General features: G+C 41.6%; 49 protein-coding genes and 1 pseudogene (2 of these 50 cut by a window edge). 16 read left to right on the top strand and 34 right to left on the bottom strand.

Annotated elements, in window-relative coordinates:
- On the bottom strand, nt 1-597 hold the 5' end (the start) of the coding sequence (locus QL229_RS09605; protein ID WP_135924238.1) for an FAD-dependent oxidoreductase. It extends 819 nt beyond the left edge of the window; 597 of the gene's 1,416 nt are visible here — the first part of the coding sequence; the start codon lies at nt 595-597; the stop codon falls past the left edge of the window.
- A 9-nt stretch (nt 598-606) separates the two neighbouring features.
- Complete coding sequence (gene gltB, locus QL229_RS09600) at nt 607-5,064, bottom strand: glutamate synthase large subunit (protein ID WP_135924237.1); 4,458 nt, start codon at nt 5,062-5,064, stop codon at nt 607-609.
- 696 nt (nt 5,065-5,760) lie between these two features.
- Between gltB and QL229_RS09595 the strand changes: the two genes are divergently transcribed.
- The 6 genes and pseudogenes from QL229_RS09595 to QL229_RS09570 all read left to right on the top strand — a co-directional run bounded on the left by QL229_RS09595 (nt 5,761) and on the right by QL229_RS09570 (nt 12,979).
- Nucleotides 5,761-7,014 carry an efflux RND transporter periplasmic adaptor subunit gene (locus QL229_RS09595; RefSeq protein WP_281546806.1) on the top strand — a complete coding sequence of 418 codons (1,254 nt, stop codon included), beginning with the start codon at nt 5,761-5,763 and terminating at the stop codon, nt 7,012-7,014.
- A gap of 21 nt (nt 7,015-7,035) precedes the next feature.
- Nucleotides 7,036-7,743 carry an ABC transporter ATP-binding protein gene (locus tag QL229_RS09590; protein ID WP_135924236.1) on the top strand — a complete coding sequence of 236 codons (708 nt, stop codon included), beginning with the start codon at nt 7,036-7,038 and terminating at the stop codon, nt 7,741-7,743.
- Between the two features lie 2 nt (nt 7,744-7,745).
- The gene (locus tag QL229_RS09585; RefSeq protein WP_138557912.1) at nt 7,746-9,059 is read left to right on the top strand and encodes an ABC transporter permease; all 1,314 of its coding nucleotides are present in this window, start codon (nt 7,746-7,748) and stop codon (nt 9,057-9,059) included.
- A gap of 11 nt (nt 9,060-9,070) precedes the next feature.
- On the top strand, nt 9,071-10,276 hold the full coding sequence (locus QL229_RS09580) for an FtsX-like permease family protein (protein WP_138557913.1): 1,206 nt from the start codon (nt 9,071-9,073) through the stop codon (nt 10,274-10,276).
- Nucleotides 10,277-10,357: 81 nt separating this feature from the next.
- Nucleotides 10,358-11,686 (top strand): sigma-54 dependent transcriptional regulator, encoded by a 1,329-nt coding sequence (locus QL229_RS09575; RefSeq protein WP_281546805.1) that lies wholly within the window; start codon nt 10,358-10,360, stop codon nt 11,684-11,686.
- A pseudogene (locus QL229_RS09570) lies at nt 11,686-12,979 on the top strand (ATP-binding protein). The gene QL229_RS09575 and the pseudogene QL229_RS09570 overlap by 1 nt, the downstream one beginning before the upstream one ends.
- 55 nt (nt 12,980-13,034) lie before the next feature.
- Here the strand turns inward: QL229_RS09570 and QL229_RS09565 are convergent.
- On the bottom strand, nt 13,035-13,373 hold the full coding sequence (locus QL229_RS09565; RefSeq protein WP_054551536.1) for a Grx4 family monothiol glutaredoxin: 339 nt from the start codon (nt 13,371-13,373) through the stop codon (nt 13,035-13,037).
- 263 nt (nt 13,374-13,636) lie between these two features.
- On the opposite strand from QL229_RS09565, the gene QL229_RS09560 reads away from it, so the two are divergent.
- The 5 genes from QL229_RS09560 to QL229_RS09540 all read left to right on the top strand — a co-directional run bounded on the left by QL229_RS09560 (nt 13,637) and on the right by QL229_RS09540 (nt 20,115).
- Complete coding sequence (locus QL229_RS09560; RefSeq protein ID WP_054551537.1) at nt 13,637-14,218, top strand: Fe-Mn family superoxide dismutase; 582 nt, start codon at nt 13,637-13,639, stop codon at nt 14,216-14,218.
- 239 nt (nt 14,219-14,457) lie between these two features.
- Nucleotides 14,458-16,380: a PrkA family serine protein kinase gene (locus tag QL229_RS09555; RefSeq protein ID WP_135924231.1), complete on the top strand. Its 1,923-nt coding sequence runs from the start codon at nt 14,458-14,460 to the stop codon at nt 16,378-16,380.
- Between the two features lie 26 nt (nt 16,381-16,406).
- Entirely contained in the window at nt 16,407-17,693 is a 1,287-nt protein-coding gene (locus QL229_RS09550; RefSeq protein WP_138557916.1) for a YeaH/YhbH family protein, read from the top strand.
- A 20-nt stretch (nt 17,694-17,713) separates the two neighbouring features.
- Nucleotides 17,714-19,228 carry a SpoVR family protein gene (locus tag QL229_RS09545; RefSeq protein ID WP_138557917.1) on the top strand — a complete coding sequence of 505 codons (1,515 nt, stop codon included), beginning with the start codon at nt 17,714-17,716 and terminating at the stop codon, nt 19,226-19,228.
- Nucleotides 19,229-19,233: 5 nt separating this feature from the next.
- A complete protein-coding gene (locus QL229_RS09540; RefSeq protein ID WP_135924228.1) occupies nt 19,234-20,115 on the top strand; it encodes a universal stress protein in 882 nt (293 codons plus the stop codon).
- A gap of 31 nt (nt 20,116-20,146) precedes the next feature.
- On the opposite strand, the gene QL229_RS09535 is transcribed toward QL229_RS09540, so the two are convergent.
- Both QL229_RS09535 and QL229_RS09530 read right to left on the bottom strand, forming a co-directional pair.
- Nucleotides 20,147-21,109 carry a diguanylate cyclase gene (locus QL229_RS09535; protein WP_135924227.1) on the bottom strand — a complete coding sequence of 321 codons (963 nt, stop codon included), beginning with the start codon at nt 21,107-21,109 and terminating at the stop codon, nt 20,147-20,149.
- A gap of 3 nt (nt 21,110-21,112) precedes the next feature.
- Nucleotides 21,113-22,117, bottom strand: a complete 1,005-nt coding sequence (locus tag QL229_RS09530) for a response regulator (RefSeq protein WP_135924226.1) — start codon at nt 22,115-22,117, stop codon at nt 21,113-21,115.
- Between the two features lie 205 nt (nt 22,118-22,322).
- Here QL229_RS09530 and tpx point away from each other — a divergent pair, with 205 nt between their 5' ends.
- Nucleotides 22,323-22,904 (top strand): thiol peroxidase, encoded by a 582-nt coding sequence (tpx, locus tag QL229_RS09525; protein ID WP_135924225.1) that lies wholly within the window; start codon nt 22,323-22,325, stop codon nt 22,902-22,904.
- Between the two features lie 76 nt (nt 22,905-22,980).
- Here tpx and adk read toward each other — a convergent pair whose 3' ends face one another.
- The 10 genes from adk to QL229_RS09475 form a co-directional block, all read right to left on the bottom strand.
- The gene (gene adk, locus QL229_RS09520; protein WP_036967590.1) at nt 22,981-23,625 is read right to left on the bottom strand and encodes an adenylate kinase; all 645 of its coding nucleotides are present in this window, start codon (nt 23,623-23,625) and stop codon (nt 22,981-22,983) included.
- A gap of 180 nt (nt 23,626-23,805) precedes the next feature.
- Entirely contained in the window at nt 23,806-25,719 is a 1,914-nt protein-coding gene (htpG, locus tag QL229_RS09515; RefSeq protein ID WP_199525745.1) for a molecular chaperone HtpG, read from the bottom strand.
- 160 nt (nt 25,720-25,879) lie between these two features.
- Nucleotides 25,880-26,488: a recombination mediator RecR gene (recR, locus tag QL229_RS09510; RefSeq protein ID WP_054551546.1), complete on the bottom strand. Its 609-nt coding sequence runs from the start codon at nt 26,486-26,488 to the stop codon at nt 25,880-25,882.
- Nucleotides 26,489-26,498: 10 nt separating this feature from the next.
- A complete protein-coding gene (locus QL229_RS09505; RefSeq protein WP_036967566.1) occupies nt 26,499-26,825 on the bottom strand; it encodes a YbaB/EbfC family nucleoid-associated protein in 327 nt (108 codons plus the stop codon).
- A gap of 59 nt (nt 26,826-26,884) precedes the next feature.
- Complete coding sequence (gene dnaX / locus QL229_RS09500; RefSeq protein WP_281546804.1) at nt 26,885-29,344, bottom strand: DNA polymerase III subunit gamma/tau; 2,460 nt, start codon at nt 29,342-29,344, stop codon at nt 26,885-26,887.
- A 3-nt stretch (nt 29,345-29,347) separates the two neighbouring features.
- Entirely contained in the window at nt 29,348-29,893 is a 546-nt protein-coding gene (gene apt / locus QL229_RS09495) for an adenine phosphoribosyltransferase (protein WP_135924222.1), read from the bottom strand.
- 151 nt (nt 29,894-30,044) lie between these two features.
- Complete coding sequence (locus QL229_RS09490; RefSeq protein ID WP_254907726.1) at nt 30,045-30,167, bottom strand: hypothetical protein; 123 nt, start codon at nt 30,165-30,167, stop codon at nt 30,045-30,047.
- A gap of 85 nt (nt 30,168-30,252) precedes the next feature.
- The gene (locus tag QL229_RS09485) at nt 30,253-31,011 is read right to left on the bottom strand and encodes a putative DNA-binding domain-containing protein (RefSeq protein WP_281546803.1); all 759 of its coding nucleotides are present in this window, start codon (nt 31,009-31,011) and stop codon (nt 30,253-30,255) included.
- Nucleotides 31,004-31,867 carry a DUF692 domain-containing protein gene (locus tag QL229_RS09480; RefSeq protein WP_138557975.1) on the bottom strand — a complete coding sequence of 288 codons (864 nt, stop codon included), beginning with the start codon at nt 31,865-31,867 and terminating at the stop codon, nt 31,004-31,006. The genes QL229_RS09485 and QL229_RS09480 overlap by 8 nt, the downstream gene beginning before the upstream one ends.
- 54 nt (nt 31,868-31,921) lie before the next feature.
- Entirely contained in the window at nt 31,922-32,461 is a 540-nt protein-coding gene (locus QL229_RS09475; RefSeq protein ID WP_281546802.1) for a hypothetical protein, read from the bottom strand.
- A 170-nt stretch (nt 32,462-32,631) separates the two neighbouring features.
- Here QL229_RS09475 and QL229_RS09470 point away from each other — a divergent pair, with 170 nt between their 5' ends.
- Nucleotides 32,632-33,609 (top strand): tRNA-dihydrouridine synthase, encoded by a 978-nt coding sequence (locus QL229_RS09470; protein WP_138557976.1) that lies wholly within the window; start codon nt 32,632-32,634, stop codon nt 33,607-33,609.
- Between the two features lie 51 nt (nt 33,610-33,660).
- Nucleotides 33,661-33,996, top strand: a complete 336-nt coding sequence (locus QL229_RS09465; RefSeq protein WP_135924218.1) for a TraR/DksA C4-type zinc finger protein — start codon at nt 33,661-33,663, stop codon at nt 33,994-33,996.
- 14 nt (nt 33,997-34,010) lie between these two features.
- On the opposite strand, the gene QL229_RS09460 is transcribed toward QL229_RS09465, so the two are convergent.
- The 10 genes from QL229_RS09460 to pyrC form a co-directional block, all read right to left on the bottom strand.
- Nucleotides 34,011-35,018, bottom strand: coding sequence for a hypothetical protein (locus QL229_RS09460; protein ID WP_138557977.1), 1,008 nt, complete (start codon nt 35,016-35,018; stop codon nt 34,011-34,013).
- A gap of 56 nt (nt 35,019-35,074) precedes the next feature.
- Entirely contained in the window at nt 35,075-36,334 is a 1,260-nt protein-coding gene (locus QL229_RS09455) for a tetratricopeptide repeat protein (RefSeq protein WP_138557978.1), read from the bottom strand.
- Nucleotides 36,335-36,345: 11 nt separating this feature from the next.
- On the bottom strand, nt 36,346-36,963 hold the full coding sequence (locus tag QL229_RS09450; protein WP_135924215.1) for an energy transducer TonB: 618 nt from the start codon (nt 36,961-36,963) through the stop codon (nt 36,346-36,348).
- On the bottom strand, nt 36,963-37,367 hold the full coding sequence (locus QL229_RS09445) for a biopolymer transporter ExbD (RefSeq protein WP_054551557.1): 405 nt from the start codon (nt 37,365-37,367) through the stop codon (nt 36,963-36,965). The genes QL229_RS09450 and QL229_RS09445 overlap by 1 nt, the downstream gene beginning before the upstream one ends.
- Nucleotides 37,368-37,381: 14 nt before the next feature.
- Nucleotides 37,382-37,906 (bottom strand): MotA/TolQ/ExbB proton channel family protein, encoded by a 525-nt coding sequence (locus QL229_RS09440; RefSeq protein ID WP_135924214.1) that lies wholly within the window; start codon nt 37,904-37,906, stop codon nt 37,382-37,384.
- Complete coding sequence (locus QL229_RS09435; RefSeq protein ID WP_135924213.1) at nt 37,906-39,270, bottom strand: MotA/TolQ/ExbB proton channel family protein; 1,365 nt, start codon at nt 39,268-39,270, stop codon at nt 37,906-37,908. Before QL229_RS09435 ends, QL229_RS09440 begins: the two co-directional genes overlap by 1 nt.
- Nucleotides 39,271-39,276: 6 nt before the next feature.
- On the bottom strand, nt 39,277-40,047 hold the full coding sequence (locus QL229_RS09430; protein ID WP_135924212.1) for a DUF3450 domain-containing protein: 771 nt from the start codon (nt 40,045-40,047) through the stop codon (nt 39,277-39,279).
- 474 nt (nt 40,048-40,521) lie between these two features.
- Nucleotides 40,522-41,136 carry a response regulator transcription factor gene (locus QL229_RS09425; RefSeq protein WP_135924211.1) on the bottom strand — a complete coding sequence of 205 codons (615 nt, stop codon included), beginning with the start codon at nt 41,134-41,136 and terminating at the stop codon, nt 40,522-40,524.
- 490 nt (nt 41,137-41,626) lie between these two features.
- A complete protein-coding gene (locus QL229_RS09420; protein ID WP_036967526.1) occupies nt 41,627-41,836 on the bottom strand; it encodes a cold-shock protein in 210 nt (69 codons plus the stop codon).
- 339 nt (nt 41,837-42,175) lie between these two features.
- Nucleotides 42,176-43,222, bottom strand: coding sequence for a dihydroorotase (pyrC, locus tag QL229_RS09415; protein ID WP_135924210.1), 1,047 nt, complete (start codon nt 43,220-43,222; stop codon nt 42,176-42,178).
- 190 nt (nt 43,223-43,412) lie between these two features.
- On the opposite strand from pyrC, the gene QL229_RS09410 reads away from it, so the two are divergent.
- Entirely contained in the window at nt 43,413-45,785 is a 2,373-nt protein-coding gene (locus QL229_RS09410) for an EAL domain-containing protein (RefSeq protein WP_135924209.1), read from the top strand.
- A 54-nt stretch (nt 45,786-45,839) separates the two neighbouring features.
- Here QL229_RS09410 and QL229_RS09405 read toward each other — a convergent pair whose 3' ends face one another.
- Entirely contained in the window at nt 45,840-48,119 is a 2,280-nt protein-coding gene (locus QL229_RS09405) for an acyl-CoA dehydrogenase (RefSeq protein ID WP_138557980.1), read from the bottom strand.
- Nucleotides 48,120-48,288: 169 nt separating this feature from the next.
- Here QL229_RS09405 and QL229_RS09400 point away from each other — a divergent pair, with 169 nt between their 5' ends.
- The gene (locus QL229_RS09400; protein ID WP_135924207.1) at nt 48,289-50,136 is read left to right on the top strand and encodes a M2 family metallopeptidase; all 1,848 of its coding nucleotides are present in this window, start codon (nt 48,289-48,291) and stop codon (nt 50,134-50,136) included.
- A gap of 57 nt (nt 50,137-50,193) precedes the next feature.
- Here the strand turns inward: QL229_RS09400 and QL229_RS09395 are convergent, their stop codons facing one another.
- The 8 genes from QL229_RS09395 to QL229_RS09360 all read right to left on the bottom strand — a co-directional run.
- Nucleotides 50,194-50,982, bottom strand: coding sequence for a putative porin (locus QL229_RS09395; protein WP_138558940.1), 789 nt, complete (start codon nt 50,980-50,982; stop codon nt 50,194-50,196).
- A 219-nt stretch (nt 50,983-51,201) separates the two neighbouring features.
- Nucleotides 51,202-51,576 carry a PH domain-containing protein gene (locus QL229_RS09390; protein ID WP_135924205.1) on the bottom strand — a complete coding sequence of 125 codons (375 nt, stop codon included), beginning with the start codon at nt 51,574-51,576 and terminating at the stop codon, nt 51,202-51,204.
- A 2-nt stretch (nt 51,577-51,578) separates the two neighbouring features.
- Nucleotides 51,579-52,487, bottom strand: coding sequence for an ABC transporter ATP-binding protein (locus QL229_RS09385; protein ID WP_138558939.1), 909 nt, complete (start codon nt 52,485-52,487; stop codon nt 51,579-51,581).
- The gene (locus QL229_RS09380) at nt 52,484-53,302 is read right to left on the bottom strand and encodes an ABC transporter permease subunit (RefSeq protein ID WP_138558938.1); all 819 of its coding nucleotides are present in this window, start codon (nt 53,300-53,302) and stop codon (nt 52,484-52,486) included. The genes QL229_RS09385 and QL229_RS09380 overlap by 4 nt, the downstream gene beginning before the upstream one ends.
- Before the next feature lie 115 nt (nt 53,303-53,417).
- A complete protein-coding gene (locus QL229_RS09375; RefSeq protein WP_249930276.1) occupies nt 53,418-54,599 on the bottom strand; it encodes a cystathionine beta-lyase in 1,182 nt (393 codons plus the stop codon).
- A gap of 16 nt (nt 54,600-54,615) precedes the next feature.
- Nucleotides 54,616-55,533: an NAD(+) diphosphatase gene (gene nudC, locus QL229_RS09370; RefSeq protein ID WP_138558936.1), complete on the bottom strand. Its 918-nt coding sequence runs from the start codon at nt 55,531-55,533 to the stop codon at nt 54,616-54,618.
- Nucleotides 55,534-55,647: 114 nt separating this feature from the next.
- Nucleotides 55,648-56,442: a glucosamine-6-phosphate deaminase gene (gene nagB / locus QL229_RS09365; RefSeq protein WP_138558935.1), complete on the bottom strand. Its 795-nt coding sequence runs from the start codon at nt 56,440-56,442 to the stop codon at nt 55,648-55,650.
- 209 nt (nt 56,443-56,651) lie between these two features.
- Nucleotides 56,652-57,671, bottom strand: the 3' portion of a protein-coding gene (locus QL229_RS09360; protein WP_138558934.1) for a DUF5009 domain-containing protein. Its footprint extends 111 nt past the window's final position; only the last 1,020 of its 1,131 coding nucleotides appear in the window; its start codon lies beyond the right edge, outside the window; the stop codon is at nt 56,652-56,654.

Here is a 57,671-nt window from a genome sequence, read left to right as displayed (position 1 = left end):
CATCACTTCTTTTTCAAGCTTGAATGAAGGAATACCAAACGTAAGAAGTCCGCCAATTTCTGGATGACGGTCAAACACCACAGGTTTTACACCGTTACGTACTAAAATATCCGCACAGCCCAGGCCTGCCGGGCCTGCACCAATAATTGCTACTTTTTTGTCAGACCAAACCACATACGACATATCTGGTTTCCAGCCCATCTTAAAGGCTGTATCTGTGATGTACTTTTCGATATTACCGATAGTAACAGCACCGAATTCCTCTTCAAGTGTACATGAGCCTTCACACAAACGGTCTTGTGGACAAACTCGTCCACACACCTCTGGTAAGCTGTTAGTACGGTGAGAAAGCTCTGCCGCTTCTAAAATACGGCCCGTACGAATGAGCTTTAACCATTGTGGAATATAGTTATGTACCGGACACTTCCATTCGCAATACGGGTTACCACAATCCAAACAGCGGTCCGCTTGTGAGTTTACTTGTGTCTCAGAAAACGGCTCGTAAATTTCGACGAAAGATTGCTTACGCGCTGAAATTGGCTTTTTACGCGGATCAACACGTTGTACATCGATAAACTGGTATACATTTTCGCTCATACTACCCCCTTACTGAGCCTGAACACGAAGCTCTGCGCTGCTGCGCGCTCGGTGTCCGAGTAAACTTTTTACATCACTAGATTTTGGCTTAACTAATTTAAACATTGGAATGTATAAATCAAAGTTAGCTAAAATCTGCTCAGCGCGGTTTGAGCCTGTAAGCTCTAAATGCTCAGCAATTAGGCCGCGTAAATGTTCTTGGTGTGATGCCAACCCTTCGAGCGTGACAATTTCAACAAGCTCAGGGTTAATGCGTTTTTCAAAGTCATTGCCTTCATCAAGAATATAAGCAAAACCACCTGTCATACCTGCACCAAAGTTGATACCCACTTTGCCAAGTACACAAACCACACCACCGGTCATATATTCACAGCCGTTGTCACCAACACCTTCTACAACCGCTTGTACGCCAGAGTTACGAACTGCAAAACGCTCACCTGCACAACCTGCCGCAAATAATTTGCCGCCTGTAGCACCATATAAACAGGTATTACCGGCAATAGTCGCTTTGTGGCTTTCGAACGATGAACCCAGCGGCGGTCGAATTACCAGCTTACCGCCAGCCATCCCCTTACCAACATAGTCATTCGCATCGCCTACTAATGTCATTTCAAGGCCACCAGCATTCCATACACCAAATGATTGACCTGCTGTACCATGAAGTTCAATAGAGACAGGATCAGCAGCCATACCTTGGTTACCATGTTTAGAGGCAATATAGCCCGATAACATCGCACCCACTGAGCGGTCAGTATTACAAATACGACTTACCAATGAGGTGCCCGATTTTTCATCAATCGCTTGTTTTGCTTTTTCAAGCAAGGTTTCATTTAGCTGACCTAAATAATGCGAGCTATTAGGTGCACTGCAATACAGTGTCTCACCAGTTGGGTTATTTGGTACCGCAACCACAGATGACAAATCTACTTTCTTTTGCTTCTCTGTTTTGCCTTCAATGGCTTCAAGCAGGTCCAAACGACCTATTAAATCGGTTAATCGAGTAACCCCTAAGCTTGCCATTATTTGGCGCGCTTCTTCGGCAATAAACTTAAAGTAGTTCATCGCCATTTCTGGCAGACCATGATAATGCTTTTGACGAAGCGTATCGTCTTGCGTTGCAACACCGGTCGCACAGTTGTTTAAGTGACAAATACGCAGGTACTTACAACCAAGTGCCACCATAGGGCCAGTACCAAAGCCAAAGCTTTCAGCACCTAAAATAGCCGCCTTGATGATATCTAGACCCGTTTTAAGGCCACCATCAGTTTGTAGACGAATACGATGACGTAAACCATTTTCTACAAGCGCTTGCTGGGTTTCAGCAAGACCAAGCTCCCAAGGACTTCCTGCATACTTAACAGAAGTAAGTGGGCTTGCACCTGTACCACCGTCATAACCAGCAATGGTGATTAAATCGGCATACGCTTTTGCTACACCTGTTGCGATAGTACCAACACCCGGCTCAGAAACGAGTTTCACCGAGATCAGTGCATCTGGGTTTACTTGTTTTAAATCGAAAATAAGCTGAGCTAAATCTTCGATTGAGTAAATATCGTGATGCGGCGGAGGTGAAATCAAGGTCACACCCGGTACCGAGTAACGTAATTTTGCAATATATGGCGTTACTTTTTCACCCGGTAATTGACCACCCTCACCTGGTTTTGCACCTTGCGCAACTTTAATCTGAATTACATCAGCGCTACGTAAGTAGTGTGGTGTTACGCCAAAGCGGCCAGATGCAACTTGCTTAATACGCGAGTTTTTCTCTGTGCCGTAGCGAAGTTTGTCTTCACCACCTTCGCCTGAGTTTGAACAACCACCTAAACGGTTCATTGCAATCGCGAGCGCTTCATGAGCCTCTGGCGATAACGCACCAATACTCATTGCTGCTGAGTCAAAACGCTTGTAGAGCTCAGTTGCCGGCTCAACGTCATCGATATTCACACCAGCTTCAGGAATTTTCACTGCCAACATGTCACGTAAATTGGTGATCGGGCGATTATTTACTAAATCAGCGTAGGCTACATAGTCGCTATATTCCCCAGAACGCACAGCTTTTTGCAGTGTTTGGATAACGTCTGGGTTATAGGCATGGTATTCACCACCATGAACATATTTTAATAAGCCGCCATGGCTTAATAATTTACGTTTACTAAAGGCTAACTTATGTAGTTTGCGTTGGTCATCATCAAAGTCTGTAAAACAAGCCCCTTTGATGCGACTTGCCACGCCATTAAAACAGGTTTCTACAACTGCATCTGATAAACCAACTGCCTCAAATAACATTGAGCAGCGGTACGAAGCAACAGTACTAATGCCCATTTTCGACATGATTTTATATAGACCTTTATTTATCGCATTACGATAAGCAAGGGTTACTTCACAGTAGCTCTTGTTTAAGATCTTTTTGTCAGTCATCGCAACTAACGATTCATACGCAAGATACGGATAAATTGCTGTTGCACCAAAGCCTAGTAATACAGCAAATTGGTGTGCATCACGGACACTGCCCGATTCAATAATGATATTTGATTCACAGCGTAAGTTGTTATCAACTAGACGTTTTTGAACTGACCCTACCGCCATTGCAGCCGGGATAGGCAAGTGCGTTTCACTAAAGTTACGGTCACTTAGAATAAGCATTACACAGCCCGATGCTGCTTTTGCTTGCGCTTCATCACAGATACGGGTGATCGCTTTCTCTAAGCCTTCTTCTTTGGTGTAAGTAATATCAATTTTACAATAGCTGTAATGTTCATCGTCAGCATTGATAAGCTGTTGCATGTCTGCATACATCAAAATTGGCGTATCAAACTGTAAACGCTTAGCATGGCCTGTTGTTTCATTAAATACGTTTTGCTCACTACCAATACAAGTAGCTAAAGACATAACGTGATTTTCACGAAGTGGATCAATCGGTGGATTGGTTACTTGCGCGAATTTTTGTCTGAAGTAATCGAACAGTGAACGATGACCTTCTGAAAGTACCGCAAATGGCGTGTCATCACCCATTGAGCCTGTTGCTTCTTGACCATTTTCGCCCATTACACGAATAACGCTATCAAGTTCTTCGTTGGTGTAACCAAACATTTTTTGGTACTTAAGCAGAGTTTCATCATCAAAAGAACGGTTGCCCGCATCTTTCTCTGAGAGTTGCTCAAACGGTGTTAAACGCTTAACGTTTGCTTCTAGCCATGCTTTATATGGATGGCGTGATTTAAGGTCTTGGTCAATCTCATCTGAATGCCAAATCTTACCTTGATGAGTATCTATAACTAATAGCTCACCAGGGCCAACACGGCCTTTCTCAACCACTTCGTCTGGTGCGTAGTCCCAAATACCTACTTCTGAGGCAAGGGTAATGAAACCATCTTGAGTGATTACATAGCGAGCTGGACGCAAGCCATTCCGGTCAAGGTTACAGGCTGCAAAACGGCCATCTGACATTACAATACCTGCCGGGCCATCCCATGGTTCCATGTGCATTGAGTTGAAGTCATAGAATGCACGTAAGTCATCATCCATGGCACGATTCTTTTGCCATGCTGGTGGCACAAGCATTCGCATAGCACGGAATAAATCCATACCACCCGCTAAGAACAACTCAAGCATATTATCTAAGCTTGAAGAGTCAGAGCCGCTTTCGTTCACGAAAGGCGCTGCTGATTGCAAATCAGGAATAAGTGGTGAGGCAAACTTGTACGCACGGGCACGAGCCCACTGGCGGTTACCTTGAATAGTATTAATTTCACCATTGTGCGCTAAATAGCGGAATGGTTGCGCTAATGGCCAACGAGGTTGTGTATTAGTAGAGAAACGTTGGTGGAATACACAAATCGCACTGGTCATGCGAATGTCAGCTAAATCTAAATAAAAGTTAGGTAAGTCTACAGGCATCATTAAGCCTTTATAGACAGTAACTAAACCAGATAAGCTGGCAATATAAAAATGTTCATCGTTTTCGAGGCGCTTTTCTGCACGGCGACGTGCTACATACAAGCGACGCTCTAAATCTTTTGGACGCCAGCCTTCTGGTGCGCTCACAAAAATTTGTTCAAAGCCAGGTAGTTGTTTTTTTGCAATTGGCCCTAAACATGATGAATCTGTTGGCACTACACGCCACCCCTGAATACTCAAGGTTTCTTTTTCAAGTTCTTCACTCAGCACATCTTTAGCTGTTTGTGCAAGTACAGGATCAGCATTTAAAAATACCATGCCGACTGCGTAGTTCTTACCTAAATGCCAATCATGTTCGCTGGCAATAGCACGAAAGAAACTATCGGGTTTTTGCATTAATAAACCACAGCCATCACCGGTTTTACCATCTGCAGAAATACCGCCTCGGTGTTCCATGCGATCTAAGCCCGTGATTGCTGTTCGAATCAAGCGGTGACTCGCTTGACCATTGACCTGGGCTATTAAGCCAAAGCCACAATTATCTTTTTCTAATTTTGAGTCATATAACATAGACCCCTCCCCTTGCTACAACGACTAGCGATTCAGTCTTTTGCGACAGTGCTAGCAGACGAACAAAACTATCGCCAATTGTTCCATGAGTCAATAGAGATTTGAATACATATTCATATTCTTGAATATTTCTCACTTGAAGGCACATATTAAATACTAAGCAATTTTTTACATTTAGACGTATTTTACCCGTTATTTTTTTATGACACTGGTGTCAAATTTAACAACTTGTAAAAAACCAATCTAAAAACCCGCACCTTTACGTTAACGTAAACTGCACCAGCAAATGAATAATTATTCACCTTATGAATATCAATGCAGCTTTTTATGGGGTCTCACCTAGCACAGTTGCATCATTATTTACTCTTGGCTTTAGCATAGTTACAAACTATGTATCTGAGCAGACTACCTTAGTCGCAATGACTGAGTTTCTTTACCTATGCGTCAACAAACAACAATTTAAAAGTGTCCGCTGCGGACACTTTTTCTGTCCGCGGACAGGCAGTAACTCATTAAATAAAATAAAATGCATTAAAAATCAATATATTAAGTTTTGGCACGCTACTGGTATAGATAAGACATCAGCGAAATTGAGGATTTCAAAATGTTCACTATCAGTTTGTTTATGGCTTCTCCACTTACCATGCTTGCCGTTGGCTTCATGATTGTGTGTTTTGAGAATCGTAAGGAGTTATGATGATTAAGGATACCAGCGCCCAAGATATTAGTGTGGCAAAGAAAAACAGCATTAAAAAACCACTTATGTTAGCAGCGGGTGTAATACTTGTTGGTGCGCTTGGCTTTCAAGCTTTGTTTGCCAGTAACGATGGCAGCATTTCGGTTGATGCAGCGAGCCTACAAATTAGTGAAGTGAGCCAAAAGACGCTCACCAGAGATGTGGCAGCGAGCGGTAAAATCGTTGCAGCTAATGCGCCAAAGGTTTACAGCCCTGAACGTGGCTTTGTCGATTTAAAAGTAAAAGCCGGTGATAGCGTTGAAGTAAATGAAGTGATTGCAACCGTTACCAGCCCTGAGCTAACCAACGAATTAAAACAGCAACAATCAGTATTAGCGCGATTAGAAGGCGAATTACAACGCAAGCAACTTGAAGCGCGCAGGCAAAAGTTGAGCCTGACTAAAGCACTAGATTTAGCGCAAGTTGAACTCAATGCCGCAGATAGAGAAAACCGCCGAGCTAAAATCTCAATCGAAAAACATTTAATTAGCCAAATAGATTTAGAAAAAGCCGTTGATGATTTAGCTCGTGCCAAGCTTTCATATAAGCACGCCGAGCAAGAAGTCAGCTTAGCAAAAGATACCCTCGCATTTGAGCTAAAAGCAGCAGAGCGCGATCTGGCGCGTCAGCAATTGATTGTTGATGACTTGCTAAGGCAAGTAAATGAACTCACCATTACCGCCAGCGTAAGCGGCATTGTGGGTAACTTATTAGTGCAACAAAAAGAGGCGGTAACACAAAGCCAACCGTTAATGACATTAGTCGATTTAAGTAACTTTGAAGCAGAACTGCAAGTACCAGAAAGCTACGCCAACGAGCTAGGTCTTGGTATGCAAGTAGAACTTACTTTAGGCGCACGTCATGTAACAGGCACTCTATCGGCTATTTCGCCTGAAGTGAATAATCGCGAGGTCACTACACGCGTACGCTTTGACAATGAGATTTCTGGCATTCGCCAAAACCAACGCTTAACCGCACGTATTTTATTAGAGAATCGCGACAATGTATTGCAGGTAAAACGCGGCGCATTCTTACAACAAGGTGGCACCCATGCTTATAAAGTTGACGGTGACATGGCTTATTTAATCGATATAAAAACCGGTGCAAGCAGTATCAATGCTATCGAGATTATCGAAGGCGTAGAGCCTGGCGATAAGTTAATTATCTCGAATTACGATCGCTTTAAAAAAGCACCCACATTGGTTTTACGCTAACAAATAAAAGGAATAATCAACATGCTTACAATGAACAACATCAGCAAAGTGTATCAAACAGATATGGTACAAACGCACGCCCTTCGCGACTTCAACCTACAAGTAGAAGAAGGTGAATTTATTGCCGTAACGGGCCCGAGTGGCTCAGGTAAAACCACCTTTTTAAACATCGCCGGTATGTTGGAGCCGTTTAGCGAAGGCCAATACATGCTAGACGGTATTGATGTGGGTAAATTAAATGACAACCAGCGCGCAGATCTCCGTAATCAAAAAATTGGTTTTATTTTCCAAGGCTTCAACCTTATTCCAGATTTGAACTTGTATGAAAATATTGAAGTACCACTGCGTTATCGCGGTATCAGAGCTGCTGAGCGTAAACGCCGAATTGAACAATGCCTTGAGCAAGTTGGTTTAGCCTCACGCGCTAAACACTTACCGCAACAACTTTCTGGTGGTCAACAGCAACGTGTCGCTATTGCCAGAGCCCTTGCAGGTGAACCACGCTTTTTACTCGCCGATGAGCCAACTGGTAATTTAGACAGCCTAATGGCGCGTCAGGTAATGGAGCTGCTTGAGCAAATCAACCGTGATGGCGCAACCATCATCATGGTAACCCATGATCCAGAGCTTGCCCGCAGAGCACCTCGTAATATCCAAGTTGTTGATGGCCAACTCGCTGACTTCACTTTGTATCAAGGCACCCAAAACCTTAAAGCGGCTGGAGTGTAACCATGTTCCTTCATTATTTAGATTTAAGCTGGCGCAGCTTTAAGCGCACGCCACTAGTAAGCTTTTTAATGGTGCTGGCTATTGCCATTGGTATTGGCGTAACCATGACAAGTTTATCTGTGTATCACATGATGTCGGCAGACCCTATTCCTGAAAAAAGTAGCGATCTTTACTCTGTGCAGTTACAAACCATGGATGAAGGCCGTACGTGGTGGACAATCGATAACATGCCACTGCAATTAACCTATCAAGATGCAGTCAACCTTAACCAGGCCAAAGCAGGTGGCAAGCGTGTCACTATGGTTAGAACGGGTTTTTCGGTTTATTTAGACTCAGATAAAGTTAAACCATTTATTGGACAAGCACGCCTAACCACGCCTGATTTTTTCGATATGTTTAACCTATCATTTATTTATGGTGGGGTTTGGAGCGCGCAACAAGAAGCCGATGCAGCCCCTGTTGTGGTGATCAATAAAGAATTAAACGACAAGCTATTCGCAGGTGAAAACCCTGTCGGCAAAATGGTGTACCTTGATGATGCCAGCTACGAAGTTATTGGCGTGATTGATGATTGGGATATCACCACCAAATATTATGATCTCAACAACGGTGCATTTAATAAGACCGAGCAACTATTTTTACCATTTAGCCTAATGAAAGCACGCCAGCTTGAAAACTGGGGTAATACCAATGGTTGGAAGCACGAAAAAACCAATACCTTTAACGATAAGCTCAATTCTGAAATGGTGTGGTTACAATTTTGGGTTGAACTAAAAACACCTGCAGAAAAACAAGCTTACCAAGACTTTTTAATGGCCTATATGCAAGAGCAACAAAAGCTAGGTCGTTTTAACCGCGAAAAATTAACCGCCACCTTACGCGATGTAAATGAGTGGATGCAGTACAACAATGTCGTTAGCGAAGACAACGAAATTCTGGTTGGCCTGAGCTTTATGTTTTTAGCAGTATGCCTTGCCAATATTTTAGGTTTATTACTAGCGAAATTTTTACGCCGCGCTCCGGAAGTCGGTGTGCGCCGTGCATTAGGTGCCAGCAAACGCCAAATATTCTTTCAACATATTGTTGAGGTCGCGATGTTAGGTTTCTTAGGTGGCATCTTCGGAATTATTTTGGCGCAAGTGGGCTTATTAGGCGTACGTCAAAGCTATAGCTACTACCAAAGCTTAGCCACTATGGATTTAACCATGCTACTCAGCGCACCGGTGATTGCAATTAGCACCTGTGTGATAGCGGGTCTGTACCCTGCTTGGCTGGTATGTAAAACCAACCCTGCTATTTATCTTAAGAGCCAATAAGGAAGACACCCATGTTAGAAATTAAACCTATCTTTCACGCCTTATGTCGCTCAAAAGTTGGCGCTATTTTATTACTGATCCAAATTGCCATCACCACTGCGATTGTCAGTAACGCAGCGTTTATTATTCAAGACAGAATTAGCTATTTAAGCCAAGAGACTGGCTACCCTGAACAAGACATTTTCGTTTTTAATGTCATGATGTTTGGCAAAGATGTGTCGCCATCTCAGCAATATGAGCTTGATGAAGCCATGCTTCGTCAAATACCTGGTGTAGTTGATGCTGCTTATTCGAGTAACACACCGCTTTCGGGCAGTGGCTCTTCGTCAGATTTTAGTTTAAAGCCAGCACCTGAAGAGAGTAAATCAGCGCGTAGCTCTTACATGTTTATCGATGAGCATGGCATTAATACTTATGGTGTAAAACTCATTGCTGGGCGTAACTACACCGAAGACGAAGTGATCGTAACCGATAACTATGATGAGCTTTCAAAAGTAACCGTTGTCACTAAAACCCTACTCTATGAGCTGTTCCCTGACGGCAATGGTTTAGGCCAAACAGTCTACTTTGGTGACATTCCAATGAAAATAATTGGTGTTGTCGAACTAATGAAAGGCCCATGGCTTAAAGACAGCCGTCCAGATAACGTAGCACTGCTGCCTTTTATTAAGCCTGGAACAAATGCACGCTTTGTAGTTAGAACAGAGCCTGGTCAACGTCAATCAGTCATGAACCGTGTTGAAGAAGCCATGCTAAAAAACTACAACAAACGCGTTATCTCTCGCATTCGTGGTTTAGATGACGATAAAGAGTCATACATGGCTGAAGACACATTAATGATGCGCATGCTGATTGTACTTATTACTATTTTAGTGTTGGTGACAGCTCTGGGTATTTTCGGCCTAACGCTGTTCAATATTAGCAAGCGTACTAAACAAATAGGCACTCGCCGCGCTTTAGGCGCCAGAAAATCTGCCATCATCAGTTACTTCTTAGTTGAAAACGCCATGATATGTATAGTTGGTTTAGTGATTGGTGTGATTGCTGCCGTGTATTTAGGGCAATTACTGATGCAGCACTTTTCAATTGCTCAGCTTGATATTAGCTACGTGCTTGCAACTGCGCTGGCAGTGTTCGCTATGAGTTTATTAGCGGTACTTGCCCCTGCAAAACGGGCTGCGAATATCTCACCGAGCATTGCAACTCGAACAATTTAGTTCTCCCAACCTATGCTACACTGGATTAACAGTGTAGCATTCATCTTGCACCCTTATTAGGAAAATAACTAAAACAATAATATGGAAAAAATACTGATCGTCGACGATAACCCAGCCATTTTGGATGCATTGTCGTTATTACTCGAAATTCACGGTTTTGATGTTGTTACAGCAAGTAACCCGTTTGAGGCAATTCAGGCCGTACAATACCAACGCATAGCGCTTGTTATTCAAGACATGAACTTCACCGCCGACACCACCTCAGGCGAAGAAGGCAAAGAACTTTTTTATGCCTTACGAGATATAAATCCTCACCTACCGATTATTTTGATCACCGCATGGACAGAGCTTTCTACTGCCGTTGAACTTGTCAAAGCAAGGGCTGCTGATTATTTACCAAAACCATGGGACGATGCCAAGCTACTTACCTGTGTAAATAACCTAATCGAGCTGGGTAAAGCAAAACAGCAAAACGAAACCTTTACCCGCCACCAGCAAGAACGTGACGCATCTGTGCAACAAGCAAATTTAGTGGGTTTGATATATAAAAGTACCGCTATGGAGCACATTGTTAATCTTGCGATTCAAGTTGCTAAATCGGATATTTCGGTGCTGATCACAGGCCCTAACGGCAGCGGTAAAGAACGCATTGCACACATAATTCAGGCCAATTCTTTATTAGCAGATAAACCCTTTATCACTGTTAATGCCGGCGCTCTGCCTAACGAGCTTATTGAGGCTGAGTTATTTGGTGCAGAAGCTGGCGCCTATACAGGCATTACCAAACAGCGCATTGGTCGTTTTGAAGCGGCCGATGGTGGCACCCTATTTCTAGACGAAATTGGTAACTTGCCACTTTCTGGGCAAATGAAGCTATTACGCATTTTACAAACCGGTGAATTTGAGCGCTTAGGGTCAACACAAACGCGTAAAGTGAATGTTAGGGTCATTTCAGCAACCAATGAAGATTTAAGCCATGCAATTAAAACAGGTCAATTTCGTGAAGACCTTTACTACCGCTTAAATGTGATTGAGTTAAATTTACCAAGCCTAGCTCATCGCCCTGATGATATTTTAGCTTTGGTCGCACACTTTTTACCTGAGCGCACCCTGTCGTTAAGTACAGAAAAAGCCCTGCTCGCCCATAGTTGGCCGGGGAATGTTCGTGAGCTTGAAAATGCCTGTAAACGCGCTGGCGTTTTAAAACCCACAGGGGTGATTGAGCTTGCTGATTTTGGCTTACAAGTTGAAACAAACAGCCCATCACAAACAAGAGCAGAGCCTAACAAACAAGAGATTGAACTTGCCATGCGCGAATACAAAGGTGTGATTGCTAAAGTGGCTCGCCATTTTGGCTTAAGCCGCCAAGCGCTTTATCGCAGGCTTGATAAATTTAAGATTGAATACTAATGCGTTTTTCGTTTCGATATAAAATCATAACTTTGTGTATTGCTGCTTCTGCATTGCCGCTTATATTGGTTTGTTATTTTGCGGGCATAAGCTTGCTTTACAGCCTATTAGCCCTACTCGCTTGCACCTTGATCAGCGGATTTTTTGCCGCGCAATTATCAACCCCGCTTATTGATGGCATGAACTCGCTCGAAACCGGGCTGCTTAATTTTAAAGATGGTGAGCTGGCTACATTATTAGCCTATGATGGCAGTGATGAGCTAGGTGATTTATGCCGGCTTTATAACCAAACCGCAAAACAGCTTCGCCAAGAAAAGCAATGGATTTATCAGCGTGAGCTAATGCTCGACAAAGTACTGCAAAGCTCCCCACAAGCTGTGCTTTTGACTAACGACCAAGGCTTTATTGTTTATAGCAACCACAGTGCCCGCAGCTTACTTGATGCTAAATCAGCCCTTGAAGGCGCAAAGCTTGAAAACTTATTAGATTCAAGCTGCGAGCAATTAACCCGCGCGATTCACAAAGGCGTTGATGGTTTATTTACCCTCGACAAAGCAGATCAAGAATCACAAACTTGGCATATGGCAACAGGCCGATTATTGCTTAATAATCAGTTTCATCAACTGTATGTTTTTAAACAGCTGACTCGCGAGCTAAGCCGCCAAGAAGTAGAGGTATGGAAAAAAGTTATTCGTATCATTAGCCATGAGCTTAACAACTCTTTAGGGCCAATGTCGTCGATGCTTCATAGCGCGCAACTATTAACGAAAGAAGTCGATGAACCACGCTTAAAACGGGTATTTACCACCATTGAAGACCGCATAAAACACCTTAATGAGTTTGTACAAGGCTATGGTAAATTTGCCAAGTTACCCACCCCCTCAACTATCAACGATTAACTGGCCGACGCTGATTGAGCAATTAAAAAGTCAGTGGCAAGTCGAGGTATCACTTGATCAGCGAGTGACAACTGACGCTGATCACACACAGCTCGAACAATTACTTATAAACTTATTAAAAAATGCCTATGAATCGGGTTCAAATCCCGAAGATGTCAGCTTAACTGTGCAACAAGAAGCAAGTGGCACACACATTACGGTGAGTGATAAAGGCAAAGGCATGAGTGAGGCTGTAATGGCCAATGCGCTTATCCCCTTTTATTCAACCAAAGCAACAGGCAGCGGCCTAGGGTTAGCACTTTGCAGAGAAATAGTTGAAGCACACCACGGGCAAATTAGCTTACATAACCGCGAGCAAGGTGGTTTAAGCGTGCATGTTTTGCTGCCAGCTTGATAAGTTTGATATAAAAAAAGCCGCAATCAGCGGCTTCTTTCTACACTAAATATAATTATTCAGCGTCTTTTTCTTTGTACTTTGCAGCTGTTTCAGTGATTAGTGGCTGTAATTCACCACGTTGAAACATTTCGATGATAATGTCACAACCACCGATAAGCTCGCCTTCTACCCATAATTGTGGGAATGTTGGCCAGTTTGCGTATGCAGGTAACTCTGCACGGATATCTGGGTTAAGTAGAATGTCAACGTAAGCAAACTGCTCACCACATGCCATAAGTGCTTGTGATGCTTGTGAAGAAAAACCACAGTTAGGTAACTTTGGTGATCCTTTCATGTAAAGAAGGATTGGATTTTCAGAAATTTGCTGTTTAATTTTATCGATGGTTTCCATTTACAACCTCAAAAAAGACATTAGCTTACTACATTGGCCTTGAAAAAGTTTCACAGTGGCCTCAGATATATAACTTAAATCGGCATTCGTAGCCACAATTTAAAATAGTCTTTAGCAATAGCATTGCTGTTTGCTAAAACTTGAGTAAAATACTCAACAATTATAGTAACACTATAATACCACTTGGTATAGGGAAGTACGCTGTTTACCTTGCTATTACCTATAACTGAGTGGACTATCAACCAAGAAGATGGAGATAAAAAATGGCATTTGAACTACCGTCACTACCATACGCAATCGATGCATTAGAGCCACATATTTCAAAAGAGACTCTAGAGTTTCACCACGGTAAACACCACAACACTTACGTTGTGAAATTAAACGGTCTGATCCCAGGCACAGAATTCGAAAACAAATCTTTAGAAGAAATCGTATGTTCTTCAGAAGGTGGCGTATTTAACAATGCTGCACAAATCTGGAACCACACTTTCTACTGGAACAGCCTATCTCCAAACGGTGGTGGCGAGCCTACAGGCGCAATCGCTGACGCGATCAACGCTAAATGGGGTTCTTTCGACGCATTCAAAGAAGCGTTAAACGACAAAGCAGTAAACAACTTCGGTTCAAGCTGGACTTGGTTAGTTAAACTAGCTGATGGCACACTTGATATCGTAAACACGTCAAATGCTGCAACGCCATTAACTGATGAAGGTGTTACTCCAATCCTAACTGTGGATCTGTGGGAACACGCTTACTACATCGATTACCGTAACGTACGTCCTGATTACCTAAAAGGTTTCTGGGCATTAGTTAACTGGGACTTCGCGAACGCTAACTTCGCTTAATCTTCTGTTACTAACAGTAATCAAAAAAGACGCTTCGGCGTCTTTTTTATTGCCCTTTGCACGCCCCTTCTGACCCGCAGCCAACCACTCACCCAAAAAGCCTAATCAGGATGAGCTTTTTTCAATTAAATTCTTAATTTTCTTGCGCAAAAATTCAAAATCGTGACTAAGCTTTAATTAACCTTTGCTTTTCTCTTAATCTAATTACACGTCATTTTAGCGGGTTTTCGGAGGTCTCTATGAGTATTTTTGAGCATTACCAATCACGATACGAAGCAGCGCAAGAAGAAGAATACAGTATTGAGGAATTTCTCGAGATCTGTAAGAAGGATAAATCAGCTTATGCCAGCGCACCTGAACGGTTATTGATGGCTATTGGCGAACCTGAAATTATCGACACATCAACCGATGCGCGCTTAAGCAGGCTGTTTTCAAATCGTGTAGTTGCACGCTACCCGGCATTTCACGATTTTTATGGTATGGAAGATGCCATAGAGCAAATCGTCTCTTATCTAAAACATGCTGCGCAAGGCTTAGAAGAATGTAAGCAAGTACTGTATTTACTTGGCCCTGTAGGGGGAGGTAAATCATCAATTGCTGAAAAACTAAAATACTTAATGCAACAAGTACCTATTTATTCAATTAAAGGCTCGCCTGTTAACGACCACCCTTTAGCCTTATTTGATCCAAATGAAGACGCCGAGCTTTTAGAGAAAGAATATGGCATTAAACCGCGTTATTTAAAAACGGTGATGTCACCGTGGGCTGCAAAACGCTTAAGTGAATTTAATGGTGACATTAGCCAATTTAGAGTGGTTAAGCGCTACCCATCTATTTTAAATCAAGTCGCGATTGCTAAAACTGAGCCCGGCGATGAAAACAACCAAGACATTTCAGCGTTAGTCGGTAAAGTCGATATTCGCCAGCTTGAGCACTTTGCACAAAACGACCCAGATGCGTATGCCTACTCCGGTGCACTTTGTTTAGCAAACCAAGGCTTGATGGAGTTTGTAGAAATGTTTAAAGCACCAATCAAGGTGCTACACCCACTACTTACAGCAACGCAAGAAGGTAACTACAACGGCACAGAAGGCATTAGCGCCCTACCGTTTAATGGTATGATTCTGGCTCACTCTAATGAATCTGAGTGGCAAACATTCAAGAACAATAAAAACAATGAAGCATTTTTAGACCGTGTTTACATCGTCAAAGTACCTTATTGTTTACGTGTTTCTGAAGAGGTTAAAATTTACAATAAACTACTCGAAAATAGTGAGTTACATGACGCCCCTTGTGCACCAGGTACATTAAAAACACTGGCGCAATTTACCACCCTTTCACGCATGAAAGAGCCAGAAAACTCAAGCATTTATTCAAAAATGCGGGTGTATGACGGCGAAAGCTTAAAAGACACCGACCCGAAAGCGAAGTCGTATCAAGAGTACCGCGACTACGCGGGTGTTGATGAAGGCATGACCGGGCTCTCTACCCGCTTTGCGTTTAAAATTCTATCGCGAGTGTTTAACTTCGATACCACTGAAGTGGCGGCCAACCCAGTGCACTTATTCTATGTTCTTGAGCAACAAATTGAGCGTGAGCAGTTTTCAGCCGATGTTGAAGAGCGTTACTTAAGTCACTTAAAAGGCTACCTCATTCCTCAATACGTGGAGTTTATTGGTAAAGAGTTACAAACGGCCTATTTAGAATCTTACTCAGAATACGGGCAAAACATCTTTGACCGTTATGTCACCTATGCTGATTTTTGGATCCAAGATCAAGAATACCGTGACCCAGATACCGGCCAGCTATTTGACCGTGCAGCACTTAACGCAGAGCTTGAAAAGATTGAAAAACCTGCGGGAATTTCAAACCCTAAAGATTTCCGCAATGAAATAGTCAATTTCGTACTGCGTGCACGCGCACACAATCAAGGCAAGAATCCGCTTTGGACTAGCTACGAAAAACTTCGCACGGTTATTGAGAAGAAAATGTTCTCAAATACAGAAGATCTCCTGCCGGTTATTTCGTTCAATGCGAAAACATCAGCTGAAGATCAGAAAAAACACGAAGACTTTGTCAATCGTATGGTTGAGAAAGGCTATACCCAAAAACAAGTACGTTTACTTTCTGAATGGTATTTACGCGTTAGAAAATCGCAGTAAAAAACGTTTGTTTTAAGGGGGTTGTTATGGCGCATTTTATTGACCGACGCCTGAATGGAAAAAACAAAAGTACCTTGAATCGTCAACGGTTCATCAGGCGTTACAAAAAACAGATTAAAGAAGCGGTATCTGATGCCATTAATAAGCGTAGCGTAACCGATACCACCAGCGGTGAGAGTATTTCTATTCCGCAACGTGATATCAGTGAGCCTATTTTCCATCAAGGACGTGGTGGTGACCGTGAACAGATCCATCCAGGCAATGATCAATTCTCTACGGGCGACAAAATTAAGCGCCCGCAAGGAGGCGGTCAAGGTGGTGGCTCTGGCGAGGGGGAAGCCAGTGATTCGGGTGAAGGACAAGACGACTTTGTGTTCTCTATTTCAAAAGATGAATACTTAGACTTATTGTTTGAAGACTTAGAGCTGCCTAACCTGCAACAAAACCAGCTCGATAAACTGGTGCAAATGAAAACCCATCGAGCCGGTTTTTGTAACGATGGCATGCCAAGCAACATTGATATTGTGCGCTCTTTACAGGGCTCACTTGCGCGAAGAGTTGCAATGACTGCTGGCAAAAAGCGCCATCTTGCTGAACTTGAAGGTCAGTTAGCGCTTTTAAAAGCCGAAGATCAGCCAGATAAAGCGGCTATCGCTTTGCTTGAACGCCAAATTGAGGAGCTGCAAAGTCGCATTAAAGCAGTGCCATTTATCGATAACTACGATTTACGTTTTCGTAATTATGAAAAACGACCACACCCCACAAGCAAAGCTGTGATGTTTTGCTTAATGGATGTGTCCGGCTCGATGGATCAAGCGACTAAAGACATGGCAAAACGCTTTTATATTTTGCTTTATCAATTTTTAACCCGTAGCTACAAAAATATAGAGGTTGTCTATATTCGCCATCATACCCAAGCGAAAGAAGTCGATGAGCAAGAGTTTTTCTATTCTCAAGAAACGGGTGGCACCATCGTCTCTAGCGCATTAAAACTGATGAACGAAATCATCGCTGAACGCTATAACCCTGAAGAGTGGAATATATACGCAGCGCAAGCGTCTGATGGCGACAACTGGGCAGATGACTCACCAAATTGTGGAGAAATTTTACGTAACAAGCTTCTAAAAGCAGTACGCTACTATGCGTATATTGAAATCACAGCCCGTGCTCACCAAAGCTTATGGCGAGAGTATCAATCAATAGTGCAAACCCACGACAATTTTGCCATGCAACACATTCGTGGCGTTGAGGACATTTACCCTATTTTCCGTGAATTATTTAAAAAGAATCGTCAGCAGCAAGGCGCCGCATAGCCTTGCGAGTGAGGTAAAGTATGGCCGATAAACGTATTAGCGACGGTCCTGATTGGACATTTGATTTATTAGCAGAGTATCAAACTGAGATTGAACGGGTCGCGAAAATTTATAAACTCGATACCTACCCGAATCAAATTGAGGTGATCACTGCAGAACAAATGATGGATGCCTATTCGAGTGTGGGTATGCCAATTGGCTACAGCCACTGGTCGTATGGTAAAAAATTCATTCAAACTGAGCAAAACTATAAACGTGGGCAAATGGGTCTTGCTTATGAGATTGTTATTAACTCAGACCCGTGTATTGCCTATTTAATGGAAGAAAACACACTGCCAATGCAAGCCTTGGTAATGGCACACGCCTGCTATGGTCACAACTCATTTTTTAAAGGCAATTACTTATTCAAAACCTGGACTGATGCCAGCTCAATTATCGATTACTTATTATTTGCCAAAAATTATATTGCTAAGTGCGAAGAGAAATACGGCATTAATGAGGTCGAAAACCTGATTGATTCATGCCATGCGTTAATGAATTATGGTGTCGACCGCTACAAGCGCCCGCAACGTATTTCACTTTTTGAAGAACAAAAACGCCAACAAGAACGTGAGGACTACCTACAATCACAAGTTAACGAGTTGTGGCGCACAATCCCTACTTCGCAGCAAGAGTCGAAAAAACGTGAGCGTCGTTTTCCAGAAGAGCCACAAGAAAATATTTTGTACTTCATCGAAAAAAATGCCCCGCTACTTGAGTCATGGCAACGAGAAATAATTCGTATTGTGCGTAAAATTTCGCAATATTTTTACCCACAAAAACAAACTCAAGTGATGAATGAGGGCTGGGCTACGTTTTGGCATTACACCATTTTGAACCATCTGTATGATGAAGGTAAGCTCACTGATTCCTTTATGCTCGAGTTCTTACAAAGCCACACCAATGTTGTGTACCAACCGCCTTACAACAGCAATTATTATTCAGGGATTAATCCTTACGCCCTTGGTTTTAACATGATGGTTGATATTCGTCGTATTTGTGAAAACCCGACCGAGGAAGATAAAAGATGGTTTCCGGAGTATGCCGGCAGTGATTGGTTAGAAACGCTGCACTTTGCAATGCAAAACTTTAAAGACGAGAGCTTTATAAGCCAGTTCTTATCGCCAAAAATTATCCGCGATTTTAAGTTATTTACTATTATTGACCATGAAAAAGAACCCACCCTAAATGTGGGTGCAATTCATGATGAAATGGGTTATCACCAAGTACGTGAAAGTTTGTCAGCGCAATACAATTTAAGTAACCACGAACCCAATATTCAAGTTTACGATGTTGATGTTAGAGGTGACCGCTCTTTGACCTTACGCTATGTGCCACATAACAATATCCCCTTAGCAAACTCAAAAGATGAAGTATTAAAACACCTTTACAGGTTATGGGGCTTTAAGGTAAAACTGGAACAAGAGTCTTCAACAGGGGAAGTGTCACTACTGGGTGAATGCCCAAAAAGTGATGCCCGACACACTACAGAGTGAACCGAATGAATAAAAAGTTACTGGTTATCATCGATTCTGTCGACGATGCAAAAACGTCGTTATTACACGCTAAACAAAAAGCTAAAGGGGTTAAGCATATTGATATTGTTGCTTTTAGCTATGAAGACACCAGTAGCATTTTATTTTCTCTTCCGCCAGATGAAGCTTTGGCTATTCAAGATAAAGAGTTAGCGAAACTGCGTACCTCATTAAGTCCGCTAATTAATGACTATTTAGAAGTCGGTAGTTACACATTACAAACACTGTGGCACGAGAGCCCCGTGCAGTGGCTGGCTAACGAAGTGACCACCTCAGACTATGAGATGGTAATTAAAACTCGCCATATTGATGAACAAACGCAATTTAGCGAGCTTGACTGGCAGCTTATTCGATTTAGCCCGCTGCCTCTTTACCTAGCTGCTGACAACAAGTGGCGTAACAATACCAATGTACTCGCCGCTCTCGATTTAGGCAGCGAGAAAGCCACAAAATACTGTTTAAATGAAGCAATTATAAAAACCGGCCTTGCCTTCGCAAAGGATTATCAGAGCGAATTTTTTGCCTGCTATACTGTCCATGTGTCGCCTTTCTTGCGAGATTTAGGGATTGTTTTTTCTGATGAGCAGGTAACTAACGCTTATGAAAAACTACCGGTTGCGCAACGTGCACTAATTGAAGCTCATAATTTAAAAGAGCAACTCAAAATTAAAGCTGGGGTGGTTGAACAAGTTATACCTAGTGTCGCCGCAAAACTTAATGCTGATTTAGTAATTATGGGGTCAGTGGGTAACACAGGCATAAAAGGGCATTTAATCGGTAATACCGCTGAAAAGGTCATGAAACTGTTAAAAACAGATATTCTCGTATTACCACCAATTGGAGTGTAAAAAAGGGCGAAGTTTCGCCCTTTCCGCTAAGTTATAAATCTGAATACGCTGTAACTTTATTACGGCCGTTTTCTTTAGAGTGATATAAAGCTTTATCTGCAGCTTCAACCCACTTTTCATAACGATCGAACTTTTCGTCAAAACAAGCAAAACCAATACTGACGGTTAACTGAATTTGTTTTTCACCAAAATAAATTGACGAGTTCTCAATCATTGAACGCAGACGTTCAGCAAAAATATGCGCACCATCGAGATCAGTATCCAGTAAAGTTACTGCAAACTCTTCGCCACCATAGCGACCTGCCAAATCAGTTTCACGTAATGTTTTTCTAAGTAAATCAGCAATGTGACGCAGCGCTTCATCACCGCCACGGTGACCGTGTTCATCATTGACCTTTTTAAAGTGGTCAATGTCAAACATTAATAAGGTACTGCAGCCGCCACTGCGTACGATACGCATATACTCTTTACGCAGTTTTTCTTCCCAATATCCCCTATTCGTTAATTTTGTAAGGGCATCAGTTCGACTCATTTGCTCAAGCTTACTATTGGCTTCTTCTAGCTCTTTTTTATTTACCGCTTCATCGGTTACATCATAAATAATGATACAGATATGAGACACTTCACCAGTGGTCGTGGTTAAAGGAATAAAGGTGGCATTTTGATACATATGATCCGCTTTACCAGTAATTGGGCGGTAATTTTTGAAGCGGAAAATATAAGGCTGCTGCTCCCAGATAGTAAAAGAGCGATTATTTAAAATGAACACTGACTCTGATTTGCTACGGAACCATTTTTCGTCTATTGATGGAAACAAATCAAACAAATCTTTGTCTTTCACGGCACTTGGTAACAAGCCTGAATGGTTTTCCATAAACCCATTCCAAATGCAGACTTTGTAGTCTCTATCAAGCACCACAAGACCTACATCAACAGTATTAAACATATCCATTAACCAATGGAGTTCATTCATATTAAAATCAGATGCAGGCATAGTTTAATCTTCTAGTAAATAAGCGACTTTGTATTTTAAGGTTTTGAGCGAATCCTCAGTAAATAGCAGCATTAAATCACAATTAATATTATGATTTTCGATGCCATAGCTGATCTCAATCGCCAGCGTTCGTTGCCAGCGAGATTTATTAGCCTTTACCAAATCAGACACATCACAATGTTGACCCAGAACCACAGGGTGCCCTTGACTAAAGCGCATATCAAGCTGCTTTGAAAGACCACTTAAAATAGCCCCGATCAGAATATTGCTCACATCCATTAGCAACTCAAGCTCAATCTTGTTGTTAAGCTCACCTTCGTAATTCATGAGTGACGCAATTTCTTTAAAGCTTGAGTCATTTAACAGCAGCAAAGCTTCACCAGAAACACCGCCGCCTATAAAGCCTTGGCAAACTCCAGAGGTAGTCGCATTGGCATCAATAGAACGCAGTGCCATGTCTAGTTCATTAACTTCTAGGATATTAACATTCGGGATAGGCAACTTTACAAACACATTCAGTAAGCGTGCAAGCAAGTCCCCTGCTTGTCCCATTGCAACATTGGTAAGCTCTTGATAGATATCACGTACATCGGGGTCAACTTGTTCGCCCAGCCGGTGTGATAGACGCTCACGCATGGCTTTGTCTTTAATACCATGATGTTCAATGATATTAGCAAGCTTTTCTGCAGAGCAAGGTTTTTGAATAAAATCAATGGCGCCTAACTCAAGCACACGTTGATGAGCATTAGGTTGGATATCACCTGAAACAACCACAGTAAGCACATGAAGATCTTGGTCTTGAATGGCTTGAAGTACTTCATAGCCATCCATTTCAGGCATATTTAAATCAAGAAATAGTATTTCAGGCTGAATTTTTTTGATTTGCTCAATACAGTGCACACCGTCTTCAGCAAACTCAATTTTAATATCCCAATCATCGGGTAAAGAGCGCGCTAATTGCCGACGAGCTAACTTTGAATCATCACAAACTAATACCGATGTTGACATATACTCTCTCTAAACCCACACTTTTTTACTAGCCATCCTTAAGAGTGCTAACTTTATTCTTATTTTAATTCATAAAAGATAGCGGCACGGACACATGTTAATCAAACTGCTCGTTTTTTACAATTTTAAATTAGAGTAAACCTTGGAGCAATTAGATGAGTATAATACACTCAGCTAAAATGCGTTAATTTGAAGGAATTATATTATGTTACGCCCACTTATTTTTGCACTCAGTGCAGTTTGTACGTTTAGTTACGCAAATGACTTACCAGAAAATAGTCTTGATGCTGGTAAGGTATCAGCTCAGTCAAAGCCAGTCACCCTACTAGGACAAGGGGTTGAAGTCGGTCAAAAAGCACCTAATTTTAAAGTAGTAGATGATAGCTTTACACCTGTCACATTAGACAATTATCAAGGTCAAGCTGTTTTACTTAGCGTTGTACCAAGCTTGGATACGGGGGTGTGTAGCATTCAAACCAAACACTTTAATGAAAAAGTAGCTGCTGAGTACCCGAACATAGCTATGCTCACATTAAGTGCTGATTTACCGTTTGCACAAAAACGTTTCTGTAAAGCAGAAAATATCGACAAAGTCGTCACCTTATCTGATTCTGTATGGCGTGACTTTGGTAAGAACTACGGCTTAATTATCAAAGATATGGGCTTATTAACTCGTGCAGTATTTGTGCTCGATAAAGAACATAACATCGTTTACAAGCAACTAGTCGATAACCTCTCAAAAGAGCCTGATTACGACGGTGCTATTGCCGCATTGAAGAAACTGTAATATCAGAAGACAGTTAAACAGATACAAAAAAACCGCCCTGAGGCGGTTTTTTTTATTAATGAATCTAAAAGGTTAATTAACCTAATAGCTCACCAAGTTGTTGGCTAACAGCTTCAACAGCTTGGGTACCGTCTAGTTTATGGTACTGAGTGTTGCCTGCTTTTGCTTCAGCTTGGTAGTAATCAACTAATGGCTTAGTTTGGTCGTGGTAGATACCTAAACGCTTACGTACTGTTTCTTCAGTATCGTCATCACGAATGATTAGGTCTTCACCTGTGATGTCATCTTTACCATCAACTTTAGGTGGGTTATAAACTACGTGATAAACACGACCAGAGCCTGGGTGTACACGACGGCCGCCCATACGCTCAACGATAATTTCGTCAGCAACGTCAAATTCAATAACGTGATCAACCACCACACCATTCTCTTTCATTGCATCAGCTTGAGGAATAGTACGCGGGAAACCATCTAGTAAGAAACCTTTTTCGCAATCTGGTTTAGCGATACGCTCTTTAACTAGACCAATAATAATTTCATCAGATACTAATTGACCTGCATCCATTACTTTTTTAGCTTCAAGACCAAGTGGTGTACCTTCTTTGATTGCTGCACGCAGCATATCGCCCGTAGAAATTTGTGGAATACCGTATTTGTCCATCAAAAACTGAGCTTGAGTACCTTTACCTGCACCCGGCGCGCCCAAAAGAATAATGCGCATATCATTGTCCTCTGTGTGATACTAATCTTAAATTATGGTCGATCAGTGGAGTTTTGTTCTTAGAGCCTGAATTCTTCCACAACTGAGGCTATACCTCAAGTAACTTATACCAATTGCCTATATTAGCAGCAATAAAAAAGGGAGCACTGCTCCCTTTTCCAACTCATTGCGCTAAAACGCTTATTTGCTTAAATCTAGCATAAGCTTGTTCAAGCGAGTTACAAAGCCAGCAGGGTCTTTTAGAGTACCGCGCTCTGCTAATAATGCTTGGTCAAGCAGGACATGTGACCACTGGCTGAACTTGTCTTCATCTTGCTCAACGTTTAAGTGTTTAACAAGCTGATGCTCTGGGTTAAGCTCAAAAATAGGCTTTTGCTCAGGCACAGTTTGACCAACAGATTCCATTAACTTTTGCATTTGTGAACTCATATCGTGTTCATCGGCAACAACACATGCTGGAGAATCAGTTAGACGGTGCGTAAAGCGCACATCTTTCACGCTGTCGCCAAGTGCTGACTTAATACGTTCAACTAGACCAGCTACTTCTTTTTCTGACTCTTCTTGCGCTTTTTTGGTTTCTTCGTCATCCATGTTGCCTAAATCTAAGTCACCACGGGTAATTGACTGGAATGATTTTTCGTTGAACTCTGTTAAGTAGCTCATCATCCACTCATCAACACGGTCGCTTAATAGCAATACTTCAATGCCTTTCTTACGGAAGATTTCTAAGTGTGGTGAGTTTTTAGCTGCAGCAAATGAGTCAGCAACCACATAGTAGATCTTATCCTGCTCTGGCTTCATACGTTCGATGTATTGTTCAAGCGATACATTTTGCGTGCTTTCGTCAGTATGTGTAGAAGAGAAACGCAGTAGCTTAGCAATGGCTTCTTTATTTGCCATATCCTCAGCTGGACCTTCTTTTAACACCTGGCCAAACTCGTTCCAGAACGTTTGGTAATCTTCTTCACGGTTTTTCGCCATACGCTCAAGCATTTTAAGTACGCGTGATGTACAACCTTTACGGATCGCTTGCGTTACTTTGTTATCTTGTAAAATTTCACGCGACACGTTAAGTGGTAAGTCGTTTGAGTCAAGTAGACCTTTCACAAAACGTAAGTAACTTGGCATAAACTGCTCTGCGTCATCCATGATGAAAACGCGTTGCACATACAGTTTTAAACCAGTTTGACGGTCACGATTCCATAAATCGAATGGTGCTTTTTTCGGGATGTATAACAAGCTTGTGTATTCAGTTTTACCTTCAACCTTGTTGTGAGCCCAGCTTAGTGGCTCTTCCCAGTCATGACCAATGTGCTTATAAAACTCTTTGTACTCTTCATCTGTTACTTCTGACTTATCGCGAGTCCAAAGTGCAGTTGCGCGGTTAATACCTTCCCACTCTCCCGGCTGAGCTGGGATTTTCTCACCATCAGGGCCTTCAGATTCAGGTACTTCTGCTTTATACATTTCAACTGGAATAGAAATATGGTCTGAGTATTTAGTTACGATGCTACGTAAACGGTACTCATCAGCAAATTCTTTCTCATCTTCACGTAAGTGTAGAATGATTTCGGTACCGCGTGTTGGCTTGTCAATCTCTTGTAATGTGTACTCGCCCTCACCTGCAGATTGCCATTCAATACCTTGGCTTTCACCTGCTTTACGAGTACGCACGGTTACTTTATCTGCAACGATAAATGCAGAGTAAAAACCAACACCAAATTGACCAATCAATTGTGAATCTTTGCTTTGGTCGCCTGTTAGGTTTTGGAAAAATTCTGCGGTGCCTGATTTTGCAATGGTGCCCAGTGAATTGATCACATCTTCACGGCTCATACCAATACCGTTATCAGTAATGGTTACCGTGTTTGCTTCTTTATCGGCACTGATACGTACTTTTAGATCTGCATCGTTTTCGTATAAATCGCCATTAGAAAGCGCTAGGAAACGTAATTTATCTGCCGCATCTGACGCGTTTGATACCAGCTCACGTAGGAATATCTCTTTATTAGAATAAAGAGAATGAATCATCAGGTTTAATAGTTGTTTGACTTCTGTTTGAAAGCCTAATGTTTCTTTTTGTGCTGCAGTCATTGTGTAAATCTCCAATTAACAAAGTGTCTAATCTGCACTATGACTCATATATGGGGCAGGCTTTTGGAACTTCAAGGCAAAAAATTAAATTAGCGGGTAAATTCGGGGGCTAACTACAAAAAAGCCTGCATAAAGCAGGCTTTTAATACCATATCAGGTATTAGTTTTGATTTACGGCGCGTCGTCCGCTAAATGCGTGCATCAGCGTCATACCATCGAGTAAGTCAAGCTCACCACCAACAGGGACACCGTGCGCAATACGAGATGCGCCTACCTGATACTTATGACAAAGCTCAGCAATGTAGTGAGCAGTGGTTTCACCTTCAACACTTGGATTGGTTGCGAGGATCACCTCATTAATACCGCCTTGTTGCAACTTGCTTTCAAGGATATCAAGGCCAATTTCTTTTGGTCCTATACCATCAATTGGCGACAAGTGACCCATTAAAACAAAGTAAAGCCCTTGATATTGACCGGTTTGCTCAATAGCGAGTACGTCGGTTGGTGATTCAACCACACACAGTAAACCACTATCTTGGCGTTTAACACTTGAACAAATATCGCACACAGCTTGCTCTGTGAAAGTGCGACAAGATTGACAATGCCCTACTTCATCCATTGCTTTGGTTAATGCATGGCCAAGTTGCTTACCACCTTGACGGTCACGCTCAAGCAAATGAAAAGCGATACGCTGTGCCGACTTTGGGCCTATGCCCGGCTGGCATCTTAGCGCTTCAATTAGTTGTGTTAAACTAGGAGATAGTTGCATACAAGATCACTTAGAATGGCATTTTCATACCTGGTGGTAATTGCATACCGCCAGTTACTTTACTCATGCGCTCTTGTGTTTCTTCTGCAACACGACGTACTGCATCGTTACACGCTGCCGCTAGTAAATCTTCGATCATGTCTTTGTCGTCTTCCATTAGGCTTTCATCTAATTCAACACGACGTACATTGTGGTTACCAAGCATAGTTACTTTAACTAGGCCTGCACCTGCTTCACCTACAACTTCAAGGTTTGCGATTTCTTCTTGGGCTTTTTGCATACGCTCTTGCATTTGCTGCGCTTGCTTCATCATGTTACCCATTCCACCTTTAAACATATCTGTCTCTCTTTCTAAACTACTTTAATTGGCATGAAGATAAGGGCTATTGCAACTAATTACAATGCCTGAATACTGTTTTCATCGATTATAGCGCTAAATAACTGTTGAAATTGCACTATATTTTCATCGCTATTTATTACATCAATCGCTTGTTGATGACGACCCGCATCAATTTTTTGTTGAATCAAATACGGTGAATCAATTACGCCATCAGCAAACTCGATACTAAGCTCTACATTATGACCATAAATTTCACTTAATGCAGCATTGAGCTTTTGTCTAAGCACTGCACTGTCTAAATGGCGCTGTGATGAGTCAACTTCAATGTGTAACTGATTATTCTGCTTGGTAAAGATCGAATGCAGCGCAAATTGGCGCATGCGGCCACCAAGTCCCATACGCTTTATTAAATACGCCCACTCGTCTTGTTCGTGTGCAAATTTAATACTGCTGATCGGGCTTTCAAAATCATCTGGAACCGGAATACTGGCTTCTTCAGCTACTGGCTCTGGCGCTTTTTGCGGGTTAATTTGCTCAAGCAATTCAGGCGCTAGGTTTTCAGTGATTGTTTGATGCTTTTCTCGAAAATCGACTTTTTTTACTTTATTACTGCTCTCCCCCGTCTGCTGGGGGATGGGCTTTTTTACTTCAGCAGCCATTGCTTGCTGCTGAGGCTGAGTATTGGTCGTGGCTGTGCTTTGTTGCGCTGGCGGTTCTAATGTTGGCTTAGCTTCAGGCTGTTGTTCTGCTTTAACATTCGTTTGCGTTGCCGCACCACTTAAGCGACCAGCACCTGAGATATTGCGGTCTTGTAAAATACGAGCAATGGCCGATTGCGCCTGACTTTGCTGTTGTTGCAATTGTGCGGGTGCAGTTTGCTGTTGCTGAGGCGCAGGTGCTTCATTTGCGCTAAAGCCCTGATCATAAGCGCTATTCATCACATCATCATATTGCGCAGCAAGTGATGAATCCATTTGTGCATCGTACTCATCCATATAGTCTTGCGAAGAATAGTCAGATGTAGAGTACTCTGGTGAAGAATAATCAGCTGCTGGAATGTGCTCTGAGCTATTCTGCTGTTGTGGCGCTGGTTTGACTTCAGTTTCAGCTGGCTGAGCGGATTGCTGAGGCTGTTGATTAGCATTAGGCTGCTCTACTGCTGTTGCTTCAACTTGCTGGGCAGGCTCATGGCTATGTGCTGTTTCTGCTTTGGCTGCTTGAATAGGCTCGGCTTCAACAGGTTCAGCTTGTGTTGGCTGAGGCTCTAAAGGCACAGAAGTTGTATGCTCTGAACTTTGTGCTACTGATGCTTGCTCTGAAGCTGCTTGCTCACGTTGCGCCGTTGATTTTTTTAAAATATCACGTAGTGCACCGGCACCACTTGGTTTAACCTGCTGCTGGGTATTCGTGGGTGTTTGGCTTTGTGCAAATTGCGTTGGTTGAAATGCGAGCAGTCGCAACATGATCATTTCAAAACCAAGTTTAGCATCGGGTGCCCATTGCAAATCCTTTTTACCATTTAATAACAACTGGTAATACACCTGCATTTGCTGTGCATCAGTTGTTTGTGCCACCTGCTCAATAAATTCACGGTTAGTCTCATCAAGTGCCGCAGCACTAGGCACGAGCTGCACAAGCTGAATAAGGTGCGTCAGGGCAATTAAATCGTCGAGCAAGGCTACAAAGTTAGGGTTTCGGCTAACCACTGCTTTTACTTCTTGAAGTAATGCATCGCCATCTTGGCACAGTAACGCTGCTAACATGGTTTGGCTATATTGGGTATCCATTAAGCCAAGCATAGTTTGCACTGCTTGATGATTAATATTGCCATTGGTTTGCGCAATTGCTTGGTCTGTAAGACTCAGTGCGTCACGCATACTACCATCAGCTGCTTTCGCTAAAATTGACAGCGATTTATCATCAAAACTTAGCTGTTCTTGATTAAGAACATGGGCAAGCTGATCATGAATTTCTGATTGCGACAAAGCATTTAAATTAAACTGTAAGCAACGCGATAAAATCGTCACGGGCAGTTTTTGCGGATCGGTTGTCGCTAATAAAAACTTCACATGCTCTGGTGGCTCTTCCAATGTTTTTAGTAATGCATTGAAACTATGCTTTGACAGCATGTGAACTTCGTCGATTAGGTATACCTTGTAACGACCACGTGTTGGCGCGTATTGAACGTTATCAAGGATTTCGCGGGTATCTTCTACTTTGGTACGTGATGCCGCATCGATTTCTAACAAATCAATATAACGACCAGCTTCAATGTCAGTACAGCTTGAACATTGGCCGCACGGCTCAGCAGAGATACCCTTATCGCAGTTGAGGCTTTTTGCGAATATTCGTGCGATGGTTGTTTTACCCACCCCACGAGTTCCAGTAAAGAGATAGGCATGATGGAGTCTATTTTGTGTTAATGCATTAACCAATGCCTGTTTAACATGAGACTGCCCCACTAACTCGTGAAAGGTTTGTGGTCGCCATTTCCTTGCTAGAACCTGATAACTCATTAATTATTCGCCTTCGAATTCAACCAACTTTAATATTTTGATGCCCATATCAGCAACACGTTGTTCACCACCAAGCTCAGGTAAAGATACAACAAATGCGGCATCCGTTGCATTACCACCCAGTTTTGCAACTAATTTTGCTGTTGCTTCAATTGTGCCACCTGTGGCAAGTAAGTCATCTACTAATAACACTTTATCACCAGAAACGATAGCGTCTGTATGAAGTTCAAGCGTATCTTCACCATATTCTAATTGGTAGTTTTGTGAAATCACTTCGCGAGGAAGTTTGCCTGGTTTACGAACTGGAATAAATGGAATACCAAGAGCATAAGAAAGTGGCGCACCAAAAATAAAACCTCGAGATTCAGTACCAATGATTTTAGTAAAACCTTGGTCTTTATATGCCGCAATAAAGCTGTCTATCGTTGCTTTAAATGCCTCAGCGTTAGCCATTAAAGTTGTTACATCGCGGAACATAATGCCCGGCTTTGGGTAATCAGCGATCGTTGCAATGCTCTGTTTGATGAGCGTTGAAGTTGCTTGAGTCATAATTATACTGCTCAAAAAGTTTATCTAACAAAGCTCGAGAGTATAACATCACCTTAGTGGAAAGTCGGTAGCAAGTTTCGAAATTAATCACCTAACTACAACAAAAAAGGCTGCATGGTGCAGCCTAGTGTCTTAAATTTGCTTACGCAGATTAAGATAAAGATGTGATCCAACCCAGAATAGCGTTAAGACAGCCAATGCCACCGAATACAGCTAAAAACGCAATGAAATAAGTTGCATTGAACGGATCTTTAAAGTCTTTATCATTCGACATAGTTACTACCTTTATTTAAGCACGACAAAATAAGGCGGACATAATAGTCGAACTGTCCTCATCAATAAAGGGGTTTAGCCGATTTTTAAACCAATGTATTAGTAACTACGATACCACGCTCTGCCATGGCACTTAAGGTATTGAGCGCTCCCTGATAAAGCTGCTCTTGGCTAAATTGAGGAGCATGCTCTGCAACTACTTGGCATACATCATTTAAGTTTATACCTGGCTGAGATTCAATAATATTAAGTAGTAATGCGGTCATCGCATTTGTTGATAAAAACTGCACTTCGTCATCGCCATCCCGATATACCACAAAATAGCTTGCCTCAGCTGCGGGCTCACTCGGCTGGTTATCGACACTGATGGTATGAACTGGGAAGCTATAACTCAAATTACGAGCCAGTGAACTTAAATATAATGGGGAACTTGTCACTTGATGAGCCGATAAGCCAACTTCATTTGCAAGTTTTTTAGCAACCGACACATCGAGCTCAACCCACTCATAATGAGCCAGTTCTAACATGAACGCAGGATCATTACTTTGCATTTCATAGTCATTAGCAAGAAAGGCCAAAAACTCCCCTGCTATATCTAAAAAATAAGGAGATTTACAGTTGTGCTGACTGAAAAATTGCCTAACGAGTCTGTGCCAAGCTTGCTCTGAATATAAACTTTTAAGTACTGGATATGCAGAGCTGACAAAACCATCCACATTATTAAAAAATAAATCGCGATAAATCGCCATGCGACGCTCTTCAACATCACTAGGCTTAGCATTATTCTCAGGGTCGCGAATATGCGCCATAAACGCTTGTTGTACTTGCGTAAAATGATTATGCACTGTGTTTCACCGTTACTTGGTTTTGCTTATTGGCTGCGTGCTGCAGGGCTTCAATAGTTTTCAGCTCAGCTAATAACTCAGCCATAGGTGGAATATTAAAGTCACGCTCTAACAAAGTAGGAAAAACTCCATGTACTGCGTAGGCTTTTTCAAGCAATTGCCAAACAGGATCGATAACTGGCGCACCATGGGTATCAACGAGTAAATCTTCAGCCTCAGTGTAATGGCCCGCAACATGACCATAAGCGATACGTTTAGTTGGTAATGCTGCTAAGAATTGCTCAGCATCATAACCATGATTAATAGAGTTTACATAGATATTGTTTACATCAAGCAATAGTTGGCAATCAGCTTCCTCTAAAACTGCATTAGTAAACTCTAGTTCAGTCATTTGCTGCCCAGGGGCACCATAGTAAGATACATTTTCAATAGCAATTGGCTGTTCAAGAATATCTTGTACTTGTCTGATCCGCGAGGAGACATGCTTAATTGCATCTTCAGTAAACGGAATAGGCATCAAATCGTACATGTGCCCTTCGCCCGAACAGTAGCTTAAATGCTCACTAAACAAACGAATATTATGCTCTTTAAAGAAGGCTTTAAGTGATTTCACAAAGTCAATATCAAGCGCTGCAGGTGAGCCGATCGATAACGATAAACCATGACAAACAAAGGCATGCTGCTCGGTAAGCTGGTTAAATTGTTTACCAAAACGCCCTCCAAGCTTTAGCCAGTTTTCTGGTGCAACTTCTAAAAACTCAATGGGTTTAGGAACATCGATGAGCATTTCATCAAGCATTTCCCGGCGTAAACCTAAGCCAATTTGCCCAAAATCAGCTACTGATTCTTTTAACATACTACCTCCTACTAAAAAGGGCCATTACGGCCCTTTCAAAAGCTAAATGAGCGCTTAGTGGTTAGAGCCACATTTACCTTCGCCACACTTACCTTCTTTAGCTGCTTTTTTGTCTGCACCACATTTACCTTCGCCGCACTTACCTTCTTTAGCTGCTTTTTTATCTGCGCCACATTTACCTTCGCCGCATTTACCTTCTTTAGCTGCTTTTTTGTCGCCGCCGCATTTACCTTCGCCGCACTTTCCTTCTTTAGCTGCTTTTTTATCTGCGCCACATTTACCTTCGCCGCACTTACCTTCTTTAGCTGCTTTTTTGTCGCCGCCGCATTTACCTTCGCCACACTTACCTTCTTTAGCTGCTTTTTTGTCGCCGCCGCATTTACCTTCGCCGCACTTACCTTCTTTTTCAGCTTTTTTATCGCCACCGCACTTACCTTCGCCACATTTACCTTCAGCAGCATCTAGCTGATAACCAGCTTGCATTTGCTGAAATTCAAATGGGTTAGCGTTAGCATCAGTGGCTGCAAAACTTGACGCACCAACCACAACCGCACCTAATGTTAATGCAATTGAATTTTTCTTAACTGTGTTCATTATCGACTCTCTTTTTTATAAAGGGTTATTAAACAAGACCTGCGAACTGAAAATTACTTTCAAAATTACTAAATTATTTTCTGAAACCGATGATAAAGCAAATTACGATTTATCAAATATAGAATAGCAGGTAGAATACGCGTCCAATTTTTATTTAGTATACAGGTATCATGCGACTAGTTTTAGCACCAATGGAGGGAGTTGTCGATTTCAAAATGAGACAGCTACTCACTGATTTAGGTGGATTTGATTTATGCGTTACAGAGTTTGTTCGTGTCGTTGAAGACACACTACCCGAACGTGTATTTCATCGTTATTGCCCTGAATTAAAAGCCGGTGGTTATACCCGTGCTGGAACACCAGTGCGGATTCAATTACTAGGCCAAGTTCCTAATGCATTGGCTGAAAATGCAGTCAAGGCAATACGCTTAGGATCTCATGGTATCGACTTAAATTTTGGCTGCCCAGCAAAAACTGTTAATAAAAGTAAAGGTGGTGCTGTACTTTTGAAAGATCCTGAGCACATGTACGAAATAATCAAAGCCGTACGTGATGCAGTTGATCCACGTCATGAGGTCAGTGCAAAAATCAGACTAGGGTTTGATGACGATAGCAACAGCCAAGAAATTGTTGATGCTGTTGTCAGTGCGGGTGCATCAAGTCTTGCTATTCATGCAAGAACGAAAAGAGATGGATATAATCCACCGGCATATTGGGAAAAGATCCCTCCGTTAATCAAAAATAAAAACATTGCTGTGGTTGCTAATGGTGAAATTTGGCAAGTTGAAGATGCATTGCTGTGTCAAAAACGCAGTCATTGCCAAGACTTAATGCTTGGTCGTGGTGCTCTAGCAATGCCTGATTTAGCAAAGCAAATAAAAGCACATGTCGAAAATGAGCAGTACACTCCGATGCTTTGGGAGCATGTGATTTACCATATTATTCACTCTTCTATGCATCAAGATGAAAGCAAGTGTGAGAAATATTTTGCTTCTCGAACCAAGCAGTGGCTTGGATACCTAAAACGCCAGTACCCACAGGCCAACGCACTTTTTGATGAGATTAGGCGTTTAAAAGCCAAAAATGAAGTTGCAGACGTACTTAGAAAGTATGCCAAAGCGCCGAGTATTGATGCAAATCATAACTAGCTAACTTGTTTTGTTTGATAATGTCAGTATTGCCCACTTGGAATAAACGCGATGAACAATACTGAAATTCAAACAAAGTTATCTGCAGAACTTGCGCAGGTTAGACAACGTTTACTCGATATGCTAACTAATTCTGATCAAGGCTATCACCAACAATTGCTTTCGCAGTTAAGCGAAACCCCTCCTGCAGATTGGCTAGAATTAACCTCAAATAAGCTGGGTCCTGAATATCAAATTTTAATTTCTAGACTCGAAAAGCTAGAGGCGGCGTTATGCCAAATAGACATTGGGCAATATGGCTATTGTTGTGATTGCGAAGAAAAAATTGATGATGAACGCTTATTAGCAGACCCTGCTAGCCAACGCTGTAGAAGCTGCGCTCCTTAGAGCGCAGCAAGGTATTATGAAGAAAATATAAAGCTCGTTGCAGGATAAAGTATAATATCTTCGATAAGCCAATCAGCTTCTTGTTTCGTCACCCCCAAACGCTTTATTAGATTTACTCGCGCTTGCTGTTCACTCCAAGTGTGATAATGAATACCAAGATCTGTTTCCATCATCACTAACCAAAAATACTGCTCGCCCGCTGATAACTCGCGCTTACTTTGTAAAGGGTCTCGATATTCTAGCTGCCAGTCAAGACCCGCTATATTCTCATCTTGACTAAAAAACTGCATCACTAGAGGAGTACTGTGTGACGTCGGTAAATGAAACGCCACATTGTGTATCGCTATTTGCTTTAATTGAGACTGAATATTGCTCAGCCACGTCAGAGGAGGTTGCGTTTTCGCTCCAAAGTAATTCAACTTGCTCTGGTACCAATCTTTACCATTTGCAAGCCCCACTAAACCTAACTTGCTACGTGGTGTGTATTGAGATAAATATTGTTCAAGCTTTGAAAGTGCTGAGTGTACCACTTCATCATCATTATTATTTAGGTGGTTTTGCACCATTGAATGTAACAACTTAAGCTCAATTTTATTTAGTTTTAAACTACTTTCCTCTGCTTGCATTAATTGTGTTTGTACTAATTCCAACCACGTAGCTAATTTTTGAGCAGAATAATCTTTTTTATTAATAGCACGACTAACAACATCGCGCTGCTCTGGCCAAACAAAATAGCGTTCTGGATAACGCTCAGCGATGATCAGGTAATTTAATTGCGCCTGTTGCGATTCATCTAGCGCGATACTTTTCAAGCCTTGATAATTGAGGTGACGAGCTTGTAAATACTCGTTCGAAAAAGGCCAACTTGTTACCGAATCTGAGCTTGATTGATTAGATAGTAAGTTATTTATGTTACTGAGTGCTTGCTGGCCTTCATCAAAGTGATTGAAACGAGGAGGTTGCTCTGAGCAAGCTGTTATCATCACACTTGCGACAAGTAAAAATACGATCTGTCTTAGCATTATAAAATTCCATAAAAAAAGCCCCAGAGGGGCTTTTTAATTTAAAACAACATCATTTAGATTTTCACGCCATTACGGTTCGCTTTATCTTTGATGAAGGTTGACCAGCTCTTCGCGAATTTACGCGTACGCGGATCGTCCATTGCTTTAGTGATAGCGTTATAAGCTTGCTTGTACTTCTCTTGGTAGTAATAAGCTTCAGCTAGGTCAGAGTAGATAGTTCCTTTTTTATCAGAACCTAACTCTAATGCCTTGTTCAAACGAACAACGGCTGCACTATAGTTTTGCGATTGTAAAAGTAATGAACCTGCTTTGCGGTAAAGCTCTGCATCGTCATCAAATTTAGCCGCTTCTTCATAGTATTTAGCTGCTTTCTCAATATCTTTTGAGCGGTGGTAGTTAGATGCCACTGCACTGATATTTTGCTTATTACGCTTAACTTTATTTTCGTTAATTGCCTTTTCAAGCACAACTGCTGCTTTGTAAGGAATATCGTTTAACGAATAGAAGTTAGAAAGTACTTTGTATTCAACTTCATTTTCAAAATAGCCATTTTTATAGGCAACTTCCATGGTCGCAAGACCTTTCTTGAAGTCTTCGGTTTGTAGGTAATATTTACCTAAACCAACCCAGGCTTTTTTGTCTTCAGGCCAAACACGAACAATCTCTTCAGCTACTTCTACCATGTTTTTGTACTGTTTAAGTTCAAAATAGGCAGCAAGCTTTAATTGGTAAGAGGCTTTAGCAGGCTCTTTTGCCAATTCGATTGCTTTGTTTGCAGCAGGAAGTACGTCTTTATAAAGTTTTAACTCGTAGTTTGCTTGTGCAATACGTGTATAAACTTTGTCGTCTTCCTCACCTGTGAAGTCCATCCAAGCTGCATAAGCTTCTTTTGCTTTTGCATATTGCTCTGTACCTGCGTACATGTCACCTAATAGTTTTAGGCCTTGCTCTTGGTCAGCAAAGTTTAAAACATCAGGTTTAACAGCTGCTTGAATGTGCTTGATAGCTAACTGGTACTGCTCTTTTTGAGCGTACATTTGACCTAAATAACGGTCAACAGTTGCTCTGTCGAAGTCATCCGATGCATCAATTTCTTTAAGCAATGCAATGGCTTCGTCAAGCTTTTCTTCATTGTACAAGTCAAACGCTTTAATTACTTTCTTACCAACGCGCTCACCCATAACTTTAGTTTTTGCTTTTTTACGCGCTTCAATTTTCGCGTAGTCTGGCGCCGCTAAAGCAGGTGCAGTGAATACCACACCCGAAAGTGACATAAGAAGCGCAAGAGCAGTTACTTTAGATAAATTTCTCATTACTCGCCTCCTTAGTTGCCTTGATTAAGTTTAAAGTCTAGTTGTACTTGAAGACCAAATTGCTTTTGTGGCTTACCATCAATAACTTTTGGACGGTATTTCCACTTAGATAACGCTCGCTTAGCTTCGCGGTCGAAGATACGTTTAGGATCTGCATCGATCACTTCGATATCTTCTACACCACCTACTTCGTTGATAGTGAATGAAAGTTGAACCCAACCTTCTTTACCATCACGCGCTGCTTGCGTTGGGTATTTTGGTTCAATACGAACGATAGGTGTAGCATCACCATCACGTCCAAATGCACCAGGACCACTTAGGCCACCAGCTGTGCTTCCCACATCGATGCTTGGCATATTAAATGACAAACCACCAGTATTTGGGTTGCTGTTTTCCGGCTGAGGCGGCTGCGGTTTAGGCGGCTGCTTTGGCGGTGGCGGAGGCGGAGGCGGAACACGCTTCCTCTCCTGCACCTTAGATTCAGGCGGATTCGTCATAATTTCGACTACAATCTGTTCTTTTTGTTCAGTCGCACGATCAGCTCCACCGGAGATGAGGTACGCCATGAAGTAGAACAAGCCGAAAGTAACTGCCCCACCTGCAATCAGTGAAAACAGAAAACGAATCATTACTGATCTCCAGCTATTGAAATTTTAAGGTTATCACCCGTCGCTTTGATCTGGTCCATAACTTTAACTACTACGCCGTGTTTTGCTTCTTTATCAGCTTGCAAAATTACAACTTCAGTAGGTTGTTCTGCTAATAAACTTTCAAGTTTAGCTGATACACGCTCAACGTCTACTTGTTGTTTATCAATCCAGATTGCACCGTCAGCACGGATAGCAACAAAAATGTTTGCATTTTTTTGCTTCGTAGCTGCAGCTGCTTTAGGTTTATTGACTTCGATACCAGCCTCTTTAACGAACGATGTAGTTACGATAAAGAAAATAAGCATGATAAATACGATGTCAAGCATTGGCGTCATGTCAACCGCTGCTTCTTCTTCTTCACGAAAACGTTGTTTACGTGCCATATTTAATTCTCTCTCTAGTGATGAGGCATGCTATCTACAAGTTTAGCTTTCGCCATTCTCGCTCTTGCCTCAAGGCGTGAGCTAAAGAATACTCCAGATAGTGCCGCAACCATTCCAGCCATTGTTGGGATTGTTGCCATTGAAATACCTGATGCCATTAAACGTGCGTTACCAGTACCTTGAGTAGCCATGGTTTCGAAAACCGCGATCATACCCGTTACAGTACCTAGTAAGCCGATTAAAGGACAAACAGCTACTAATGTCTTAATCAACAACATACGCTGATCTAATTTTTCAGACGCTTCAGAAATCCATGCTTCACGGATTCTGTGTGCGTACCAAGACGTAGTGTCTTGGCGGGCATCCCACTGAGCTACGATATCCTTCGTCATACGAGGAAACTCAGCTAGTAGGAACCAATAGCGCTCAATCATTAAAACCCACATAAGAAAGAGTGCTATCGCGACCACGTATAAAACCTGGCCGCCTGTGCCAACAAAATCCCTGATAGATTCCCAGATCTCCATCAGGACTAGCATTAGGCTTTCTCCTTCTCCGCGTGAGCAGCGATAATACCAGCGCTTTGCTCATCAAGGACATGTAAAACCGACTTACTACGACCCGCAACAATTGAGTGAAGTAGGATAAGTGGTAGAGCTGCAATTAGACCTAGCGCAGTAGTAACAAGTGCTAGAGAGATGTTACCAGCCATGATCTTCGGATCACCTGTACCGAACAATGTGATTGTTTGGAACGTTAGGATCATACCGATAACCGTACCTAGTAGACCTAGTAATGGAGCGATTGCTGCCAAGATCTTGATGATGTTGATACCAGCTTCGATGCGAGGCGTTTCACGTAGAATTGCTTCGTCAAGTTTAAGCTCAAGGTTTTCAACGTCTTGATTCTTGTTGTCAGCGTAAACCTTAAGAATACGACCCAGTGGGTTGTTTGTATTCGGAGTAGAAAGGTTTTTAAGCTGGCTCTTAATCTTAGTGCTAGTAAGCGCAAGATCAATGAAACGAACGATGAAGATAAGTAGACCAACAACAAGTAATACTGTGATGATGTAACCTACTTCAGCACCTTGCTCGTAGTATTCCATTAACGATTTCTTCTGCGTGTTGATACGTAAGATCGCGCCGCGAGTCGGGTCGATGTATACGCCAGCATAGTTATCTGCAGAAGTTTTTTCTAAATCGCTGATACCAGCTAGGATGTAGCTATCAGGTTGCTTACCTAGAGGTTGGATCGCTTTAGTTTCTGGAGAGTAGATTAAGTAACCTTCGTCAGTAACTAAGTTGAAGTTACCAATACGCGTTACTTTCTTCATTGAAGATGAACCGTCAAGACCTGCAACTTCAGTTTCGAAAGTTGAAACTTTAGCTGATTCAGTCATTTCAGTTTGAAGAGAAATCCAAAGTTCTTCAAGTTCACGTACAGTTGGAAGCTCTTTCGCAGCAGCTAGTGAGCGAAGTACTTCAGCACGTCCTGGTTTTTCAGCAGAAACAAGTGATGCTTCGATTGAACCGATTGCATCAGCAGCTGCACGACGTACAACACCGAACATCTCACCTAACGTACCTTGAGCATTTAAAAGAGCTTGCTCTTTCTCAGCTAAAGTATTTTCGTTTTGTGCGTATTCTTTAGATAAACGGTCACCACGTGCTTTTTCAGCAGCTAGATCGCTTTTTGCTTTGTTAAGTAACGCTTGCTTGTCAGCGCGAGCTGAAAGGAACTCTTGTTCACGTTGCTTGTTTAATTTACCTTCAGAAATACGTTCTTGCTTAACTTGCTCAAGAATTTTGTCTAAAGCATCAGTGTTTGCGTGTGCATTAAGCGCGGTACCTGCAGAAACAGATAGTACTGCTGCAACAGCAAAACCTTTAAATAGTTTCTTCATTATTGATTACTCCGCGCCAAAGATTGGTAGTTTAACAAGTTCTAATGTCGCTTGTTTACGCGCCATACGGATAACTTCTTTAACAGGTTTTAGGTATTCTTCACCTAATTCTTTCCACTGTTTAGTGTTGTTATCCCACACCCACGCGTGCTTAAGGTCAAAAGACTGTGCTACGTAAGTGATACGACCTAAACGACCGAAGTCTACGTTGATGTTTTTGCCATCAACTTCAAGCGTACCTTGTGAAGCTGTAACAGCTGAGCTGTATGCAGTTTCAACAGTGTAAGCTTCAAGAACTTGGCGGAATTTTTCAGATGTAGTAACTGAAGCTGATGCCATGATGTCACGTAGTCTTTCAACACGTGCTAGGCGGTTTTCAAGATTGAACGGAACGTCCGCTTTGATGAATTGCTCAAGCGTATCGATCATGCGATACATCAAAGGCACAACGTTTTGTTTCGTGTTATCGATTGTTGCGATTTGACGGTCAAACGATTCGATAGACGCGTTTTGGTCAGCGACCAAACGTGCTACGTGATCATTATACACCTTCATTAGCTCAGTTTCGTCAACAACGCTACGGTACTCAGCGATTAGCTCCTGAGTTTGACCATATACATTGTCAATTTTAGTTTGAGACTTAACAGCAGCCTTTTGAATTTGTTGACCTGCATCTTGCACATCTTTCAAAGGATCTGCAATCACATTGCTGCTTGCAAATGCAAAAGCGCCAACCAACGCTGATGCTACAAGACTCTTTCTGATTTTAACAGACATAGTTCCCAACCAATTAAGTAATGTTACTTTTATAATTTAATTACCTTCCGAAGAAGACAACCCTGATATCTTTTAATAGATATCAACCCTCCAATAATGCTAAATGCATCAGAGTCTGTCAACTTGATGTTCGGCTTTCGTCCGAAAAATTTGGTAACTCGTCGTTGATAGGAAAATAGCTCGAACAATCAATTAACAAAAATATAACAGACCCATCAAGGGGAAGGTTCTAAAGCCCTTTACTAGCAAACACCACGTTCATGTTGGGCTCAACCTTAAACATAAATGTAACATTTAATAAAACCAGAAAAGGCATAAGAAAATTTAAAAAAAAATTCTATTTAGTGATCTAAAAAATCTAATTTGCAGAATTTTTATGCACTCATCAGTAGGTAATGTTTAGTAAATGCACAATTGCCTTACTAAACACAAGGATGAGCGAGAATTTATCTCTCACCGCTAAGGGTGAGAGTCTCAAAATATGGCGCGGTCTTTAACAAGCTTTGCTAAAGAGATAATTGAATCAACCTCAAGCTTTTCAAAGATTTTTGTCTTGTACGTACTTACTGTTTTGTTACTAATAAACAGCTTTTCACCGATATCTTTGTTTGAGAGGCCCTGTAGCAAGTAATTCATCACTGCAAGCTCTCGCTCTGTCAGTAATTCATCAATATCTTTTTCAGATGCTATTAAATGCTCTTGAGGAAAGAAGGTATAACCCCTTAAAATCATCTCTACTGCAGATGAAATATCCTCTAAGCTTTCAGCCTTGTTAACAAAACCTTGCGCGCCTAATTTAGCCGCTGTTCGAATAATGTGTTTATCTTGCTTTGCTGATAAAAATAGCACTTTACCAGAGAAGCCACTGCTAACTGCGCGTTTGTATAAACTAAAGCCATCTGAATCTTCTAATTCGATATCTAAAATAGCTAGCGCGACATTATTACTTTTTAAAAACTGTAATGCTTCCTTTTGACTCGCAACAGCTTTTACTTCATTAACCAGAGTTGACTTTGATAGTACCATCTTGATTGCTGTTGCAACCATTGGGTGGTCGTCTACCAAAAGTATATTGTTTCCTATGCTCATCGATTAGCGAACCTTCATTATATTTCATCAAACAAGTATAAGTTACTCAGAATTTATTCCACTTGTGAATACTTTAAGTTTAGCGGGTAATTTTGAGATTGTTGAAAATATCTCAAACATTATAAAAAAGAGGTAACTTAACCTGTTGATCAAAACTACTAGCCAATACAACAGTCAATGTTGCATTGAGTAAATCCCGTCTATGAAGCATATAATACTTTAGTTATGGAGAGTAGCTTTTAGAGGATTGTTATCGAACTTTTAGCTTAATGTCTGACTAAAAAAACCCGAGACAATGCCTTTGGGGGATTAATAATTCGGTACAGACTACCAAGTATGAGGTACAAAGGAATTATTTATATAGAAGTAGTAAAAAATGGTTTAGGAGAAAGCGTAGTATGAATGAGGTAGAGAAAGTTGATAAGAGATATAAATGAATTTTGGTGAAACAGAAACTGTTTCACCAAAATACTTAGTTTCGCATAACGAATTATGCTACTTCTACGTTCTCAGCTTCAGGGCCTTTTTGACCTTGTTTGATGCCGAAAGATACTTGTTGGCCTTCGCTTAAAGTGCGGAAGCCTGTACCTGTGATAGCACTGAAGTGTACAAATACGTCAGGACCATTTTCTTGTTCAATAAAACCGAAGCCTTTTGCTTCGTTGAAGAACTTAACTTTACCAGTAACCGTGTTTGACATACCAAATTTTCCTGTAAGTCAATTATTAAAATTCAGCCATAATGGCTCTATCCTCCCTGAGTGAATGCCCAAAAACTAGGGGGTAAAGTACAGGAAGAACCAATAACCAACCGGTAACCGAACAAGCCGCACATTATCCGTAAATTCTATACGCAAAAACTCAAAGCAATTTAAGACTAACACATTAAATAGCTTTTAGCTCTATTAATCGAAAATTATTTTGAGGTCAACGGCTAAACTTTTAAATATGACAGGCATATTTCTAAACAATTAAAAAATAATAAAAAAGCCCAACGTAATGTTGGGCTTCTGAATAATATTAGCTAACAGTAAGCTCGCTTACTTAACTTGCCAATCCATGTTAGCTTCAGCTTTGATCGGCACTACCTCAGAGTCTCCTAGTTTGTAACTTGCAGGAACAGTCCAGCTTTCTCTTACCAGTGTGATCGTGTCTTTATTACGCTCTAAACCGTAGAAGTCAGGGCCAAAATGGCTCGCAAAACCTTCCAGCTTATCTAATGCTCCCGCCTCTTCAAATGCTTCAGCATATAATTCAATCGCTGCATGTGCTGTGTAAGCACCTGCACAGCCACACGCTGCTTCTTTTTTATCTTTATAATGAGGCGCAGAATCTGTGCCTAAGAAAAACTTTTTGCTACCGCTTGTCGCTGCAGCAATCAATGCTTGCTGATGAATATTACGTTTTAAAATTGGTAAACAATAATAATGTGGACGAATACCGCCCGCTAGCATGTGGTTACGGTTATAAAGTAAGTGGTGAGCTGTGATTGTCGCCGCTACATTATCAGGTGCGTTATTAACAAACTCTACGGCATCTTTAGTCGTAATATGCTCAAGTACTATTTTAAGTTTAGGGAAGTCAGTTACTACATCGGCTAAAATTGTATCGAGGAAAACTTTTTCACGGTCAAAGATATCAATTGATGAATCTGTCACTTCACCATGCACTAGCAGCAACATCCCTACTTCTTGCATTGCCTCAAGTACTGGGTAAATATTTTTGATTGATGTGACACCTGAGTCTGAATTAGTTGTTGCACCCGCAGGGTATAATTTTGCCGCAACAATTTTACCCGTTGCTTTTGCTTTTTTGATTTCTTCTGGTGAGGTTTTGTCCGTTAAATAAAGCACCATCAAAGGCTCAAAATCACCCTGAGGGCCTGCGGCTTTAATTCGCTCATAATATGATAAAGCACTGTCAGTGCATGTGGCCGGTGGAACAAGGTTTGGCATAATAATCGCGCGCCCCATATAGCGGCTTGCATCACGTACAGTATCGGTTAGCTGATCACCGTCACGTAAATGAATATGCCAATCGTCTGGGCGGGTAATTGTTAGTGTTTCAATCTTATTTATATCTGACATTGCTGGTTTCCACGGCTAAAGTTAGAGGGGTAGCGCAAACTTTATACAAATAACGAAGTTATTTTTTGAAGTTTGTGTTCAGATGCCTAGTTTACACCAGTTGCTGTTTTTTTTGAAAATAACTTTGTAGATAGTTTGATAGTAGGTTAACGTAATAAGTTAATAAAACATTTGGGTTACTTTTCTTTCTATGTCTAAGAATTTAGATACAGCGTTTGCACTTGAGGTCAAAACTGACCAACTCCATATTATTAATCAATTCTCTTCATCGCTAATGCAATTAGATACTGTTGAAGAATTATTAGAGTATGTGACTTCGCAAGTAGTAAGCAGGCTTGGATTTATAGAATGTGTCATATTTTTAGTCGATGATGAGTCTCGTACATTAAGAGAAGTTGCGTCTATGGGAACCACTCTCGCAGACGATACATACCATATTGTGCGCACCGAAATTAGTTTTGAGCAAGGTATTACTGGGTATGTCGCTTCAACCGGTAAACCGTTAATGATTGGTGATGTAACAAAAGACGAACGCTATATTGCCGATGCCCGCCCTGCACTTTCTGAACTCTGTGTTCCTTTAGTATATAAAGAAAAGGTATTAGGTGTTATTGATTGCGAGCACCCGCAAAAAAACTATTTTAATGACGCCCATTTAGAAATTTTATCTACAGTCGCACATTTACTCAGTGCAAAGTTAAATCAAGTCAGAACTGTAGAAAACCTTCAGCAAACAGTAAAACAATTGAACGATGCTCAAAAGTTGGAAAATTGCATGTTGCAAATCGCCAACCTTACTTATCAGTCAAGTGAACTCGATAGCTTTTTTGAGTCTTTACATAGCATTATCACCTCGTTACTCAGAGCAGATAACTTTTTCATTGGGCTATATGATAAACAAAGTGATGTTTTAGATTTAGTTTATATTATCGAAGAAGGTGTCCGTTCTAATGCACATACTAAAATTTCTAAAGAACTCTTAAAAGATACGGCCTCTTACTACCTTTTAAAAATCGATAAATCACTGTTGTTTAATAAAGAGGCGTTTCAACAACATATTGATGCGGGTCATTTTAAAATGGTTGGTCGACAAGCAGAGTCTTGGCTTGGTGTGCCATTTAAAGTAAATGATCGAATAAGTGGAGTCATTGCAGTTCAAAGTTACAGTAAACACTACCACTATAATGAACATGACCGTGCTTTACTTACTTATGTCAGCCGCCAAATCAGTATGGCAATCGACAGGCAGTTATCACGTCAGGAGCTAGAACATCGTGCATTACATGACGAACTTACCGGACTGGCAAATAGATCGCTCCTCATCGAACGAATAAAACATGGTATTTTGCGCTTAGCACGCGCAAATAAAGGCACACACCATGCTCTACTCTATTTAGACTTTGATCGTTTTAAGAGCATCAATGACTCACTCGGCCATGAAGTGGGAGATCATTTTTTAGTAAAAATCTGCGAGCTCATACAAGGTACGATCCGAAATACAGATACATTTGCTAGATTAGGTGGAGATGAATTTGCCATTTTCATGGAAAACATTACAGATAAACAACAAGTTCAAGATGCTCTTGAGCGTATTAAGGCAGCTTTAGCAAAACCACTGAATATTGATGGCCATTTATTACAAGCATCAACCAGTATTGGCGTAGCATTCTGTGAAAGCACAAATGACAAGGCTTATAAACTTTTGCAACATGCCGATGCAGCTATGTATGAAGCCAAGTCATCAGGCCGTGGGCAAGTTAAGTTATTTAACAATACCATGCGCAAAAAGTTAAAAAATCATGCCGACATTGAAAATGACTTACAACATGGCATTGAGCACAATGAGTTTGAGCTTTATTACCAGCCCATATTCACAATTCAAGATACACAGGTTGTTGGTTTTGAGGCACTTGTTCGCTGGCATCATCCAACCAAAGGTTTTGTCTCTCCTGCCGACTTTATTCCTGTTGCTGAAGATACTGGTCAAATAATCAATCTAGATTTACATCTTCTAGATTTAGCTGCGCAACAAATAGCCAATTGGACAAAACAAGGCCTATCATTTGGTAGAGTCACTGTTAATGTTTCCTCACGACACTTTGCAAGTTTAGACTTTGTTTCGCAAATACACGCATTATACGCAAAGCATCAATTACCTTTAGGCTCGCTTTGCATTGAGATCACAGAATCTGGCTTGATTGGAAATTTAGAGCTTGCGACTAAAATTATTGAGGGATTATCGCCACTAGAAGTTAAATTATGTCTAGATGACTTTGGCACTGGTTATTCTGCACTTGGGTATTTGCATCAACTACCAATCCACATTTTAAAAATAGATAAAAGCTTCATTGATCACTTAAGTAAAGGACAAAACCCATTAGTAGATGCGATTTTATCCTTAGCACAATCTCTACAATTAGATGTTGTAGCCGAGGGTATTGAAACGAATCAGCAACTTGCTATTTTAAAACAAACTCAGTGTAAGTTTGGCCAAGGTTTTCTCAAGGCCCGCCCTATGCCGGTCAGTGAAGCAGAAAACATTATACGTAACGGTCTTCACTAAGAGTATGAAAATGAAAGCCTTACACTAGCAAGGCTTTCATTGATATCTACTATACTACAACTCCCCAGGCGCAAAGTTATCTACTGCTATTGCCTGCTTGCGAAGCGAGTTCGCCTCATTCATTCGTGTAGCTACGGTTTCGTTTATGAGGTTTTTATCTGCAGCAGCAGCTATCGCATCTTCCAATTCTAAGTGACGACCAATCGTGCCTTCTTTTTGCCATTTGCGTAATTGTTTAAAATCTTCATGGGTATCAATCATCGCGATAAACGCATTTTCCATTACCCCGGTACCTGCATTTTCATCAACATAACAAAGGTGCGTGAGTCTGTCTCTGAAGACGCCTGGTTTACTCATATGCTCACAAATAGTCTGAGCAATGTCATCACTAGGACGGTGATAATGATTTCCCACAGGGAACACAATGCGTTTTAATAAGAAATTGACCACAGGGTTAGAGAAGTTTTTAAAGAAACCATCGAATGCTTGGCCAATACAAAATAGCGAATGCTCAACCGCATATTTTACAAAAGGTAAATCTGCTTGTTGACGCCCTTCGTCTTCATAGCGCTTCAAAACACATGATGCAAGATACAAATGGCTAAGCACGTCGCCTAGACGCGCCGAGATCATCTCTTTACGTTTTAACTCGCCCCCTAACACTAGCATGGCGACATCTGTACAAAACGCTAAGCCACGACTCATACGGCTTAATTGTTTGTAATACACCGAGGTTGCCCCACACACCGGCGCTTTTGCAAAATAACTGCGAGTTAAAGCATGAACAAATGCCATGCCTGCATTGCTTGCAGCAAATAGAATGTGCTGAAGCAGTAACGAGTCAAATTCTTTCAATGCAACATCATGATCTTCCATTGCGGCTGCTTCCATTTCTTTTAAAACAAACGGATGACAGCGAGTCGCACCTTGACCAAATATCATCAAGTTACGAGTTAAAATGTTTGCACCTTCAACGGTAATTGACACGGGGATCCCCATATAACCATGGGCTAAATAGTTATTAGGGCCTACTTGAATTCCCTTGCCTGAATGAATATCCATGGCATCATTCATTACTGTACGCCCCATTTCAGTCATATGATATTTAGCTATAGCAGTAACAACCGAAGGGCTCAGTTTTAAATCAATCGCTCCAGCAGTCATTAACCTTGCTGACTCTAGCATGTAGGTCAAGCCACCAATACGTGCGAGTGCCTCTTGCACACCTTCAAATTGACCAATCGAAACACCAAACTGCTGACGCACTGTTGCATAAGCCGATGTCATTCTTGACGCTAAATGACCTGTTGCGGTGCTAAGTGCCGGTAACGAAATACCACGGCCTGCACTTAAACATTCAACTAGCATACGCCAACCTCTACCAGCCCCCTTTTCACCACCAATAATCCAATCAAGTGGTATAAATACATCTTTACCGTAGGTGGTACCATTCATAAATGCCATGTTCAGCGGATAATGACGCTCGCCAGTTTGCACGCCTTCATGGTCTGTAGGAATGAGTGCACAAGTAATACCGAGCTCTTTTTTATCACCTAATAAGCCATCTGGGTCGTACATTTTAAATGCAAGACCAAGTACTGTAGCAATGGGTGCAAGGGTGATATAGCGTTTTGACCAGTTAAGTTTTAAGCCAATAACTTCTTCACCGTTATGCATGCCCTTACAAACCACACCAGTATCAGGAATACTGCCCGCATCCGATCCGGCCTCAGGGCCTGTTAAAGCAAAACAAGGCACATCATCACCTTTAGCTAAGCTTGGTAACCAACGCTCTTGTTGCTCTTTAGTACCGTAATGTAAAAGCAGCTCACCGGGGCCTAAACTATTTGGCACCATTACCGTAACTGCTGCAGTTAAACTTTTGGTGGCAATTTTTGCTACAATCGTTGAGTTAGCGATTGCTGAAAACTCTTTCCCTCCAAACTCTTCTGGAATAATTAGAGCAAAAAAGCCTTCATTTTTTAAGTAATCCCAGACTTCTTTTGGTAGGTCTTTATCTTTTTGCACGATTTGATAATCATCAAGCATGGCTAGCAAGGTTTCGACTTGCTCACTCATAAATGCGCGCTCTTTGTCACTTAATTCAGGCTTGGGAAAACCGTGTAATTTTTGCCAATCGGGGTTACCGCTAAATAACTCACCATCCCACCACACATCGCCCGCTTCCATCGCTTCGCGTTCTGTTTGAGATAAAGGTGGCAACACTTTTTTAAACATACTAAACGTGGGCCGCGTAACAAGATTAATGCGAATGTCTTTCACTGCAAAAATCACAATTACAGCAACCAATAGCAAAATAATTACGGTCGTCATTGTGCAATCCTTTTATTTAAGTCAGTTTTCTCAAGTATGACTGATCGTGCCATAAATACAACGTAAGCAGCGGTAACTTCAGTTGTTTTAGTAAGCACTGTTTGTGGTTTAGTAAGACACTGCTATTATGCTAAAGCAATAAAAAACAACAAACTTCTAGGGAATAAAAATGAAGACTCCATATAAGCTGAGCATCAGCGCATTAATGGTCGCAAGTGCATTAGCGCTTACTGGCTGTAATGACGACGCTACGAGCACTAAAACAACAACTGCTGAAGTCAAATCAAGCCAAGTAACAGCACAAGATGCTGATAAATTTATCGCCGATACTGAAAAAGAATTAAGCGCACTATATTTAGAATCAAGTCGCGCTGAATGGATTTATGCCAACTTCATCACTCACGATACTGCTGAATTATCTGCTGAAGTAAATCGCAAAATGACCGAAGCCGTAGTCCGCCTAGCAAATGAAGCTGCAAAATTCGATAGTTTAGAGCTTGATTATGATGCACGTCGTAAACTAGATAAACTTAAACTAGCGCTCACTTTACCTGCACCACAAGATGCTGAAAAAACAGCGAAGCTCTCACAATTAGTGGCTGAGTTAGGAGGCATTTATGGCAAAGGTAAATACTGTAAAGAAGATGGTAGCTGTTTAAGCCTTGGCGAAATGACAGCTAAAATGGCAACGAGTCGTGATTACAATGAATTGCTTGATTTATGGCAAGGTTGGCGTCAAGTTTCAAAACCTATGCGCCCGCTTTATGAGCAACAAGTTGCACTGACCAATGAAGGTGCAAAAGAGCTAGGTTATGCAGATACAGGCGCTATGTGGCGTAGTAAATACGATATGCCAGCCGATGATTTTGCAAAAGAACTTGACCGTATTTGGGGCCAAGTTAAACCGCTTTATGATTCATTACATTGTCATGTTCGTGCCAAGTTAGGTGAAAAATATGGCGAAGATAAAGTACCTCAAGACCAACCTATCCCAGCACACCTGCTAGGTAATATGTGGGCACAAACTTGGGGTAACATTTACGATGTTGTTGCACCAGAGAATGCAGATCCTGGTTATGACGTTACAGAACTATTAGCTGAACACGATTACGACGAACTTAAAATGGTACGTGGTGCCGAGAAGTTCTTTACATCAATGGGTTTTGCACCATTGCCAGATACCTTCTATGAGCGCTCATTATTCACTAAACCACAAGATCGTGACGTACAGTGTCATGCATCAGCATGGAACATAGATAGTAAAGACGACCTACGTATTAAAATGTGTATTCAACGTACAGGTGAAGAGTTCTCTGTTATTCATCATGAGTTAGGTCATAATTTCTACCAACGCGCGTACAACACGCAACCTATTTATTATCAAGAAAGTGCGAACGATGGTTTCCACGAAGCGATTGGTGACACCATTGCTCTTTCTGTGACACCAGGTTATTTAAAAGAAATTGGTTTATTAGACGAAGTGCCTGATGAATCTAAAGATATCGGCCTGTTAATGAAAATGGCATTAGACAAAGTAGCATTTATTCCGTTTGGTTTATTAGTAGACCAATGGCGCTGGAAAGTTTTCTCAGGTGAAGTAACGCCAGAGAACTACAACAAAGCGTGGTGGGAGTTACGCGAAAAATATCAAGGTGTACAAGCGCCTATCGCACGTAGCGAAGCAGACTTCGATCCAGGTGCTAAGTATCACGTACCGGGTAACACACCTTACACACGTTATTTCTTAGCGCACATTTTACAATTCGACTTCCACAGAAGTTTATGTGAAATTGCCGGTAATAAAGAAGCGATACACCGCTGTTCAGTTTACAACTCTGCTGAGGCGGGTGAAAAACTAAATGCAATGTTAGAAATGGGCTCAAGCCGCCCATGGCAAGAAGCCCTTGCCACTATCACTGGTAAAGAAGAAATGGATGCAACAGCAATCTTAGATTACTTTGCACCGTTACAAAAATACCTTGATGAGCAAAATAAAGGCCGCCAGTGCGGTTGGTAATAACAAAAACGAAAAAGCCCGCATAATGCGGGCTTTTTTATGTCATCAAATTAATGATTAAAACTGTAAGCTTACATTTGCGAAGTATGCATCGTAATCTGAGTCATCCCAGTTGTTTGCATAACCTGCTTTTAAACCAACGTTTTTGTTAAAGAAGTGCTGTGCACCAAAGCTGTAGTCATCTTCTTTATTAAACGTTACAAATGCTGACGTTGCTTTAGAGAAGTAGTAGTTAGAACCTAGTTCCCAAGAGCTACCGCTATCGTCTGTATCTGAGATTGTACCTTCAATTGTTAGGTAGTTACCTTGTTGAAGATCCATGAAGTATTTTGCATTTACAGCACGGTAATCAAACTCATCGTCAGCTGTGAATGTGAAACCTAAGTAATCAGTGCTGTTAAGCTGGTGATTATATTTAAGGTCAAACATTACTGTGTTATCACCGTCTTCTACGTCGATAAATGTCGCTTTAAGAAGAAGGTTAGGATTAAAGAAGTAACCTGCAGACACATTGAATAAATCAGTGTCTGAACCGTAATCGTAGTTGCTGTAACCCGCACCGATTACAAAATCTTGTACGAAGTACTCAGCGCCGATGTTAGTTACATCACCAAAGTCGTCATCAGAGTAAGAACCAAATACATTGGTTGTTTTGTTGATGTATTCAAACTGGTCGTAAGGACCCATTGTTTTCTTTGGCGCGAAGTAATACGTTGAATCAACACTTACTGTGTCGTTGCCATCGGTGTCCATGTATCCTAAATGGCTGATTGATTGGTAACTATCCGCAGCAGTCGCGGCAGTTGACAGAAGCATACTCGAAATAATAACTGCTAACTTTTTCATAAACAGATTTCCCTATTAACATTGTTTCATTGCTGTTGAAAACTAGCCTGATGGCTAAGTTGGGCACATGCTAACGTGAGAAAACTGAACGGAAACTTAACTAAGCGTTTGTTTTTACTTGATTAATTGTAATAAAGTGTCGGTAAATGTAAAGAAAAAGTTGGCCGAATAATTCTATTCAAAGCCAACTTATGATTTAAAGTCTATAATTTCAGTACCTTATAAAGAGAATTCACTAATAATTCTGTAAACCTCATTAATGTTATCTCCTGCTTTAAAGTCTTTACTGATTGGCGTTGGATCTGAACCAACCCAAATTTTCAGTTCAGCATCTAAGTCAAAATGCCCGGCACTTTCTTTACTAAACTTAGTAATTTTTGAGTAAGCAATGCTCAACATTTCAACTTTAGAACCAGTAACACCTTGTTTATCAATAATAATTAATCTCTTATTGGTAAAGATAAACATATCACGAATGACTTTATAGGCTTTTTGAACTGTTTCACCATCAATCAGAGTATTGGCAAGCAGCTCTTCTAAATCATCATTATCGACTTCACTTGCGTTACCCATTAATCCACTTAATAGACCCATAACTAGCTCTCCTTATGAAAAATTTGGTTTTCGAGTGTGTGACCATTCACCAGTTGACGATACTGCCAACCTTGTTGATAACAAAAGTGTAGAAGATTGATATCAAAAGGCTCAGCGGTTTTTTCAAACTCGATCACATATTCTTTTGCTTGGCTCATATAAACATGATGTACATGGGCAAGGCCTGCAAGCTTTGCTTCTACATCATCATATTGTTGATTCAACTGTAGCGTAATAAAGTGTTTGTTATCTTGGGTGCTAGAACGGGCTTGATGCTCACTTAATACCCCTTTATCTAGGTGTAAAACTTGTGAGCATAAACGCTCAAGCTCTGTTAAGTCATGGGAGCTTAAAATAAATGTTGCCTCGTTACTTAAAGAGCTTACCAGCTCTCGAACCTCACGGGCATGGATTGGGTCAAGACCCGCTGTTGCTTCATCAAGCATCACTATTTCAGGTGAACCAATTAAAGCTTGTGCAATAGTCACTCGCTTACGCATACCATGAGAAAGGTCATCCGGTCGCTGCTTAGCCACTTCTGACAAACCAACTAGCTCTAAAACCCGAGCCGTTTCTTTTTTACGAACCGCGCCACTGAGCCCTTGTAATTGACCATAAAAGTTAAGTTGATGCGCAATACTAAAACGGGGATCAAGCTGGGCATCTTGTGGTAACGCAGTTAATTTACCAAATAACGCCGCACTACCTGGGTTATGCCCCATTACCGATAGCTTTCCTGAACTTGGTAAAATATAGCCACATAACAAGCTGAATAAGGTTGTTTTACCCGCACCATTTGGACCAACCAGCGCCACTGGTGCCCCTTTATTTATTTCAAAGCTGACGTTATCGAGCGCTCGTTTAACCCCGTAGTTTTTTGACAAGCCTTGTGCTTGAATTAAAACGGTCATAATGAGCTCCTCGCAAAAATTCGTTCACCAGCAGTTAATAACACTGCCGTTTGTAGAAGTGGTAAACCAAGAGCAAGTGTGATGCCTGCACGCTGACCTGCCATTAAATCAAGTTGATAGCCCGGAAATATGTAATTTAAAACCTCAAATGCAGGCCATTGCCATGTTAATAAGCCAATCACAATATTACCGCCAGCAAAGAACAAAATGGCCAACACAAATGCAAGACGCGATGAACGCGCAAAGGTATTCAAAAAGCTCATCAAAGCAATAAATGGCATAACCGCAACAAGCAAATAAAATAACAACATAAAGCTTCGCGTTAAGCCTGAAAGGAGCAAACTGGGCTCACGATAGCCAAGCATTGCAACGGTTGCCATCAAGGTAACAAATAACAGTGCCGCTAAAATGAGTAGCTGCCCTAAAAAGCGACCTATGATAATTTCTGAGCGAGTGGCTCTAAGTGATAAAAAGCGTAACGTACCCCGTTGTCTGTCGCCCACAGTTTGGTCGCTGCATAAAAACAAACAAAAGCTTGGAAAACTAAATAAAGCAATCAGCCAATAAACAGCTAATTCAGATTCAGGCCAATCAAGTAATTTACTGATGCCAATGGCGCCAAAGGCTTGCCTTGCAAAGTCAGCAAAATCAGGTGAGCTAATCAAGGTCACAGATTGGGCAATGGGATAGCGTAAAATAAGTAGCCAACAAATGGCAAAAGCGGCAACCGCCAGCAAACCACGTTTGGTCAAAAATAGTCGTACCAGCTCAAATTGGGCAATTTGTGCAAGACGTATAGGATGTAACTGCGTCACTCATAATCCTTAGTGAATTTTATTATTAGAATTACACTAAGTTGAAACAGCTTGAATTACCAGAAAAAAAAGACCCGACAAGCGGGTCTTATGTAACAAAGTATAAACCTTTTACCTAAAGGTGGCTCTCGTACACAGCCAGTGCTTGATCAAGGTCGGCTAGTAAATCTGCTACATCTTCAAGGCCAATGTGAAGTCTTATCACTGGACCTTGCGACCAACCCGTTTCTGAGCGAAGCCCTTTCATGCTCAGGTTTGCCGTGACTAAGCTCTCATAACCGCCCCAAGAAAAGCCCATTTTAAAATGGTGCAGGCTATCTAAAAACGCATCAATCGCTTGTTGATTACCTTGCTTCATTACAAATGAAAATAAGCCATTACTACCATCAAAGTCTCGTTTAAAGAACTCATGACCCGGACACGTTGCAAAGGCCGGATGGCGAATATGATCAACCAATGGGTGTGTTTCAAGCCATTTAGCCACTTCGATGGCTGCTTTTTCATGCTGTTTTAAACGCACAGCCATAGTACGTAGACCACGTAGCGCTAAATAGGCATCATCCGCAGAAGTACATTGACCAAGTAGGTATGAATTTTCTCGAAGGGTTGGCCAATACTTTTTATTGGCGACCGCCACACCCATCATCACATCTGAATGACCAACAATGTATTTTGTAGCAGCTTGAATACTAATATCAACACCATGCTCAAGCGGTCTAAAATGCAGGCCATTACCCCAGGTGTTATCTAACATAGTCATAACACCGCGCTCATTTGCCTTAGCAACCATTGCAGGCACATCTTGCACTTCCATGGTGATTGAGCCCGGTGATTCTAAAAACAATACGCGCGTGTTCTCTTTAATAAGCTCACTAATACCTGCGCCAATTCCCGGCGGGTAATAGGTTGTTTCAATCCCTAATCCAGCCAGTATTTTGTCACAAAAATCCCGGGTAGGTTCGTAGGCAGTATCCACCATTAAAATATGATCGCCCGTTTTCACAAACGATAACAGCGCATTGCTTATTGCAGCCGCACCTGATGGGTAAAGCGCACAGCCTTCACCGCCTTCTAGTTCTGCAATCGCTTCTTGCAAAGCAAAATGTGTCGTCGTACCACGACGGCCATAGAATAACGTTTTGTCGCCACGCTTCTTCGCCGCAGCTTTTAAATCAGCCACTGAATCGAATACCACAGTTGATGCACGTTGTACCACAGGGTTCACAACCCCTTGTGTGTACGCTTTTTTACGCCCTGCAGAGACGATTTGGGTATTTTTATTTGTCTTTGTCATAATTTATCCAAGCTGTACTTTACAGGTTGCGCCAGTGCTCAACCAAAAATCGAGAAATAGAATCTTGTCGGGTTAGTTTAAGATGACTACCCTGTTCATGCCATTGGCCGAATTCATTAAGTTCAGCGCGGCTAAACCATCTTGCGTCATCTAACTCGTCTTTATCTACCTGAATATCTTCTGAAACCGCTGTGGCCATAAAGCCAAACATAATTGATGACGGAAAAGGCCAAGGCTGTGAAGCGATATATTGAATATCTGTCACCGCAACACCAGCTTCTTCCATAACTTCGCGAGCCACGGCTTGCTCTAGTGTTTCACCTGGGTCAACAAAGCCCGCAAGTGTTGAAAAAACGCCTTCTGGCCAGCTTGCTTGACGGCCTAGCAAGCAGCGTTCAACTCCGTCTGAAAAGGTTTTAGTCACGATCATAATCACGGCAGGATCGGTACGCGGAAAAGTTTGATGCTGGCAAGTTTGGTTTTCACATAAACGCGAATGCCCTGCTTCAACCATATTATTTTCATGACCACAACGTCCACAAAAACGGTGTGTTGCGTGCCAAAAACATAAGCCCCTTGCCAGTGCCGCAATAGACCCTTGTTTAAGCTCAACTTGTGGGCCTAACTTGCGAATATCAACAAACTCAGCGCCATTGAGCATAGGCTCAATGAGTGAGTCTGGAACATGGCTGACATCTAAAGCAAAGTGAGCCACATTATCGTCGTCTAACCCCAATAAAATGCCTTTTGATAAATCGAGGTGATCGACTTGAGATAAGCGTAAATAACACACTTCAGGACTGTCTTTAACAAATAAACTTTGATTGTTATTGACCAATAACCAGCGACTCTGAGAATTCATTTGAGCCTTTAACCACTTAGGATCTTTACGGCGATTTGATGCACGATCCAATGGCATTTGAGAGTAATTCAGCATGGCGTTCCTTGAAAATAGTTTACTCGCTAAAACTACCATAAGCTGATGATAAACCCAATTTATTACAGGCATAAAAAAAGCCCAACCAGGGCTTTTTTATTCTCTCTCACAATTTTACAAGGTCGCGAGGTGCGCTTGTAGTTTTTGGTTCTCAGCTTCAATATGCTGATAAAACTCTAAATCTTCTAATTTACTTGCGGCAGCTTTATCAATGATGATCACCGCATCTTTATGAAGTTGCAGTGCTGAAGCTGGGCATTTGGCCATTAACGGGCCTTCTACCATGGCGTGAACGGCATCAGCTTTACTTGCACCGGTTGCTAAAAGCACTACTTTTTTGGCTTCTAAAATAGTACCAATACCCATAGTGATTGATAAATGCGGTTGATATTCGCCTTCTGCAAAAAATCGCGCATTGTCTTCAATTGTCGCTTTGGTCAGTGTTTTAACACGGGTGCGTGATGTCAAACCTGAAGAAGGTTCGTTAAAGCCAATATGACCATTACGGCCAATACCAAGTAGCTGTATATCAACACCACCAGCTGCTGTGATTTTTTGTTCATACTCAGTGCAAGCAACAAGCGGATTTACTGCATCACCCGGCGGTACATGGGTGTTCTGTTTATCGATATCTACATGGTTAAATAGCTGTTCATTCATAAAGTAGCGGTAACTTTGTGGATGTTCGCCAGTTAAACCTAAATACTCATCTAAATTAAATGTTGTCGCTTGGCTAAACGAAATCTCGCCAGCTTTATTTTTAGCAATCAGCTCTTGATATAAAGCAACCGGCGTTGAACCAGTTGCAAGGCCTAGTACTGATGCAGGTTTTTTTAATAGTTGTTTAGCAAAGATGTTAGCACCATACGCTGCAACTTGGGCTGCATCATCAAGAATTACTATTTGCATATCGATTAGCTCTAATTATTTAAATTGAAAAAAATGGCTCTAAAACCCAACCCCACGTGCAATCGAGTTGGGTTTTAGACTAACCACTGCCAGGATACATTACAGTAGTTAAAACCATTATGACAACGCTGTCATTATCACTTCTAGCCTTACCTTTGTAAAGTAAAAGTGAATTAAAAATTACTCTTTTTGTTGGTGTTTAATAATTATCAAACACTAACAAAGATCTTACGACTATACATCCAATGCAATACCAGCATTTGTACTGCTAATAACGCAATCACCGCCATCAGAGGTTGCCATGCCTCTGGCACAGCTCGAACCACCCCACCAAATACGCTTTGGCTTACATAACCCCAATTCACTAGACTTGACGCTAAATAAATAATAATTGAGTTTGCACCTATGATCACAAAAGGATACGCAGCGCGTTGCCCTGGCAGAATATCCACCAATGCATAAAATACGGCGAGCAATATGGCACTCCAGCCAACGGTTACAAGCACAAATGAGCTGGTCCAAAGTTCTTTATTGACTGGGAACTGTAAATCCCATAACCAACCTAAACATACACTTACCGCCCCTGCGGCGAACAGTAATGCGGTCATTTTCCACTCGCCAATTTGCTGAGCACGAGCCACTAATTGCCCTGCAAACACGCCCATTAATGCATTTACAATCGCTGGTATATTCGACAATACACCCTCAGGGTCCACCACACGGTTTTGATAACTAATACCCGGTAGTAAGTGCGCATCAAACCATGCATTCCAACTGCCTGCAGCCGAAAGGTCGCCAGCACTGCCACCCGGCACTGGCACAAAACAAAGCAGTAACCAATAAGCCACTAAAATAGCGCCTGCAGTAATAATTTGTGTTCGCAAACTAGTGTGCCAAACCAACATTGCACAGAAAAACCATGCAATAGCGATACGTCCAAGCACACTGACATAACGAATTTCATCCAACGCCATTGGCATCCCTGTGCCCCAGCCGTGGTTATACAAAATACCTAATAAGCACAATAGCAAAAGACGCTTACCCGCCTTGCGGTAATACACTTTGCGCTCATCAAACGGTAAATGGTCAATGCGTTTTGGGGCTAGCCCCATCGCCACACCTGATAAGAAAATAAATAATGGGAAAATCAGATCGTAAAATGTGAAGCCATGCCAAACACTATGCACTGTGTGCGCTTCAAAAACTTTCCAGCCAGTCCAGCCAGTTAA

Source organism: Pseudoalteromonas sp. PAR1, assembly GCF_947311895.1.
Classification (GTDB): domain Bacteria; phylum Pseudomonadota; class Gammaproteobacteria; order Enterobacterales; family Alteromonadaceae; genus Pseudoalteromonas; species Pseudoalteromonas lipolytica_C.
This window is presented reverse-complemented; position numbering and strand designations above follow the sequence as displayed.

What these genes read in the sequence shown, in the direction of transcription:
- gltB (WP_135924237.1), bottom strand. Translation starts at nt 5,064, where the DNA reads ATGTTATATGACTCAAAATTAGAAAAAGATAATTGTGGCTTTGGCTTA.
- QL229_RS09595 (WP_281546806.1), top strand. Translation starts at nt 5,761, where the DNA reads ATGATTAAGGATACCAGCGCCCAAGATATTAGTGTGGCAAAGAAAAAC.
- QL229_RS09590 (WP_135924236.1), top strand. Translation starts at nt 7,036, where the DNA reads ATGCTTACAATGAACAACATCAGCAAAGTGTATCAAACAGATATGGTA.
- QL229_RS09585 (WP_138557912.1), top strand. Translation starts at nt 7,746, where the DNA reads ATGTTCCTTCATTATTTAGATTTAAGCTGGCGCAGCTTTAAGCGCACG.
- QL229_RS09580 (WP_138557913.1), top strand. Translation starts at nt 9,071, where the DNA reads ATGTTAGAAATTAAACCTATCTTTCACGCCTTATGTCGCTCAAAAGTT.
- QL229_RS09575 (WP_281546805.1), top strand. Translation starts at nt 10,358, where the DNA reads ATGGAAAAAATACTGATCGTCGACGATAACCCAGCCATTTTGGATGCA.
- QL229_RS09565 (WP_054551536.1), bottom strand. Translation starts at nt 13,373, where the DNA reads ATGGAAACCATCGATAAAATTAAACAGCAAATTTCTGAAAATCCAATC.
- QL229_RS09560 (WP_054551537.1), top strand. Translation starts at nt 13,637, where the DNA reads ATGGCATTTGAACTACCGTCACTACCATACGCAATCGATGCATTAGAG.
- QL229_RS09555 (WP_135924231.1), top strand. Translation starts at nt 14,458, where the DNA reads ATGAGTATTTTTGAGCATTACCAATCACGATACGAAGCAGCGCAAGAA.
- QL229_RS09550 (WP_138557916.1), top strand. Translation starts at nt 16,407, where the DNA reads ATGGCGCATTTTATTGACCGACGCCTGAATGGAAAAAACAAAAGTACC.
- QL229_RS09545 (WP_138557917.1), top strand. Translation starts at nt 17,714, where the DNA reads ATGGCCGATAAACGTATTAGCGACGGTCCTGATTGGACATTTGATTTA.
- QL229_RS09540 (WP_135924228.1), top strand. Translation starts at nt 19,234, where the DNA reads ATGAATAAAAAGTTACTGGTTATCATCGATTCTGTCGACGATGCAAAA.
- QL229_RS09535 (WP_135924227.1), bottom strand. Translation starts at nt 21,109, where the DNA reads ATGCCTGCATCTGATTTTAATATGAATGAACTCCATTGGTTAATGGAT.
- QL229_RS09530 (WP_135924226.1), bottom strand. Translation starts at nt 22,117, where the DNA reads ATGTCAACATCGGTATTAGTTTGTGATGATTCAAAGTTAGCTCGTCGG.
- tpx (WP_135924225.1), top strand. Translation starts at nt 22,323, where the DNA reads ATGTTACGCCCACTTATTTTTGCACTCAGTGCAGTTTGTACGTTTAGT.
- adk (WP_036967590.1), bottom strand. Translation starts at nt 23,625, where the DNA reads ATGCGCATTATTCTTTTGGGCGCGCCGGGTGCAGGTAAAGGTACTCAA.
- htpG (WP_199525745.1), bottom strand. Translation starts at nt 25,719, where the DNA reads ATGACTGCAGCACAAAAAGAAACATTAGGCTTTCAAACAGAAGTCAAA.
- recR (WP_054551546.1), bottom strand. Translation starts at nt 26,488, where the DNA reads ATGCAACTATCTCCTAGTTTAACACAACTAATTGAAGCGCTAAGATGC.
- QL229_RS09505 (WP_036967566.1), bottom strand. Translation starts at nt 26,825, where the DNA reads ATGTTTAAAGGTGGAATGGGTAACATGATGAAGCAAGCGCAGCAAATG.
- dnaX (WP_281546804.1), bottom strand. Translation starts at nt 29,344, where the DNA reads ATGAGTTATCAGGTTCTAGCAAGGAAATGGCGACCACAAACCTTTCAC.
- apt (WP_135924222.1), bottom strand. Translation starts at nt 29,893, where the DNA reads ATGACTCAAGCAACTTCAACGCTCATCAAACAGAGCATTGCAACGATC.
- QL229_RS09490 (WP_254907726.1), bottom strand. Translation starts at nt 30,167, where the DNA reads ATGTCGAATGATAAAGACTTTAAAGATCCGTTCAATGCAACTTATTTC.
- QL229_RS09480 (WP_138557975.1), bottom strand. Translation starts at nt 31,867, where the DNA reads ATGTTAAAAGAATCAGTAGCTGATTTTGGGCAAATTGGCTTAGGTTTA.
- QL229_RS09475 (WP_281546802.1), bottom strand. Translation starts at nt 32,461, where the DNA reads ATGAACACAGTTAAGAAAAATTCAATTGCATTAACATTAGGTGCGGTT.
- QL229_RS09470 (WP_138557976.1), top strand. Translation starts at nt 32,632, where the DNA reads ATGCGACTAGTTTTAGCACCAATGGAGGGAGTTGTCGATTTCAAAATG.
- QL229_RS09465 (WP_135924218.1), top strand. Translation starts at nt 33,661, where the DNA reads ATGAACAATACTGAAATTCAAACAAAGTTATCTGCAGAACTTGCGCAG.
- QL229_RS09460 (WP_138557977.1), bottom strand. Translation starts at nt 35,018, where the DNA reads ATGCTAAGACAGATCGTATTTTTACTTGTCGCAAGTGTGATGATAACA.
- QL229_RS09455 (WP_138557978.1), bottom strand. Translation starts at nt 36,334, where the DNA reads ATGAGAAATTTATCTAAAGTAACTGCTCTTGCGCTTCTTATGTCACTT.
- QL229_RS09450 (WP_135924215.1), bottom strand. Translation starts at nt 36,963, where the DNA reads ATGATTCGTTTTCTGTTTTCACTGATTGCAGGTGGGGCAGTTACTTTC.
- QL229_RS09445 (WP_054551557.1), bottom strand. Translation starts at nt 37,367, where the DNA reads ATGGCACGTAAACAACGTTTTCGTGAAGAAGAAGAAGCAGCGGTTGAC.
- QL229_RS09440 (WP_135924214.1), bottom strand. Translation starts at nt 37,906, where the DNA reads ATGCTAGTCCTGATGGAGATCTGGGAATCTATCAGGGATTTTGTTGGC.
- QL229_RS09435 (WP_135924213.1), bottom strand. Translation starts at nt 39,270, where the DNA reads ATGAAGAAACTATTTAAAGGTTTTGCTGTTGCAGCAGTACTATCTGTT.
- QL229_RS09430 (WP_135924212.1), bottom strand. Translation starts at nt 40,047, where the DNA reads ATGTCTGTTAAAATCAGAAAGAGTCTTGTAGCATCAGCGTTGGTTGGC.
- QL229_RS09425 (WP_135924211.1), bottom strand. Translation starts at nt 41,136, where the DNA reads ATGAGCATAGGAAACAATATACTTTTGGTAGACGACCACCCAATGGTT.
- QL229_RS09420 (WP_036967526.1), bottom strand. Translation starts at nt 41,836, where the DNA reads ATGTCAAACACGGTTACTGGTAAAGTTAAGTTCTTCAACGAAGCAAAA.
- pyrC (WP_135924210.1), bottom strand. Translation starts at nt 43,222, where the DNA reads ATGTCAGATATAAATAAGATTGAAACACTAACAATTACCCGCCCAGAC.
- QL229_RS09410 (WP_135924209.1), top strand. Translation starts at nt 43,413, where the DNA reads ATGTCTAAGAATTTAGATACAGCGTTTGCACTTGAGGTCAAAACTGAC.
- QL229_RS09405 (WP_138557980.1), bottom strand. Translation starts at nt 48,119, where the DNA reads ATGACGACCGTAATTATTTTGCTATTGGTTGCTGTAATTGTGATTTTT.
- QL229_RS09400 (WP_135924207.1), top strand. Translation starts at nt 48,289, where the DNA reads ATGAAGACTCCATATAAGCTGAGCATCAGCGCATTAATGGTCGCAAGT.
- QL229_RS09395 (WP_138558940.1), bottom strand. Translation starts at nt 50,982, where the DNA reads ATGAAAAAGTTAGCAGTTATTATTTCGAGTATGCTTCTGTCAACTGCC.
- QL229_RS09390 (WP_135924205.1), bottom strand. Translation starts at nt 51,576, where the DNA reads ATGGGTCTATTAAGTGGATTAATGGGTAACGCAAGTGAAGTCGATAAT.
- QL229_RS09385 (WP_138558939.1), bottom strand. Translation starts at nt 52,487, where the DNA reads ATGACCGTTTTAATTCAAGCACAAGGCTTGTCAAAAAACTACGGGGTT.
- nudC (WP_138558936.1), bottom strand. Translation starts at nt 55,533, where the DNA reads ATGCTGAATTACTCTCAAATGCCATTGGATCGTGCATCAAATCGCCGT.
- nagB (WP_138558935.1), bottom strand. Translation starts at nt 56,442, where the DNA reads ATGCAAATAGTAATTCTTGATGATGCAGCCCAAGTTGCAGCGTATGGT.